The organism is Vibrio sp. JPW-9-11-11 (assembly GCF_013369335.1).
Taxonomy (GTDB): domain Bacteria; phylum Pseudomonadota; class Gammaproteobacteria; order Enterobacterales; family Vibrionaceae; genus Vibrio.
The window spans coordinates 402,857-460,527 of record NZ_SZQJ01000004.1; the positions used below are offsets into that span (position 1 = coordinate 402,857).

Here is a 57,671-nt window from a genome sequence, read left to right on the forward strand (position 1 = left end):
AAAAGCTTCTTGAAGCGGAGCGACGTCGTCTTGCGGAAGAGCAAAAGATGGCACCGTCATCGTTGGACAAGCTGTTTTCCAATACTTGGCTAGTGGCCGCGCTGGCCATCATTCCAGGATTATTGATCGGCTTATTGGTGATGATGCTGCTTGGCCGTCGTTCGAAAGAGCCGGCACAAGAAGCGCCAGTACAGCAAGCGCCAGTTCAACCTATGGCACCAGCAACCCCTGAGACACTCAACGACGATATCGATGATGACTTACTGTTGGATGATGACTTATTTGGTGAGTCGAGTGACAGTGAAGAGCTATTTGGTGACGACACCGAACTTGAACTCAGCGAATCAGACCAAGATGATGTGTTTGCTGATTTGGATGACAGCGATCTGGACTTCAACCTTGAAGGTGAAGATGGTGACGATCCATTCGCTGGTATTGGTGATGATGGCGACCTCGATGAATCTCTGGCAGATGGGGACCTCAGTGCCAATGGGATTAGTGTCAATAGCGAAGATAAGGCGCTGGGTCTCGAAGAGATGGAGCGTGCGCTTGATGAAGTGGTTATCGACGATAATGACGATAATGAAGGGTTTGACCTCTCTGATGAAGGCGGGTTCTCACAAGATGACTTCGATGCACTGCTGGCGGGTGACGAAGAGAGTGATGATCTAGGCAGCGAAGAGCTGGATCAATCTCTACTCGACGAACTATTCAACGAAGCCCAAGATGAGGAAGATGAGGACTCGTTCGATCTAAGTGATGAATCGAGCGACTCTCTCGCGGAGCCGAGCTTAGCGTCAGACAGTGAAATCGATGATATTTTTGCGCAAATGGAAGCGCAGGCAGACCTCGACAGTTTGGAAGCGAATGCACTTGATGATACAGCTCTTCTTGATGAAATGCTTGAAGAGGACAGCGTTGAACTCAGTACAGACAGTACCGAGTTGCTCGATGACTTGATTGACGATAGCAGCGAACAAGGCCAAACAGAGGCGCTTGAAGCAGACGCGTTTGACGAATTGATCGCTGGTGATCAAGAACTAGAGGAATCCAGTACCGACCTACTCGACGATGTTGTCGAGGGTGACGACGAGTTTGATTTAGACGCTGAACTCGATGAACTCATTAACACTGAACAGCCAAATGACCCTGATGTCTCTCTTGAACAAAGTACAGATTTACTTGAAGACGTCGTTGAAAATGATGATCAAGTCGAACTTGGTGATGATGCGACGGATCTGTTTGAAGAACTGTTAGAAATTGAGAATCAAGACAGTGAAACGGAAGATAAAGATTTCGTCAGCGAAGACTTTATCGATGACATGATTAGTGCCGCTCCTGACGGCGATCCACTACTTGACGAACTTGATTTAGATGCGTTGCAAGACGAAACACCTGAACAACAGCTTGCGTCACTGCCACAAGACTCAGATACTCAGCTTGCAGAGCCAGAGCCAGAGCCAGAGCCAGAGCCAGAGCTCGACGATGAAGAAGAGGATTGGCTAAGCAGCGCAATTGAAGAGGTCGAAAATCCGCAGTTTGATAGTTCTGCTGAGGGTGATGACGTACTTCAAACAGAGCAACAACAATCTCAACCCTATTCAGAAGCAGTAGAATCTCAAGATTCAGCAGATATTGACGAAGATGAAGATGACTGGCTGCAATCAGCGATTGATGAAGTCGAGAGCGAAAACTCACAAGCGACGTCATCAGTGCTTGAGCCCGAACACCTTGAGTCCAACGCTCCTCAAGAGCCGGCGGTTGAGGATCAAACTGAGGTTGTAGAAGAAGATTTGCTTGCTCAGCAGGAGCAACACACACTAACTGAGACTCCTGAGACTCCTGAGACTCCTGAGACTCCTGAGACTCCTGAGACTCCTGAGACTCCTGAGACTCCTGAGACTCCTGAGACTCCTGAGACTCCTAAAGACTCCAAAGATCTACCACCGATGCCAGAGGCGATTCCAAACGAGTTCGGTATGCCTCAGGATGATGATTGGCTAGTCGATGAGCCTCAAGGCGAACAACCTCAGCAAGAAGATACATTGGCATCTCAAGCACTTGCCGAAAGCGAACCACAAGAGACAGGAGGCCAAGGCGATGTTGAGCTTTCTGAATCTGATCAAGACCAAGCGTTGGCTGACGTTGAATCCGTGCCAGAGCCAGAGGTTGCTGCTGAGCCTCAAGACGAGCCAGTCGAGCTTGATGACCTTGATTTACCTGAGTTTGGCGAAGAAGAAGCACTGGCTGACGTTGAATCTGCGCTAGAGCCAGAGGCTGCTGCTGAGCCTCAAGACGAGCCAGCCGCGCTTGACGACCTTGACTTACCTGAGTTTGGCGAAGACGAAGCACTGGCCGAGGTTGAATCTACGCCAGAGCCAGAGGCTTCTGCTGAGCCTCAAGACGAGCCAGTCGAGCTTGACGACCTTGAGCTGCCTGAGTTTGGTGAAGACGAAGCGTTGGCCGAGGTTGAATCTACGCCAGAGTCACAAGCCGCTGAGCCTCAAGACGAGCCAGTCGAGCTTGATGACAAAGACCTTCCTCAATACGATGAGGAAGACGTATTAGCCGACTTAGAACCATCAATGGATGATGATCTATCGGGCGATGAAAACTTTGGCCTTGATGACTTAGAGCTTCCCGAATTGGGCGAGATCCCATCAGAAAATCGTGTTAGTTCTGATGAGATAGAAATGGCCAATCAGCAGTTTGACGAACAAGCGTTTGACGAGTTGCTGGCAGAAGATACTTCAGAGTCGGATCGTTTCTCTTTCGATGGACACATCGATAGTATCACGTCGGATAGTGCGGGAATGGATATCGAGGCGATGCTCGAAATGGGTGAAGACTGGAATGGTTTCAGTTTGTCCCCAGAGCAACAAGCGCAGATTTCAGATGACATCCCAGAAGATGAGCAGGCGATTTGGTCTCAAGAAAATTTGCCCGAGCAAGCTCAAGTACTCGATGAAAATTGGGAAAACCAGCCTGAGTTAGAAGAGTTTGACTCCAAGAAAAGTCAGTACCGAACCATTGACGAGTTAATGGCAGAAGTGGAGTCCGAAGAGCAACAAGAGATCGATGAAGAGCTCAAGCTTGATGTAGGTCTTAACGACTTTCCCGATGTCATAGGAGATATTGGTGATGCTGCGGATATCGATGCCAACTCGGAAGCGGCTGGAAAATTGGACCTAGCGAAAATCTACGTTGAGATGAACGATTCTCAAGGAGCCATTAAGCTGCTTGAAGAGGCGATAGTGGATGGTAGCGATGAGATACGTCGGGAGGCCAAAAATCTCATCGACGCTATTAACCGCAGTTGAACATTTCAACGATGAATCAAGGGGGCAGTTTAGCCCCCTTATGTTTTGGTATATACTTCTCGGCCAATTTTTAGGTCAATCAATCCAGTGGGAACATGTCGATGAGAATAGCTTTAGGTATCGAATACAATGGTACTCAATACTACGGCTGGCAACGCCAAAAAGAAGTCAAGAGCGTTCAAGAAAAGTTAGAACGTGCATTGAGTGTTGTCGCAAACCATCCGATTGAAGTTCAGTGTGCTGGACGTACCGACGCAGGCGTTCATGGTACGGGCCAAGTGGTCCATTTTGATACCAGCGCATCACGTAAAATGGTGGCTTGGACGATGGGCGCAAATGCCAACTTACCGAGTGACATTGCCGTGCGTTGGGCCAAAGAGGTGCCCGAAGCATTTCATGCGCGTTTTTCTGCTACAGCACGACGCTACCGTTACATCATATTCAACAGTGCGCTTCGACCGGGTATTCTCTCCTCAGGCGTCAGTCACTATCATGGTGAACTGGATGAGAGAAAAATGCATCAAGCAGGTCAGTATCTGTTGGGAGAAAACGACTTTACGTCGTTCCGTGCAACGCATTGTCAGTCGCGAAGCCCATGGCGTAATTTGATGCACTTGAACGTCAGTCGTCATGGTCAATACGTTGTCATTGATATCAAGGCCAATGCTTTTGTCCATCACATGGTGCGCAATATCACGGGAAGCCTGATTTGTGTTGGTCGAGGTGAACAGCAACCCGAGTGGATTCAATGGCTACTCGACGCAAAAGATCGCAAACTGGCTGGTGCTACTGCAAAAGCCGAAGGGCTCTATTTGGTTGATGTCGATTACCCTCAAGAATTTGAATTGCCAGTAGTGCCGATTGGACCATTGTTTTTGCCCGACAATTTGAACTAAATCGTGATAAATTGTCGAAACAATCAGAGCTTTAGTGTGTGAGAGGCGCAGTCAGGAAATAGGTACAACCAGTTTTTTGTCTACACTTGGCATTTAATATGCTTTAATCCTCACGCGTAAATTCAGAATTTGTATCCTGTGCATTGAGCGCGGGAGTAGAGAGAAAAGGTCTTCCATGAGTTGGCTTGAAAAGATTTTAGAAAAAAGCAACATTGTTAGTTCTCGTAAAGCGTCTATCCCTGAAGGGGTTTGGACTAAATGTACATCGTGTGAACAGGTGCTTTATCACGCTGAACTAGAGCGTAACCTAGAAGTGTGTCCAAAATGTGACCACCACATGCGTATGAAGGCTCGTCGCCGCTTGGAAACGTTTTTAGACGAAGACAACCGCGTCGAACTTGCTGATGAACTCGAGCCGCAAGACAAACTTAAGTTCCGAGATTCCAAAAAATATAAAGATCGTCTTTCCGCTGCGCAAAAGAGCAGTGGAGAGAAAGATGCATTGATTGTGATGAAGGGTGAACTTCTGAGCCAACCTATCGTTGCGTGTGCATTTGAGTTCTCGTTTATGGGCGGGTCAATGGGTTCCGTCGTTGGTGCTCGATTCGTGCGTGCTGTCGAAGCTGCGATTGAAAATGAGTGTGGCCTGGTCTGTTTCTCTGCCAGTGGCGGTGCACGTATGCAAGAAGCGCTAATGTCACTGATGCAAATGGCAAAAACCAGTGCGGCACTAGAGCGACTATCAGCAAAAGGTCTACCGTTTATTTCAGTGATGACAGATCCAACGATGGGTGGGGTTTCTGCCAGCCTTGCAATGTTGGGTGATATCAATATCGGTGAGCCCAAAGCTTTGATCGGCTTTGCTGGTCGTCGCGTTATCGAGCAAACCGTACGTGAAGATCTTCCAGAAGGTTTCCAACGCAGTGAGTTCCTGCTTGAACATGGCGCGATTGATATGATCGTCGATCGCCGAGAAATGCGTCAGCGAATCGGTAGCTTAATGGCGAAGATGAACAATAAACCATCACCTTTAGTGGTTTCTGTTAACGATTCACCAAATGAAGCCGCTTATTCTGTACCAGAAGCGGACGAAAAAGGGTAAAGTAACTCACTAACAAGCAACCACAATCAATTGGTTAAAGTTAGATGAGTCACAACCCAATTCCACAAGCCACATCTCCTCTTTCGATGTGGCTTGATTATTTAACGAACATCCACACCTCTGCAATTGACCTCGGCCTTGAACGTGTACAAGCCGTTGCTCAAACCGCTAATCTGACCAAACCTGCTCCAACAGTGATCACTGTTGCCGGTACTAATGGTAAAGGCTCGACGTGCGCTTTGATGGAAGCCATTCTGCTTGATGCCGGCTACTCGGTCGGTGTTTACAGTTCTCCTCACCTTACTCGTTACAACGAACGCGTTCGTATTAATGGTCACGATATGAGTGACGAGAAAATTGTTCAATCATTCGATTTCATTGAGCAGCAGCGTGGCGATATTAGCCTGAGCTTCTTTGAGTACGGCACCTTAGCAGCGTTGAAACTATTTCAAACTGAACAAGTTGATGTTGTGTTGCTCGAAGTCGGCTTAGGGGGACGTTTAGACGCAACCAATGTGGTTGATCATGATGTCTCCGTTATTACCAGTCTAGCCGTGGACCACGTCGATTGGTTGGGCGACGATATCAACGTGATTGGCTTTGAAAAAGCAGGGATTTATCGTAGCGGTAAGCCTGCTATTTGTGGCCAACCTAAAGCGCCTTCCACCGTTGCTGCGCACGCTGACGATATCGGCGCTGAGTTTTATCAAGTTGGAATCCAGTACCAGTATCAGCAAACCAGCGAGCAAGAGTGGCAGTGGAGTCATGGTGGGTACACCTTGGAACAACTGCCTGTGCCTGAGCTTCCGCTGCCTAATGCGGCGACGGCATTGATGGCCTTGGCCACCGCTCATTTAGATTTATCCGATGTCAACATAGTCAACGGCCTGAAGCGTGCCACCCTACCGGGACGTATGCAGTGCCTGAGTAGCGAGCCGACCGTTTTGTTAGACGTCGCGCACAATCCGCACTCCGCGCAATACCTAGTAGAGCGCGTTCAGCAACGCTATCCGAACCGTGTAGTTCGCACTGTGGTGGCGATGCTTCATGACAAAGACATTGCAGCGACCTTGTCGGCACTGGCTCCCATTTCACAATATTGGTATCCGGCTTCTCTAACTGGACCACGCGCCGCAAAAGCGAATGAATTGGCAAAGCATATCCAGTTTGATACTGAGGAGTACAGTGACCCGGTTAGCGCATTTGAAGCTGCGATGACACAAGCTGAGCCACAAGACGTCATTCTAGTCGTGGGTTCGTTCCACACTGTGGGTGAAGTGCTCGAATACTGGCAGAGTAAAGGAGAATAAATGGCAAGTAAGTTCCAAAACCGACTGGTGGGAACCATTATTTTGGTTGCAATCGGAGTGATTGTATTACCTGATGTACTGGATGGTAAAAAAAACCACTATCAAGAAGAGATAGCGAGCATTCCGTTGAAGCCTGAGCTCGACAGTGAATTAGAAAGTTTTGAGATTCTTGACCCTGTTGATGACTCTCAAAGCTTGCCTGATACTCCGGTCGATTTGGCAGAGCCGCTCGACGCTAATACCGCAGATGACCAACCTTTAGAGGTGGTGATCAAAGAGGTGCCGGAACGTAACGAGTATCAAGAGAGCGGTTGGATTATCCAACTGATGGCGCTGAAAAATGCGGAGAACGCCAAGAACCTGGTGAAGGATCTACAGAAGCGAGGCTATCAGGCTCATACCAAACCAGAGAATGGCTTCACTCGGGTCATTATTGGTCCGGATGTATCAAAGAGTAAACTTGAGCGTCAAATCATTGAACTTGAAAAAATCACTGGCTCGAAAGGTCAATTGCTCAAATTTAAACCACTAAATCCATAAGAAAACGTTTGCGTCAGCGTTTTTTCTGTTAAAATGCGCGCCAACTTAAGATGTAAGTTCATGATGAATGCATTAGATATTGTCATTTTAGGTGTGATCGGCTTGTCAGCTTTGATCAGTTTAGTTCGTGGCTTCGCCAAAGAAGCATTGTCACTCGTGATTTGGTTTGGGGCGTTTTTTATCGCCAGCCAGTATTACGCAAAACTCGCGGTTTACTTTACGCGTATTGAAGATGACATGTTTCGCAACGGGGCAGCGATTGCAGCTTTGTTTATTGCTACTTTAATTGTTGGAGCGTTGATTAACTACGTTATAGCACAATTAGTACAGAAAACAGGCTTGTCGGGAACAGACAGAGTACTGGGTATCGTGTTTGGCGGACTGCGCGGTGTTTTGATTGTTTCTGCTGCACTTTTTTTTATGGACGCGTTTACAACGTTTCCAGACTCGCAGTGGTGGAAAGGGTCGCAACTGGTGCCGGAGTTTAGCCGGGTGATTGCACCTTTCTTCGAACACTTGCAAGCAACATCAAGTTTCTTATCTGGCGCGATTTAACGCGCCAGCTATTGTCGAAAATCGAGGGTTAAGACATGTGTGGTATTGTTGGAATCGTGGGCACTTCGCCTGTAAACCAGTCTATCTATGATGCATTGACGGTATTGCAGCACCGTGGCCAAGATGCCGCGGGTATTTGTACCATAGAAAGCAATCGTTTTCGTCTGCGTAAGGCGAACGGTTTGGTCAAGGATGTATTTGAAGCGAAACACATGCAGCGTCTGCAGGGAAACGTAGGTATCGGCCATGTTCGCTACCCGACGGCAGGCAGTTCAAGCGCTTCTGAAGCGCAACCTTTCTATGTTAACTCTCCGTTTGGTATTACACTTGCGCATAATGGTAACTTAACCAATGCAGCAGAAGTTCGCGACAAGCTGTTTGAAAAAGATCGTCGCCATATCAACACCACGTCTGACTCTGAAGTGCTGCTTAACGTACTTGCTCATGAAATCGACTCTGTCAAAGGCAACGTTACCACCGATGATGTGTTTCGAGCCGTGACAAACGTTCATCGCGCCATCCGCGGTGCGTACGCCGTAACGGCGATGATTATCGGTCACGGTATGGTGGCTTTCCGCGACCCGAACGGTATTCGTCCGCTGTGTTTAGGTAAGCGAGAAGTTGCGGGGGTCACTGAGTATATGGTGGCGTCTGAATCCGTTGCTCTCGATGCGGTAGGCTTCGACTTTATCCGTGATGTCGCGCCTGGTGAAGCCATTTATGCCACGTTCGACGGGCAACTACATACCAAACAATGTGCCGACAACCCGACTTTGACCCCATGTATTTTTGAGTTTGTTTACTTCTCTCGTCCGGATTCGTTTATCGATAAGATCTCGGTTTACAGTGCGCGTGTTGAGATGGGCAAAAAACTGGGTGAGCGCATTCGCGATGAGTACAGTCATCTCGATATCGATGTGGTCATTCCAATACCTGAAACATCTTGCGACATCGCGCTGCAGATTGCTCAAGCGATTGATAAACCGTATCGTCAAGGCTTTGTGAAAAACCGCTATGTCGGTCGCACCTTCATCATGCCGGGACAACAGCAGCGTAAAAAGTCAGTGCGTCGTAAGCTCAACGCTATTCGCTCAGAGTTTAAAGACAAAAATGTGCTTTTGGTCGATGATTCGATTGTACGTGGCACCACATCTGAACAGATCATCGAAATGGCGCGTGATTCCGGTGCTAAAAAAGTATTTATGGTGTCAGCTGCGCCAGAGATCCGGTTCCCTAATGTTTATGGCATCGATATGCCAACCGCGAGTGAACTGATTGCTCATGGCCGTGACAATGACTCTATCTGTAAACAAATTGGTGCTGATGAACTGATTTTCCAAACGTTAGAAGATCTTGTTGAAGCGGTAGGTTTGGGCAACACCGATATTACTAAGTTTGAAACCTCTGTTTTCAACGGCGAATATGTGACAGGTGATATTGATCAGAATTACCTAGATTTCCTCGAATCACTGCGTAGTGATGATGCGAAGATTCAGCGCGAAATCCAACAAGATTTAGCCAACTTAGAGCTGCACAACGAAGGGGCTTAACCAGCACTGGTTACTCTCGCTAGCTTAAATTAATGAGACTAAATAGAGAAGGGTTGACACGTTATGTCAACCCTTCTTTTTTGCTTGTTTTCGCGTCTCGCTAATTAGGCGTTCGATAGAACTGACTCAAGATAAACATCACAGTCGCACTGATCACTACCGAAGGACCTGCTGGTGTGTCGTAATGCCAGGATAACGCTAGCCCGATTAGTACCGCTATCCCACCCACCAATGACGCGAGCAGAGCCATTTGCTCGGGCGTTGTCGCGAAGCGTCGGGCAGTTGCGGCAGGGATGATCAGTAGCGAGGTCATAATTAAAGCTCCGACAAATTTCATACCGATGGCTATGACTAAACCCACTAACAACATCAAGACTAACCGCATGAGATCGACGTTATAACCTTCGACCGCCGCGAGTTCTTCGTTGACGGTCGTTGAAAGAAGAGGGCGCCAGAATAGCATGAGTACGACACCAACAATTGCAACACCGGAGTAGATATAGATAAGGTCACTTGGCGATACAGCGAGAAGATCGCCAAACAGATAGCTCATTAAGTCGATACGCACATCATCGAGAAAGCTGACTGCCACAAGGCCGAGCGATAGCGCGCTATGGGCAAGGATCCCGAGCAGAGTATCCGTGGCAATCAACTGCTGTTTTTGTAAGGTGACTAGTAGCACCGCTAGCGCTAAACAACAAACCGTGAGCGCTAGGTAGAGATTAATCTCGAGCAAAAAACCTAGCGCAAGCCCCATTAAGGAGGCGTGGGCTAAGGTGTCACCAAAGTAGGCCATTCGACGCCATACGACAAAAGATCCCAGTGGACCGGCGATGGTGGCGATTCCAAGCCCAGCCAAAATGGAAGGAAGTAAAAACTCAATCATGATGGTGTCCGTGTGAGTGATGTGAGCAACTGGCGGCCTCTCCTTTGACCGGTTCTCCGGCCAAGTCATGATGGTGATGCTGATGTTGGTGATGATAAAAAGCCAACGACTGCTGGTGGCTTTGACCAAAAAGCGCAATATAGCTCGGATGTTGGGCAATATCGGCAGGTGCACCTGAACAACAAATATGATGTTGTAAGCAGATAACATTGCTGGTTTTAGCCATGACTAAATGCAGATCGTGTGAGACCATAAATACAGCACAGTTGAACCTGTGACGAATCGTGTCGATCAGGTCGTATAAATCAATCTGGCCTTGCACATCGACACCTTGTGCTGGCTCGTCTAGCACTAACAAGTCGGGACGCTGCAACAGCGCTCGAGCTAACAGCACCCGCTGATTTTCACCCCCTGATAGAGAGTGCATATTGTTCGCGACAAGATGCTCAGCGCCTACCAGCTTCAGAGCATCATTCATTTCTTGCCGACTGTAACGGCCAGCTAAGCGTAAAAAGCGTTCGACGTTGAGTGGTAGTGAGTCGTTGAGTTTGAGCTTCTGTGGTACATAACCGATTTTTAATCCTTTGACCCTACTGATACTGCCGCTGAACTGGCGTTGCAGTCCGAGCAGAACTTTCACCAAGGTTGATTTTCCTGCGCCATTTGGTCCAATGAGAGTGGTTATTTCACCGCGGTTAAGACGTAAACTGACCTTATCGAGCACTTTTCGCTGGTCAAATACGACACTGATATCGGTTAGTTCGACGAGAGTCGACATGAATAGAACTCATTTGCAATTGATTAATGTTATAATGTAACATTTGTTTCCTACTTAAACCAGCCAGATTCACTGATCATGAAACGTTTTATCGCACTTTTGTTTATCGCCTTTGTGTCTACCGGCGCGGCGAACGCGACCAATGTACTCACCAGTATTAAACCTATTCAACTCATTAGCTTGGAAATTACCCAAGGAGTCACCACACCAGATGTCTTGCTCGCGTCAAACGCGTCACCGCATGATTATGCTCTGCGCCCATCCGACGTCAAACGCATCCGTCGCGCCGATTTGGTGATTTGGTATGGGCAAGATTTGGAACCGTTCTTGAGCAAGGTACTGAAAGGGCAGGGCCAGGTCCTAACTTTAAGTGAAGTGCCAAACCTGTCGTTACGTGAGTTCGACCAGAGTCATCACGATCATGATGGCCATGATCATGGTAGTTACGACCCTCACTTTTGGCTGGGTTACCAGCCGACGCTGCAAGTCGCTGAGGCGATTGCCAGTAAGTTGAGTGAAATTGACCCACAACACGCAGCGCAATACCAAGCTAACTATGCATCATTCAAGCAGCGACTCACTGCCCAACAGCAATCGATTAAGCAACAACTTGAGCCTGTGCAACAACGTGGGTACTACGTATTCCACGATGCGTATGGCTATTTCGAACAGGATTTTTCACTAAAACATTTGGGGGCATTCACTATCAGTCCAGACAGAAAACCGGGTGCGAAGACGCTGATTTCTATTCGTCGAGCACTATCAAGCAACGAAGTTTACTGTTTGTTTACTGAGCCCCAGTTTACTCCTGCTGTCGTGAAATCTGTGACACGTGGCAGCAATATACCAATGGGTGTGCTTGACCCTATCGGCAGTGATATTAATGCACAAGCAGGTGGATACTTTGCCTTTAAACAGGTGATGGCTGATAGCTTTGCTCAATGCTTACTGGGTAAATAATGCGCTCTCAATATGCATCTGGTTTTTGTCTTTGTTGGTCTATCTGTGAAGTGACCAAGAAAGTAACTATGAAGTTAGTCACTTGGCTTGTTAATCTACTTATTTCTTAGATAATTATTATCACAAAATAATAATTGGGTCGCGACGCGGCCCGTGTTTGTCGAAATGATAAGCGCTTGCTGCCTCAGGATTGAAATAAGTGAACAAGCTACTACTGACCTTGTGCGTGATGCTTTTTAGCGCCAGTGCTCAGTCTATTAACTCATCACCTAAAGTGTTCTACCCGCTACCTAGTTTGGCTGAGGGAAAAAACATTGCGGCAAAAAACTTGTTTCATGGCGGAGATGGCGGGATTTGGTTGCAAGATGTGCGTAACCAGATACTGTTTTTTGATGGCGAACATATCATGCCAAGTCTTGGCTCGGCGTTAGAGCATGAGGCTGAACAGCTAGCTTTTGTTGACAATGCCTTTTGGACGTTCTTTCGCAACGAACTCTATCGTACGGTTCCCAATCAAGAAAAACAGTTGATGTTAAGTTTGACACCGGGTATCGAAATTCAATCCATCGGTGCCTCGCAACGGTTCATCTGGTTGTCTGACCAAGATTATTTTTATACGTACCATATCGATACAGAACAGCTTGAGCAATATTCATTGGCTGAACTGTATCAATATAATCAGTCTTCCACCATTAGCATTAACGACGCAAAGTTTATTTACTCAAAGTGGGTGCTCGCGACGAGCTCTGGTGTCTTTCTATCCGACCAACAGACGTTTCAACACGTGGCGAGTTCCGGTAAAAACTATGTTGAAACCCTTTATTTCTCATCATCACGTGATGAACTGGTCATTGGTACTCTAAGTGGTGCTTTGGTTTTTGACATCTATCAGCCCAGTCAGCCTGTTAAACAGATTTCAAGCGGTCATGTGCTCAGCATCGCGGAGACCGACCAAGAATATTGGATTGGCACGGAGTTTGGTCTGTTCGTGTATAGCTTCGCAATAGACGAAACCAGTCGATTTGAACAAGGATTTTGGGCGGGTAATGATCTCGGCGGTGAAAAAATTTACGCGCTGCTGAATGATCAGCATGGAGGAATGTGGATAGCGACCGACCGCGGTGTGCGCTACTTCTCGACCTTTTCTCGCCATTTTGTTCGTTATGATAACTGGCGCGCCTCCTATCGACGAAGCAGTGAGGCCGCGATAAAGATCGAACCTAGCTTAGCGCGAGATGGATACTGGATGTTAACCCATCAAGGACTCTATCGCATGAGAGCAAACGCTTTTGAGCGTCGCGAATTGATCTACCGGGGCGAAGTCAACGACTTCGAACAAGGCGATGGTGTGTTGTGGCTTGCGACAAAGCAAGGCATCGTCTGCATTGATGCCCAGACCGGAGAGGTAATTAATGACGATTTACCTAACTCATTGAAGCAAACCGATGTGCGTTTTATTGAACTCGATCCGCAAGGTTTACTTTGGGGGGCGGGGGATAATCAGTTGTGGAGTTACCACCTGAGTAGCCAAAGATACACTTCGTTTGGCTCAGAATGGATGATTGACCAATATCTGCCGGCTAAACTGACCCATTTATCACTTACGAACCAAGGCTATTTGGCGCTTGGGACTGACCACGGTATTTACTTGCTTCAAGAGGGCCAAGTACGTTTTGTTGGTGAGAGTGTCAACTATGGTGAGGTGGTAGATATAGAGCCAGTGTCAGAGCAAGAACTTTGGGTGGCCAGTCGCTATGGCGCTTATCAACTCGATATTGTTCGGCAACAAACTCAGCCGCTGACCATGGTGGATGGGCATGTCACTCCAAAATGCATTCTAAACAATGAGTATGGAGTGTGGCTGACTTCATCCAGTGGTTTGTCTCGATATGCTAATAGTGGGCAGTTGCTGGCTCATTACGGTGAGCCTTTGGGGCTGATAAACAATGAATTTGTTGCTGGGTTATGTGGGTACAGTAGTGATAATCAAACCCAATTAGTACTTGGGGCTCGTGATAGTTTTATCGAAATTGACACCGAGCGATTGAGCAAAGCTCCCCTGCCTAAAGTCGAAGTGATCTTTAGCCAAATTAAGCGTAACCAACGGATGTTTTCGCTAGGTAATACGATATCGCAGGCGTTGAGTGCCAACTATGGTGATTCGCTGTTCTTCCAGTTTGGGACCATTCCTAGCTCTAGCAACCTTAATTTGGAGTTCCGGTTAAGTGATGATAATGAGTGGCACTTACTTGATGGCTCGACGCTATCGATTGAGCACTTGAAAGCTGGCGCGTATACACTTGAGGTGCGCGCAGTGCGCAACGGGATCGAGCGAAGTACCATTAAGCGTTTTGAATTTTTAGTGAAAGAGCCTTGGTATTTAACGCCTTATGCAGTGTTGAGCTATGTTTTACTGTTGGCGCTTATTCTAGGTGCAATCGTCTATTGGCGCTCGAGAATGATGGCAAGCTCAAACCGATCTCTTCGCGCTCAGGTCGCGCTCAAAACCAATCAGCTTAGACATCAAAGCCGGATTTTAGTCAGTAATAATCAGCAGTTGCGCAAACAGCTACAAGTTCGTCGATTGATTTACATGGAGTCTATTGCGGCTCTGGGTAATAAGCTTCGCACGCGAACTGAACCGATCGAACAGGGCGCTGAGGCGATAGATTATGTGATAAAAGAACTAGAGTTGTTGCTCAATACTCGTTCAACCAATGGCAAGGCGAGTCCGGTATACAATTTAAGTTTGATAGTTCAATCGGTGACACGTGGATGGCAAGATGAACTCGACAAAGCGGCGATTCATGTTGTGATTGAAACCGTGAGTGACTTTTATGTGAGCCTAAAACGGTTTAATTTGGACGAAGTGTTTAACTGGGTGTTTGCCGACATCGTGAAGCGTTGCTATCGAAACCAGACCGTGATGATTCAACTGCAAGAGCGCGATGGCTGGGTCATTTTTTCAATGCTTGACCAAGGGAGTCCGGCGGAAAAGGACGAAGCGGACTACACAGAGGCGCTTTCATCCTTAGTCGAACAGAGTGGTGGTAGGCTATATCGCCATGTGTCAAATGAGCGTAATCTTATCGAACTTTCGTGGCCAAACAGTGACGCGTTCGAAGAGCAAACCACTGCAACAGCGTCGAGTAACGTAGGCCAACCTCAGGGTGAAGATCATGACCCCTGGTTAGAAAAGCTCGTAAGGTTAGTTGAGAAACAGTACGGCGACCCGGAGTTCAGCACTTCATCGGCCGCTAAACAGTTATATGTATCTGAGCGAAGCCTTCAGCGCCGAGTTAAGTCTGCTTTCGATAAGACCTTCACAGAGTATTTGACCGATACGCGTCTAGATAACGCCTGTCGCCGCCTACTGGCGGGCGGTAAGGTGTCAGACGTGGCCTTTGAATGTGGTTTTAACGACCCCTCCTACTTTAGCCAGCGTTTCAAACACCGCTTTGGTTTATCACCCACTCAGTTCGTTGAACAGCAAGAGGGCTTTTAGCGGTTTATCGTCTTTAATTGCGATAGTTGTTCGAGTTTTCCCCGTTGTCGTCGAGATAACCTGACTGGTTAATGCTGAGCTCAGATGAGTGCGAGTTGGGTTTGGGGAAAGAAAGAGGCGAGGTAAGAAAAAAATGTCGTGGTATGGCCGGGGGGACCATACCACGGGTGCCAATGACACCTTCGCTTGCTGCCGGAGTGGTGCGCTGGGCACCACCTCTGGAATTCAATGTTGTTGTCTTGAGGGGGTAACCTCTCGACGTGTTTAACTATATCCATAGCTACTTATTTTACTTATAAAATTAACGCCAAAGTGGCATGATAAAAACGACAATAAGTTAAATTATTGATTGATAAGGTTATTAATTGGACTTTTTTGTGGGTAGGGCCTGACTCATAGAGTGGGTACTTAGAGTTTTGACTTTTTTTGACGGATTTGACGTCGACAGTTTTAACGTTTTTGACTTGTTATAGCTGCAAACTTTGATTTCAAACAAGACGACTCACGACTGATATGGCTACTATTGCAATCGTTAATAACAATAGTTCTCATTTTAACCTGAATGTCTTGTCTATGAAACTGTCACAACTCCATCAGGGGCAAAAAGCGATCATTACTGGCTTTGAGCACCTTTCCAACGATGTAAGAAAAAAGCTTATGGTAATGGGGTTATTACCTCAGACGCCAGTGACCTTAATTCGCCGTGCTCCGATGGGAGACCCGATCCAAGTTGAGGTGCGAGGGGTTTCATTGGCGGTACGCAGCAAGATTGCTGAATCGGTCATTGTGGAGATCAACTAATGCAGTACTCTATTCTAACCGTTGGTAATCCAAATAGCGGTAAAACGACTCTTTTTAATGGCCTAACGGGTGCTAAGCAACAAGTGGGTAACTGGGCGGGTGTAACCGTTGAAAAGAAAACGGGTCGATACTCCCACTCGGGCGACGATTTTTTACTGACCGATTTGCCTGGGATCTACGCCTTAGATAGCGGTAATGATGGCAATAGTATTGATGAGTCGATCGCGTCGCGTGCTGTGCTGACGCATCCTGCTGATCTGATCATAAATGTGGTTGATGCGACTTGTCTGGAGCGAAGCCTGTACATGACGCTGCAGTTGCGTGAGCTAGGCCGGCCGATGATCGTTGTGCTCAATAAAATGGACGCACTCAAGCGGGAAAGGCAGAACATTAATATCAAGGCGCTGCAACAAGCCTTGGGTTGCCCTGTGATGGCGATTTCTGCCAATAACAGTGCGCAAGTCAAGTCCTTCAAACAGCGTTTGCACAAGGCTCTGGTCCTTGGCGTGACATTAGACGCGCTGAGCCTCAATTACGGTGAGGTGTTTGAACCTGCGATTGAGAGGGTCGAAAATCTGTTTGAGTCGCAAAGCGAAGTGGCAAAGCGAGCGTTAGCGATTCGTGCCCTAGAGCAAGACTTGTTGGTGTTAAATGCGCTACCTCAGCAGCAGCGTGAGGAGATTAATGCGCTGCACAACCGTATTGAGTTGGATATTGATCTGCTGGTGGCTGATGTCAAATATACGTATTTACACCAGTTATGCCAACGAGTTCGCCGGTCGGAAGGCAAGCTTAATCACAGCTTCACTGCGAAGGTGGATACGGTCATTTTGAACAAATGGATCGGCGTGCCTTTTTTCTTTGTTGTCATGTATATGATGTTTATGTTTTCCATTAACATCGGCAGCGCTTTTATCGACTTGTTTGATATTGGTGTTGGTGCGCTTTTGGTTGATGGAGGGCATTACCTACTCGATGACCACTTGCCGGTTTGGTTAGTGACACTGATTGCTGACGGTGTCGGTGGTGGTATCCAAACAGTCGCGACATTTATCCCAGTGATCGCTTGTCTTTATCTATTTTTGGCGTTGCTTGAAAGCTCAGGCTACATGTCGCGTGCGGCTTTTGTTCTAGACAAAGTGATGCAAAAAATCGGCTTGCCGGGTAAAGCATTTGTACCATTAGTATTGGGTTTTGGCTGTAACGTACCTTCCATCATGGCCACTCGTACCCTTGATCAAGAGCGTGAACGCAAGCTTGCGGCATCGATGGCGCCATTTATGTCATGCGGTGCTCGTTTGCCCGTTTATGCGCTTTTTGCGGCGGCTTTTTTTCCACAAAATGGCCAGAACGTCGTATTTGCTTTGTACTTACTGGGCATAGTGGCCGCCGTTATGACAGGCGTGGTATTGAAGAAAACCTTGTATCCTGGCTCAAGTGATAGCTTTGTGATGGAGATGCCGGACTATGAACTACCGACGATGCGCAACGTGGTGATTAAAACTTGGCAGAAGTTGAAGCGTTTTGTCCTCGGGGCAGGCAAAACTATCGTTGTCGTTGTAACAATTTTGAGTTTCCTAAACTCAGTCGGCACCGATGGTACATTTGGTCACGAAGACAGTGAGAGTTCGGTATTGTCCAAGGCCGCGCAAGTGGTGACCCCTGTGTTTGCTCCTATGGGGATACAAGAGGATAATTGGCCTGCAACCGTGGGCATTATTACCGGAATTTTTGCCAAAGAAGCGGTCGTTGGTACCCTAAATAACCTTTATGCGCCAAGTGACAGCGAGTTAGGAGAGTTTGATCTTAGAGCGAGCCTTAAAGAGGCGCTGATGTCGATACCTGATAATTTCGCTAATCTTAGTTATTCTGATCCGCTTGGCATTGAAGTGGGTGATCTATCAGATAGTCAATGGGTCGCGCAAGAGCAAGAGGTCGATTCGACTATCTTTGGTAATTTGAAGAGCTTCTTTGCATCGAGCAGTGCTGCGATGGCGTACCTGATCTTTATCTTGCTTTATACCCCTTGCGTTGCAGCGATGGGCGCATACGTGCGTGAGTTTGGTACGCATTACGCACGTTTTATTGCCACATGGACCATGGGCCTAGCCTATGCGAGTGCGACGCTCTATTATCAAGTTGCGCATTTTGCCGATCACCCGGGACAAAGTGTCACTTGGATCGCGGTCATAATGCTGGTAAGTGTGCTCACTTATCGAGTGTTGAAGCGGCTTGGTCAAAAGCAGGCACAGCTACAGGAGGTGCCAGTGCTATGATTCTTACTCAAATGAAGCAGCATTTGGAGCAAACAGGGTGTGTGAGCCGCAAAGAGTTGGCCAGACAGTTTCATCTTAGTGAAGATGGTGTGGATGCGATGCTGTCGATTTGGATTAAAAAAGGATTGGTGATGCGCTTGGTCGATACTAACGACAAACAAAGAGTGACGCGAGTGAGGTATCGTCATCTTGCCAATGATCAGTTGCCGCTCACTGTGACTATGTAAAATTACGCCGCTCTATTGAGCGGCTTTTTTAATGGCGTTTAAACAAACTGCTTAGAGAAAGCACGTTTGCGATGCGTGTTTGAAGCTCGGCTTGTTGTTGGTCATTGCGAAATTGACCATCAGTATTACCCCAGATAGGCCCAGGCCAGGCTACATCGTTTTTAAATCGCGCAATATGATGAATGTGCAATTGGGGCACCATGTTTCCGAGAGCTCCGAGATTGAGTTTATCTGGGCGGAAGGTCGCTTCAAGGGCTTGACTCACCGCTTGTGACTCGAGCAGAAACTGCTGTTGCTCTTGCATCGGTAGGTGGTGCAGCTCTTTGAGTTGGCTTCGTTTGGGAACCAGAATGACCCAAGGAACGGCGTCGTCTCTGTGTAGCAGAGCGATACACAGCGGGAAGTGGCCGATCACTGTGGTGTCTTGCGCCAACTGGGGATGAAGTTCAAAGCTCATAAATGTATTCCAATAGAGAGTAATGGGAAAAGTATACGTCAAATAAAACAAAAGGTTGACGCTCTCACGTCAACCTCTTGGTTTATCTTTGATATCGAATCGCTTACATACGCTCTAGTGTTTCGATACCGAGAAGGGCAAGACCTTGTTTGATCGTTTTCGCTGTCAAAGCCGCCATTTTTAAACGGCTCACTTTCACTGACTCATCTTCGTTGCTCAGGATTGGGCAAGCTTCGTAGAAGCTAGAGAACTGGCCTGCTAGCTCAAACAGGTAGCTACACATAATGTGTGGCTGACCTTCACGAGCGACAGACTGTACCGCTTCTTCAAACTGAAGTAACTTGGCGATCAGGGCCTTTTCCTTTTCATCCGTCACTTTGATTTCACCTTGCAGCTCGTCCATTGCGATACCAGCTTTAGCAAAAATCGAAGCAACACGAGTATAAGCGTATTGCATATAAGGCGCGGTATTACCCTCAAATGCCAGCATGTTGTCCCAATCAAACACGTAGTCTGTTGTACGGTGTTTTGATAGGTCAGCGTATTTCACGGCTGCCATCGCAACGGTATTGGCAATATTGGTTTTCTCTTGTGCGTCTAATTGAGGGTTTTTCGACTCGATCAACTTAATAGCACGCTCTTCAGCTTCGTCGAGTAGATCGGCTAGACGGACGGTACCGCCTGCGCGAGTCTTGAATGGACGCCCATCTTTACCTAGCATCATACCAAATGCGTGGTGTTCAAGAGTCACTTCCTCAGGAACGTAACCTGCTTTGCGAACGATAGACCATGCTTGCATTAGGTGCTGGTGCTGACGTGAATCGATAAAGTAGAGAACACGGTCTGCGCCTAAGGTTTCATAGCGGTATTTAGCACACGCAATGTCGGTTGTGGTGTACAAGAACCCGCCGTCGCGTTTTTGGATGATCACACCCATCGCTTCGCCGTCCTTGTTTTTGTATTCGTCTAGGAATACAACCTGTGCACCATCATCTTCTTGGGCAATTCCTTTTTCTTTCAAATCAGCAACGATTGCTGGAAGCATGTCGTTGTACATGCTTTCGCCCATCACATCGTCACGAGTGAGAGAAACATTAAGGCGGTCGTAGTTACGCTGGTTTTGTACCATAGTGACATCAACTAGCTTCTTCCACATTTCAGCACAGTACGTATCGCCACTTTGTAGCTTAACAACGTAGTTGCGTGCTTTAAGTGCAAAGGCTTCGTCTTCATCGTAGAGCTTTTTCGATTCGCGATAAAAAGCTTCAAGATCAGAAAGCTCCATTGAAACTTCACCAGACTCTTGCTGAACACGCTCTAGGTTAGCGATCAACATACCAAACTGAGTTCCCCAGTCACCGATATGGTTAGCTCGAATCACTTTGTGGCCTAGGAACTCCAAAGTACGAACCACGGCATCACCAATGATGGTTGAGCGTAAGTGGCCAACGTGCATCTCTTTCGCAACGTTAGGCGCGGAGTAGTCAGCGACGATGGTTTGTTGCTCTACTGGGCTCACGCCAAGACGCGCGTCTTGCAGCGCGGATTCGGCTTGTTTCGCCAAGAAGGCTTCGCTCAAGAAAATATTGATAAAGCCAGGACCAGCAATTTCGGTTTTACTTGCAATACCTTCTAGGTCAAGAACATCCAGAACTTTTTGGGCAAATTCACGTGGGTTAGTACCTAGTTTTTTTGCAACTCCCATTACACCGTTAGCTTGGTAATCACCAAACTGAGGTTTTGCAGATTGGCGAACAGCAGCAGGACTGCCTGCCGGTGCGCCAGCGGCTTCTAAAGCCTGAGATACTTTGTCGTTAATAAGTGCTTGGATATTCACACGCGCTTCCTTCAATTCTTGGGAATTGGTTAGGTATACATTCTGTTCTCTTCAGTTCTCGTAAGGAAAATGCTGAATAATATCCACCTGGTGGAGTGAATGTATATCTTGATCTGGTTCATAAATTTGGCGCACATAATAGCAACTTTATCGGCGCGCATATAGGGAGTTAACTGGGAAATTTTCCACTTTTACTAACGATGTTGTTAGTATTGAGGAAAAATCAATATTCTGGGTCGATAATAATGTCTGAGCAGCTGATAAATGCAGAGTTAATGCCACAGCAAATGATGGCGAAGCTGGATAACTTTATGCATAAAATTCAAAATTTAAGCGAGGTTTTGCATATTAATCTTGTTGATTTTCAAGCCGATCACATTGCTTTACGTATCAACGATACAGAAACCGCACAACTGGCCCACCAAGAGTGGCAAAAGTACGGCCAAGTGATTTCTCAAGCGCAAATCAATGGTCGTCCGATAATCGTGGTTCTGTTTGACAGCCCAGTGAAGGCGTTGCAGTGGCGTATCGAGTGCTTAGAGCTACCTTATCCGGCGTCTGGTAAACAGTACCCAGAGCAGAGTTGGGAACATGTGGAGTTTGTTATCCCTTCAGCTGCAGCGACTGCGCAAGCGTACTTAGATGATCTAAAAGTCCGCTTCCCGGCATTCGACCAACAATGGCCACATTTAGAAAAATTGGGTGTTAAGGTCAAGCTATCGAGTCCGAAAGGCGAAGGGGAAAGGCTCAATAACCCCACCGTTGCATTTAAGCATCAAGGCGTGTGCATCAAGCTTCACCCTCATTCGTTAAGGCATATCGTGGAATCCGAGCAATTAGCCTAGTTCGATATCTTTTGGCCTCAATTGGAACTCTTCAATTGAGCCAATCTCTTGGCCTAAATCTAGTGGTAGAGACTCATCATGGGCGTTGCCTTGAGCGTGCATAATGAGTCGATTTGCCATACGAGGTTTCAGCTCGTTAACCACGAAGCGAATCATATCAGTGCGAGTCAGTTTTTTGAGTTCGGCAAGCACCACTTCTTTTTGATTGAATTCGATATCCTTATTACCAATTGCGACCCATAGTCGCTGCGCCCGCCCTCTCAATGTGGTGTCAGGGGTGGCAATTTGATTCCAAAGACCGCGTTTACTGCTGTGCCACTGATACTCGTTAAGCTCTAGTAGCACCATGTAGAAAGCGTTGAGGAATTCATCGATTGAGCGAATCAGGTCGACAGGCGCCGCGTTAGGAGATTGAACGTAGAGCACAATACCCGGGTGTCGGTTTAACGGCAAATTGCCAGTGCCGACCATATACCCAAGCTGTTGCTTGGTTCGGATTTCATGGAAAAAGGTCGCCGACATCAGGTGGTTGGCTAGGGAGTAGAGGGCGATACTTCTTGGATCGGTGTCGTTGCATTGATAGTACACTAAGATGGCTGAGTCTTGTTGATCACACGCCACTTCACGTTGGAAGGTGCCGTTCTCACCGAGCATCACTAATGGACGTAGCGCCTCTTCATACTGTTGGTTTTTGACGCGTAGGGCATCTTTCAGTGTGTTACCAAGGGAGAGTGCGTCTGCTTTGGTCCAGTCGCCATAAACAAACATTTCGACATGCAACTCCGCTAAAATGGCATCAACAAAACTGGCGAGCTCGTCAACGTCTATCGACTCGAGTGCTTCGAGCAACACCTGATAAGGAGGGTTGTTGGGCTGTAAAATCCCAGTTAATGCATTAAACAGTTGTGAAATTGGACGGTCTTGCGCTGCATTGCGCCAGTTTCGCATTAGCTGTTGTTTAATGGTGCTAAAGCGCTGGTGGCTAAAATCACGTTTGGCAAAGCGGGTGAGGATCAGTTTCAGCAAATCTGGTTGATGTTGACTAAAACCCGATAGTGTCAACGTCACTCCGCCTTGATGCGCATACATGTTGTAGCCCATTCCGGCGATTTCCGCTTGATATGTATCAGTAGCAAGACTATCGAGAAACATTTCCACGCAAAGGCGGGTTTTCACTATGTTGCGAGGATTCGCCACCGCATGTGGGCTATCAATGGCGACATAAACCACCCCTTTGGGTACGCGGAACTCAGTATCTTGCAGGTGCCAAAGTTTAAATCCAGGCAACTCTTCCAACACTTGGGGTCTATCATGGCTGAGTTCGAGCTCTTTGGGGTCGAGGTCGTAGCAAATAAACGGGTTTTTCTCGGGCAGAGCAAACAACAGCGGACTCGGCTGACGGTAGTGCTCCAATTGCTCAGGAGAAAAAGGCGTCACCGAGTACGGGGTAGAGTACCACTTGGCAACGCGGTCATAAGTATAGCCGTGGGCTATCAGCGTTGTGCGCAAGTTTTCGGCAGTGAAATAATCCAATAACTCCTTGAGCAGCGGTTCGTCATAGTGGCTCATCATAAAGTCGCCGTAGATAACGTCATCTGGATGGTAGTGCTGCATGTTGACCACTAAGTGACTGACCATATCCAGCGGGCGTGTGGGCTCTTGAAAACGAAACGCCGACTCCAGTACCGCTTGCTTCTCTAAATAACGCCATTCATCTAGGCCGTTGTTTTTAATCAACTCAAGGTAACTAAAAACAGACTGGATAATCTCATCGACATGCTCAAGACCGAGCGGAGTTAGAGCGCAACTGACTGTGAACTCCCGATAATTACTGCCGCTGGTACCGCCACCCGCAGACAGTGATGTGATCCAACCCTGCTCTTTGAGCGCGAGCATTAAACTACCACTGCCTTCGTAACCGAGTAAGTGGGCAAAGTAAGACAGAGGTTTGGACTGATAGTGCTCGTCCATGCTAGGCATCGGGAAGGTGAGGATCAGCTTTCTAATCTCTTTTACCGGCTCAATATTGACCAATATTGAGGTTGAATGCTTGTCACAATAGGGGACTAGAACCGATTTACCTGCAAGGTGATGGTTGGGAATCGACGAGAACATCTCGTGACACCAAGCTTCCATTTCATCGAGCGATTGAGGTCCGGCTAAGCTAAGTGTCATTAAATCTGCCGAGTAGGTTTGATAGTGAAACTCAACGATTTCGTCACGAATCGACTGACCATCTCTGTCACTCAATGTTTCGAGGTTACCGACGGAAAATTTGCTAAAGGGGTGGTCAGGGTTAACCAATTCCTTATGAACTTGAAACAGACGTCTTGAGTCATCATTCAGTTTGAGCTTGTACTCGGACTCTACCGCCTGACGCTCTTTATCGAGCGCTTCTGCGTTGAACAAAGGCGCGGTAAAAAATTGGCTAAATCGGTCTAAGCTTTGGCCAAAGACATTGGGTGAAACGTCAAAGAAGAAGCAGGTATGCTCCGTTCCAGTCCAAGCGTTATTCCCTCCGCCATGTTGACTAATATAGCTTTGAAACTCGCCCACTTTGGGATACTTTTCTGTGCCGAGAAACAGCATGTGCTCAAGGTAGTGCGCCATGCCTTGGCGATCAGTTGGGTCGTCAAAGTGACCGACATTGACGGCAAGCGCTGCGGCTGATTTTGGCGCGTCGGGGATGTGGATCAACAGAACTCTGACACCGTTACTAAGGGTGAGATAGCGGTAGTGGTTGGTGTCATTGGGGCTGATGTGCACGATTGACTACTCCAAAAATGAAAAAGACTCACGTCTATAAGCGCATAAATCGTAACGTCCTAATGACGTCGAGAATATTCTTATAGACAATAGAGTAATTATGACTCGGAAAGCGCTGACTGCAAACTATCTGTTTGAGAAATATGAGCAAAACGTTGCAGCATCGATTGTTAGCGGCGCGTCAAAGAGTGTTAAGAAAGTCTGAGTGTTTCACTTGAGAGTTGATATAATTATTGATAATTGAAAGTGAAATGTGACTGCCAATCAAAGTCATTGCTTCGTCGAACGGCCTTTGAGCCCACATAAAAACAAAAAGCCACCTCAAGATTAGGGTGGGGATAGTATCAGGAATACGCCATGAATATTTTTATCATGCGCCATGGGGAAGCGGAACATTTTGCTCACAGCGATGCTGAACGAGCACTAACCGACCATGGCCAGAGTGCATCGATCGCGGTTGCGCGTGCTTGTGCTGAGAAGGGGTTCGCTAAGTTCGACAAAGTGTTAGTGAGCCCTTACGTCCGTGCTCAGCAAACTTGGAAAGCCATTTCTAAATATTTCGCCGCAGAGCAAGTAGAGACCTGTGATGATATTACCCCTTACGGTGACTCTGAGCAGGTGGCAGACTACGTCAACGCGTTAGTCGATGTGCATCACTATCAAAACGTCTTGATTGTATCTCATCTGCCCTTGGTTGGTTATCTGACCGCCGAGTTTGTCACCGATATGGTTCCACCTATGTTTCCTACCTCGGGTTTAGTGTGCATCGACTTCTCACCAGAAAACCGCGCTGGGGAGGTGAAGTTTAATATTCACCCTTAACAGAGCTGCTGATTGGCATACTTATGAGTATGCCATTTTTCCGCCAGCCGCGCTGTAGTCTCAAACTTGTCAAGCCTCGAAACAAAGCCATAAAATTGACAGAGTTGCTGGACTGGATATTGCATGTACTAGCCAAGTCATTCATTTTACCCAATATTGTAGCAGCCCAACGATGAAGTTTTCTCTGCCGTTTGCACATAAATTGCCCCCGATCCCGCAGCGCGCGATGCCTGCGATCGGCGCGCCGATTATGGTACTGGCGACCTTGGCAATGGTCATACTGCCGATTCCGGCGTTTTTGCTCGACCTGTTTTTTACCTTCAACATCGCCCTTGCAATGGTGGTACTACTCGTCACGGTTTACACTCGACGTCCACTTGATTTCGCGGCGTTTCCAACCGTATTGCTGATAGCAACACTGCTGCGTTTGGCGCTAAACGTCGCTTCGACTCGTGTGGTACTACTTTATGGCCATGAAGGTCCGGGAGCGGCAGGTAGCGTCATTGAAGCCTTTGGTAGTGTCGTGATTGGGGGTAACTATGCCGTAGGTTTGGTGGTGTTCCTCATCTTGATGATCATTAACTTTATGGTTGTGACCAAAGGTGCAGGGCGTATCTCAGAAGTCAGTGCTCGTTTTACTCTTGATGCCTTACCCGGTAAGCAGATGGCGATTGATGCGGATTTGAACGCGGGTTTGATCGACCAAGATCAAGCGCGAACGCGTCGCCAAGAAGTCACCAAAGAAGCGGACTTCTATGGTTCGATGGATGGTGCGTCTAAGTTTGTTAAAGGCGATGCCATAGCCGGTATTTTAATCCTATTTATTAACATCATCGGTGGCCTGTCGATCGGTATGGCTCAATACGATTTGGGCTTTGGTGAAGCGATAGAAATCTACACGCTTCTCACCATTGGTGACGGTCTGGTCGCGCAAATTCCATCACTGTTACTCTCAATTGGTGCGGCGATCATGGTGACGCGCCAAAACGCCGATGAAGATATGGGACAGCAGCTCGTCTTTCAGATGTTTGATAATCCGAAAGCCTTGATGATTACTGCTGCGATCTTAGCGGTGATGGGTGTGGTGCCAGGGATGCCACATTTTGCGTTTTTACTGCTGGCGATCATTGCTGCAGGTTCGGCCTATCTAATTCAGCGTAAACAAAAAAAAGCAGCAGAGCAGAGCAACCTTCCAGCGACAACAGAGCAAGATTCTCCGACCCCGAAAGAACTCTCTTGGGATGATGTTCAACCGGTTGATATCGTGGGCTTAGAAGTGGGCTACCGACTGATTCCGCTGGTCGATAAAGACCAAGGTGGGGAGCTGTTGGAGCGAGTTAAAGGGGTTCGTAAGAAGCTGTCTCAAGATTTTGGCTTCCTTATTCCCGCCGTGCATATTCGTGACAACTTAGAGTTAACGCCCAATAGCTACCGAATTACCTTAATGGGGGTGGCGGTAGGCGAAGCAGAAATTCGCCCAGATATGGAACTGGCCATTAACCCAGGGCAGGTCTACGGCATGATTGAAGGTGAACCGACGATTGACCCGGCGTTTGGCTTGGAAGCGGTGTGGATTCGCGAAGAGCAACGCGAGCATGCTCAAGCATTGGGTTATACCGTGGTCGATTCTTCAACTGTGCTGGCGACCCATTTAAGCCAGCTTCTGACCAACAACGCGTCGCAGTTGATTGGACACGAAGAGGTGCAAAACCTACTCGAAATGTTGGGACGCAGTACGCCGAAATTGGTCGAGAACTTTGTTCCTGACCAGTTGCAGTTGGGCGCTGTGGTCAAAGTGCTGCAGAACCTACTTAACGAAGCGGTACCGATTCGTGACATCCGAACCATTGTTCAAACCTTGTCCGAGTACTCGAGTAAGAGTCAAGAACCTGACATTTTGACCGCCGCGGTACGCATCTCACTAAAACGACTAATTGTCCAAGAAATCAATGGCATAGAGCCTGAGTTGCCTGTCATTACCTTGATTCCAGAGCTGGAACAAATATTGCATCAGACCATGCAGGCCTCGGGTGGTGAATCTGCAGGAATCGAACCAGGCTTGGCAGAGCGACTACAATCATCATTGAGCCAAGCGACTCAGGAGCAAGAACTGAAAGGCGAACCTGCAGTCCTTCTGACCTCAGGAGTGCTACGCTCGACGTTAGCTAAATTTGTTAAGAATACGATTCCTTCGCTAAGAGTACTCTCTTACCAAGAAATCCCTGACGAGAAACAAATTCGCATTGTTCAAGCTGTCGGCAACTAGTTCCAATGCGTTGATATACGGTACCCAATTTGAAGATAAAACGATTTTTTGCAAAGGACATGCGCACCGCCTTGTTGCAGGTAAAAGCTGAACTGGGTGACGACGCCGTTATTATGTCCAACAAGAAGGTCGCGGGAGGGGTTGAGATTGTTGCTGCTGTGGATGGCGAGGGCGCAAACCGCACAGCCAACAGTTACAACTCGAACCCACGCCAGAATCCGCCTCGTCAGGCTCAAAGTGCTCAACCAAGTAGTCAAAAACGTACTCTGGATGAGGACCGGGTGAGTCTTCAATCTCAAGCCGACTCTGGTCGCTCGATGACGAAGCGATTTGCCAATATGCTTAAACAATATAGCCACGGTAAAGACGATGCAGAAACCCAGCACCAAGAAGACAACGCTGACTCATTGTCAGCGCTACTAAAACGTCAGTCCTCTTCCCGCTCTAACTCAAACGACAACGTACGAGTTAAAGAGGATTCTCCCCTTGCTCGCCTTATTGCCGAAGACCGCCGCTTTGAAAAGCCGCCTGCGAAACTCGACCCAACTCGCTATGAGCGTGCCCGCCAAAATGAGCCAAGCGTCTCTAACGAAGATCTCGAAGAGATGAAAGAGGAGATGACCTCTATTCGACGTCTGCTAGAGCATCAGGTATCAGGTTTAATGTGGCAAGAGGTAGAGCGACGCGAGCCACTTAGAGCTATGCTTATTAAGCGTCTCGAACGGATGGGGGTGTCATCAGACCTTGCCGATCAATTGGCCTGTTATATCCCAGAAGATACACCACCAACCAAAGCGTGGAAGGCGCTTCTGGGTTTAGTCTCTGACCAAATTCCTATTTCTAAGCAAGATATTTTGAAACGTGGTGGGGTGGTTGCATTGCTCGGGCCTACGGGCGTGGGTAAAACCACCACAGTCGCTAAGCTTGCCGCGCGCGCCGCGATGGAGTTTGGCGCCGATAACGTCGCTCTGGTGTCAACCGACACGTATCGAATCGGGGCACACGAGCAACTTGCGATTTACGGGCGAATTATGGGATGTCCTGTAAAAGTCGCTAAAGATTCCAATGAGTTAGCCGATGTAATATATCAGTTACGCAATCGTCGCCTAATTCTTGTTGATACAGCAGGTATGGGCCAGCGTGATGTAAGGCTCTCTGAACAGTTAGATACGCTTATGCATGAGAGTGGAGAGGTGATACACAGCTACTTGGTGCTGCCTGCCACGGCGCAGCGCAAAGTGCTGCAAGAGACTATCGATCACTTTAAGCGTATTCCACTGTCAGGATGCATTATGACTAAGCTCGATGAATCCCTCAGTTTAGGGGAGTTTGTCAGCGTGGTCGTGCAAAACGCACTCCCAGTGGCCTACATTGCGAATGGACAACGAGTTCCCGAAGACATTGTAATAGCGCAGCCTAAGTACATGGTCGCTAAAGCAAACGAATTACTTGAGAAGTCGACAGATGATGAACCTCACTACTGGAATAGTGAAGCGGAGAGGTTCTAGGCGGCGGACGATTATGACAAAGAATATGATACAAGACCAAGCAAGCGGACTACGCCGCTTAACACAACCGTCTTTAACTAAAGTTATCTCGGTAACTGGGGGCAAAGGTGGTGTTGGTAAATCAAACGTAACCTTGGGCATGGCCATCTCGATGGCGCGTCAGGGCAAAAAAGTGATGGTGTTGGATGCCGACTTAGGCTTGGCGAATGTCGATGTAATGTTGGGAATTCGACCAAAACGTAACCTAGGCCATGTTTTGGCGGGTGAGTGTGAGTTAAAAGATGCGATTGTCGAAGGTCCTCACGGTATTCGCATTATCCCAGCAACGTCAGGTACTCAAGCCATGACGGAACTCTCTCATGCTCAACATATCGGCCTCATCCGAGCGTTTGGCAGTTTAGAAGATGAAATGGACGTATTGCTCATTGATACGGCGGCTGGTATCTCAGATATGGTAGTGAGTTTTTCACGCGCAGCTCAGGATGTAGTTGTCGTTGTGTGTGATGAACCTACATCAATTACGGATGCCTATGCTTTAATTAAGCTGTTGAGCAAAGAGCATCAGGTGCAACGCTTTAAAATCGTTGCAAATATGGTCAGAAGCTATCGTGAAGGCCGAGAATTGTTCGCAAAGTTGACCTTGGTCACAGAGCGATTCTTGAATGTGAGCCTTGAGCTCGTAGCATGTATTCCGTTGGATGATAAAGTTAGACAAGCAGTGAAAAAACAGAAAATTGTTGTCGATGCATTTCCAAGATCTCCTGCGGCATTAGCGATTGGTTCATTGGCAAGTAAAGCGCTTACTTGGCCAATACCGAAAACCCCGAGTGGACATCTTGAGTTTTTTGTTGAACGCTTACTAAATAGACCTGAGATGTTAGAGGAACCATTTGGTGAATAAGGCCTTGACCTATGACCAATACGCAAACCAAAACAGTCAGCGAGCTTTTTTAGAAAAATACTCGGTGCTCGTGAAGCGTATTGCTCACCACTTGCTAGGGCGGTTACCGCCAAGTGTGCAAGTGGAAGATCTTATTCAGGCGGGCATGATCGGTCTACTTGAAGCTCAAAAGAACTACGACGGTAGCAAAGGAGCGAGCTTCGAAACGTACGCAGGCATCCGTATTCGTGGTGCTATGCTAGATGATATTCGCCGTGGTGACTGGGTTCCGCGCTCGGTGCACAAATATAACCGCGAGGTTAGCCAAGCGATATCAGCGCTCGAAGGTGAGTTGAATCGAGACCCAACTGATGCAGAAGTTGCGCAGCACATGGGTATTAGCCTTGAGCAATACCATACGATTTTAACCGATATTAACTGTTCACGTTTGGTGGGAATTGAAGATCTCGGAGTCTCTGAAGATGTGATTTCTCCCGAAGACAGCGAAGAAGAGAATGTACCGTTTCAAGGGGTCGCTGATGAGTATTTTCGTCAAGCTTTAGTCGACTCGATCAAATCTCTTCCAGAACGAGAGTCACTAGTACTTTCGCTTTATTACGATGAAGAGTTAAACTTAAAGGAAATCGGCGAGGTAATTGGTGTTAGCGAGTCACGCGTTAGCCAAATATTAAGCCAATCAATGCAGCGTCTACGCACTAAGTTGAGTGCTTGGACAAAATAATGAGTAAACATCACTGATCTCGAACTCAGTGGAGGCAATTTTGAATAAAAACATGAAGATCCTTATTGTTGATGACTTCTCAACAATGCGCCGTATCGTTAAGAACCTACTTCGTGATTTGGGCTTTAATAATACCCAAGAAGCGGATGATGGCTTAACGGCGTTACCTATGCTTAAGAAAGGTGAGTTCGACTTTGTCGTGACAGACTGGAATATGCCAGGTATGCAAGGTATTGACCTACTCAAGCATATTCGTGCCGACGATGAGTTGAAGCACTTGCCAGTGCTAATGATCACTGCAGAAGCGAAGCGCGAGCAGATCATCGAAGCCGCTCAGGCGGGTGTAAACGGCTATATTGTGAAGCCATTCACTGCGGCAACGCTAAAAGAAAAATTAGATAAAATTTTTGAGCGCTTATAGTCAAGGGTTTGACAGAAAGCGTTAAAAGGCCAATTCAGAATGATTTCATTAGAACAGGCAAAGCAACTCGTAGATTTGTTGGAAAGCGGCCAGCAACAAGAAGCGGATTCTCTTGTTAAGGGCATCTACGAGAATCAAAAAAATCCAATGCTACAAGAGATTGGTGAGTTGACTCGTGATTTACACGAGTCAATCAAGCACTTTAGCGTGGATGAGCGCATGAGTGAGATCGCCAATGACGAAATCCCAGATGCAAGGGATCGCCTCCAATACGTCATTGACAAGACTGAAGTCGCTGCCAACAAAACTATGGATGCCGTCGATCGTTGTATGCCTATTGCAGACAACCTTCACGAAGGACTACTCAAGGTTCGCCCACAGTGGAATGAACTGATGCATGGTCGTATTGAACTCGCAGAGTTCAAAGCCTTATGCCACCACATTGATGATCTTCTCGGCGAAGTGGAAGGCGACAGTTCTGAGCTAAGAGGGCAGCTAACTGAAATACTCATGGCTCAAGATTTCCAAGACTTAACTGGCCAAATCATTCGCAGAGTGATTACTTTGGTTAGCGAAGTCGAGGGTCGGCTAGTCGAAATTCTGACAGCGTTTGGCTCTAGCCAGTTGGAAGAAAGCACTGATAAAAAGAACAAAGCAGCAACGGATCCAGAAGGTCCTATTCTTAACCCTCAAGAAAGGGAAGATGCCGTTTCATCACAAGACGAAGTTGACGACTTACTCTCGAGTCTTGGGTTTTAGAGGTAATATATGAGCTACGATTTAGACGAAGATATTCTTCAGGACTTTTTAGTTGAAGCAGGAGAGATTTTGGAACTTCTCTCTGAGCAGTTGGTAGAGCTAGAAAACAACCCTGACGATAAAGATCTATTAAATGCTATTTTCCGTGGTTTCCACACCGTCAAAGGTGGCGCGGGCTTCCTAGCGTTGAGTGAACTGGTTGATACCTGTCACGGTGCCGAGAACGTTTTCGACATTTTGCGTAATGGCCAGCGCCAAGTTAACGCCGGTTTGATGGATACGATGCTTAAAGCGTTGGATACCGTTAACGAGCAGTTCCAGGCGGTGCAAGACCGAGAGCCTTTACCTAAAGCCGAACAAGACCTGCTTGATGAACTGCATCGATTAAGTAACCCGGAGTCAGCAGACGAGGCGGTCGTAGCTGAAGAGCAACCTTCTGTTGCCGAAGAGGCACCAGTCGAACCACCACAGGTTGAAGAAGCTGCAGAGGAGTCTTCTCAGATCTCTGCTGGTTCGATTGATGAAATAACCCAAGACGAATTCGAAAAATTGTTGGATGAGTTGCATGGCTCTGGAGCTGCACCAGGAGCGTCGAGTTCCGCCTCTGACGCACCAGCATCTCCACCTCCTGCTGCGTCAAGTAACCAAGACAGTGGCGATATTACCGACGATGAGTTTGAAAAGTTGCTTGATGAGCTTCATGGTTCAGGTAAAGCGCCCGGAAAAAGTGAACAAGCCACACCTGCGGAATCAAAACCAGCCGCTCCTTCTGCTCCATCTGAAGCGGCTGGTGATAGCGATTTGATGACCGACGAAGAGTTTGAAAAGCTCCTGGATGAGCTGCACGGCTCTGGTAAAGGGCCATCACCGGAAGAGCTTGAAGCTGCGACTAAGCCTGCAAGTACACCGCCGCCAGCGGCTAAGCCTGCAGAACCCGCTAAGCCGGCAGCTGCGCCTGCACCTTCCGCTCAGGCTGCACCTCAACCACCTGCTAAAAAAGAGGCTGTACCACCTGCGACACAAGCGAAGAAGCCACAAGCTGAAGCCACTGTTCGTGTTGATACCTCAACCCTAGACACCATCATGAATATGGTTGGTGAGCTGGTATTGGTGCGTAACCGTTTGTTAAGTCTTGGTCTTAACAGCAATGATGAAGAAATGTCCAAAGCGGTATCGAATCTTGATGTAGTCACCGCTGATTTGCAGGGCGCAGTGATGAAGACGCGCATGCAACCGATCAAGAAAGTGTTCGGTCGCTTCCCTCGCGTAGTACGAGATCTTGCTCGAAGCCTTAATAAAGACATCACGCTCGAAATGCGTGGTGAAGATACCGATCTAGATAAGAACCTGGTCGAAGCACTGGCCGATCCATTGATCCACTTGGTGCGAAACTCAGTAGACCATGGTATTGAAATGCCTGACGACCGTGTGGCCACAGGTAAGCCGCGTACAGGTAAAGTCATTTTGTCTGCGTCACAAGAGGGTGACCATATTGAACTCGCCATTGTTGATGATGGCGGTGGTATGGATCCGGACAAGCTACGTGCAATTGCTGTGAAGCGGGGCATGATGGATGAAGACGCGGCGTCGCGCTTGACAGATAAAGAGTGTTTTAACCTTATCTTCATGCCAGGTTTCTCTAGTAAAGAGAAGATTTCAGACATATCGGGTCGAGGCGTGGGGATGGATGTGGTGAAAACCGCGATCAACACTCTAAACGGTTCGATTGATATCGACTCTGAATTGGGTAAAGGGACGAAAATTACTATTAAGGTTCCACTGACTTTGGCTATTTTGCCGACGTTAATGGTTGGTGTGGCTGGAAACCCATTTGCATTACCATTGGCGAGTGTCAGTGAGATTTTCCACCTTGATTTGAGTCGCACCAACGTTGTTGACGGTCAATTGACGATTATCGTGCGTGAAAAGTCGATACCACTATTTTACCTACAGAACTGGTTAGCACCGCACATGGGACACGTTGAACGAGGCAAAGGCCACGGTCATGTCGTCATCGTTCAAATTGGTAACCAGCGTGTTGGTTTTGTTGTGGATACTCTTATTGGACAAGAAGAAGTGGTGATTAAACCATTGGACAACTTGCTCCAGGGTACGCCAGGTATGGCAGGTGCAACCATTACAAGTGACGGTCATATAGCACTTATTTTGGATGTGCCTGATTTGCTTAAGCAGTATGCCGCTGCTTCGCGAATCTAAGTCGCGAAATAAAGAAGGACAAATATGGCGATCAAAGTATTAGTTGTTGATGATTCAAGTTTTTTCCGCCGCCGAGTGAGTGAAATTATCAACTCAGACGCCCGTTTAGAAGTCATTGATGTGGCGACTAACGGTAAAGAGGCGGTAGAGAAAGCACTGCGAATCAAGCCTGACGTCATAACAATGGATATTGAAATGCCAGTGATGGATGGCATCACTGCGGTACGTGAAATAATGGCGAAGAGCCCGGTACCCATTTTGATGTTCTCTTCGCTGACCCATGACGGCGCTAAAGCCACTTTAGATGCGCTCGAAGCGGGCGCACTAGACTTTTTGCCTAAAAAGTTTGAAGACATCGCCCGTAATCGTGACGAAGCCGTTACTCTGCTCCAACAACGCGTGATACAGATTGCTTCAAAGCGTGCCTCAATGCGCCGTGCCATCGCTCGCCCCGCGACTCCTGCTCGTCCTGATAGTTCGAGTACCTTGCGCCCGGCGACTAGGCTATCACCTGCCGCTAAACCAGCGGTTGCAACACGCTTTAAATCATCAGGTAAAAAGTATCAGTTGACTGCGATCGGAACCTCTACTGGCGGTCCTGTCGCACTGCAAAAAATTCTAACTAAACTGCCAGCTAACTATCCGCATCCAATTGTGTTAATCCAACATATGCCAGCGACGTTTACGGCAGCATTTGCGAGTCGATTAAATTCGCTATGTAAGATACAGGTCAAAGAAGCGGAAGATGGCGATGTACTAAAACCGGGTGTGGCGTACTTAGCCCCAGGTGGCAAGCAAATGATGATTGATGGTCGGCCCGGCTCTGCCAAGCTGCGTGTGATCGACGGCGGTGAACGCATGAATTACAAACCTTGTGTTGATGTGACTTTTGGAAGTGCAGCCAAGATTTACGCTAATCAAGTTCTATCTATGGTTCTTACTGGTATGGGGGCAGATGGGCGAGAAGGCGCGCGTATGCTAAAAAGTGCGGGGGCTACTATTTGGGCGCAAGATGAAGAGAGTTGCGTTGTTTATGGCATGCCACAAGCTGTCGCGAAAGCTGGGATTTCAAGTGAAGATCTGCCACTTGATAGGATCGCTGAGCGTATGTTAGTCGAAGTAGGCCTAGCATAGAGGGTACGTATGATTGTATGGAGCATAGCAAACCAAAAAGGTGGCGTCGGTAAAACGACGACGACGATTACCTTAGCAGGTTTGTTAAGTAAACAAGGAAAGCGCGTACTACTTGTTGATACCGATCCACATGCATCGCTGACGACCTATCTAGGTTACGATTCTGACAGCGTGCCTTTTAGCCTGTTCGACCTGTTCCAACTCAAAGAGTATACCGCTCAGTCGGTGATGCCACTGGTGATGAAATCAGATATCGAGGGTATAGACATTATTCCCGCACACATGTCGCTAGCGACGCTAGATAGGGTGATGGGTAATCGCAGTGGTATGGGGTTAATTCTTAAACGAGCACTAATGGCAATTCGTGAACGCTACGACTATGTACTTATTGATTGCCCGCCGATCTTGGGCGTCATGATGGTCAATGCATTAGCAGCCAGTGATCGAATTTTAATTCCAGTCCAAACCGAATTTTTGGCAATGAAAGGCTTAGAACGCATGGTTCGAACACTAGCGATCATGCAAAAGTCGCGCAATAAATCTTTCAATGTCACAATTGTGCCTACTATGTACGACAAGCGCACGCGTGCATCCTTACAGACCTTACAGCAGTTGAAGAAAGATTACCCAGATCAGGTCTGGTCATCCGCTATTCCTATTGACACTAAATTTCGCGATGCAAGCTTGAAACACCTGCCTGTTTCACATTTCGCTTCAGGAAGCCGGGGTGTGTTTGCTTATAAGCAATTGTTGATTTTTCTAGAGAGGTTAGCCATCGATGACTAGCCAATCATTGCTATCTAGTGAACAAGCTCTTGATGATTACTTTTCTGCTTTACTAGAAGAGGTAGTGGAGGAATTCGAACCTCACGAGAGCGCACAAGAGCCAGCGCTTGCTGCTGTGGCACAAAATGATTCGCTTGAACTTGCACCTATGATGCAGTCGGTTGAAGAAAAAAGCTATTTTCACTTGCCGACCGAAGAAGTCGAAGTGCCAGATCTCGAAGATGTCGAGCGACTACTCAAACAGCTAGAGACGACCAATCCAGTCGCTGATCTTGAACTTGAGCAAGTGATGGAGCAGAACACGGTTGAAATAGCGCAAGCTCAGCCGGAGATCGCAGTTGACGAGATTCAGGAATGGGATATAGACGAGCCAGCGGTAGATATCGCCGTCGACATTGCAGAGCCTCAGGTCGAAACCATAACTGAGGTCGAACAACAGGTTGAAACTGTCCAACCCCGAGTGGATATCGATGTTGATCCCCAAGTTGATTTGGTCGATGATCAACTGCTCGAAGTAGATCAAGCCATTGAAACGAAAGCTGGGGATAGTGATCTCAATAGTTGGCAGTCGACGCAGCGCGATGTGGAGTTTCAGGTGCTGTATTTTGACGTTAATGATGTCACTTTTGCCGTTCCGTTGGATGAATTGGGTGGAATACATCGCACTGCTGAGATGAATCACTTAATCGGCCGTCCAGATTGGTATCTCGGTCTACAAACCAGCAGAGAATCCCAACTGGATGTTGTCGATACAGCCAAGTGGGTTATGAGCGAGAAGCTTAAAGATGATTCCTATAAAGAGAATTATCAATATATTGTGATGCTTGGCGAAAGCATGTGGGGACTAGCTTCAACTCAGTTGATGGGGACTGAAGCATTAGATCCAGCAATGGTTCGCTGGCGCGAAACGGCGGGGAAGAGACCTTGGCTCGCTGGAATGGTGAAAGAAAAAATGTGTGCTTTGATCCACGTTGAAGCATTGATAGCTATGCTTAATGCAGGACTTGATGTTAAAGCATTAGATAATTAGAACATTTATGCCGATTTAGGCTTAGAGAGGATAAGGTATGTCTCAAACTAATGAAGTAGAAGTAAGAAAAGAGCAGTCTAACGACGAAGTGCTTCAGTGGGTGACGTTCCAGCTTGAAGAAGAAACCTATGGCATCAACGTGATGCAAGTGCGTGAAGTATTGCGTTATACCGAAATTGCTCCAGTTCCAGGTGCACCTGATTATGTCTTAGGTATTATCAACCTTCGTGGTAACGTAGTGACCGTGATCGACACGCGTTCACGCTTTGGTCTAATGGAAGGCGAGATTACCGATAACACCCGTATCATTGTTATCGAATCTGAGCACCAAGTGATTGGCATTTTGGTTGATAGCGTTGCTGAAGTTGTTTACCTACGCTCATCAGAAATCGATACCACGCCAAGTGTTGGCACAGATGAAAGTGCTAAGTTCATTCAAGGCGTCAGCAACCGAGATGGCAAGCTATTAATTCTTGTTGATTTAAACAAACTGCTCACCGATGAAGAGTGGGATGAGATGGCTCACCTATAATGGACATCAGTTGGATGACAAATGCTCCGGTCATCGCCGGGGCGGTTGTTTTAGTCATATTGCTGTTGCTATTTGTGATGTTTCGGCTCAAAAAGAGTCAGACGAGATCCGCCGAGCACTTGCGCCAACAAAACCGTCATCTAGACAAAGAGCTACAAAAAACCAACAAACAGTTGCTAGAAGTGCGTTCTGTTGTGGTTGGATTGGGGCAAAAGGTCAGTGAACAAAACGATTTGATCCAACATCTTGGAGAGCGTATCACTGAATTAGAGCAAGCCGACAGCGATGGTCGACTCTATTCTCGAGCCAGCAAAATGGTTCAACTGGGCGCTGATCTAGATGAATTGATTGAAGAGTGTGAACTGCCAAAAGCAGAAGCTGAGTTAATGCTGTCATTGCAAAATAAGCTGACGGGCAAAGAAAAAATCCCTCCTCTCGAAAGCGGCCTTCAACGTCGCAAACTCGCCAGCCGTAAGACAAGCGGAAAACGTTAATGATAAAAAGTGCCTAACGGCACTTTTTTATATTTGATTGTAACCATTTAGTGGTAGTTACTAAGATTTATGATTAAATATTAACAGATTCTTACTTAGTTTCGTGATTCGTATAGGTCTATTTCTGTTTTGAGTTCAATAGGCTGTGTTAAGATACAGCCTCGAAATTTATCTAGTGATCCCAAATGTTAGAAGTATCTCAGTTGACAGCGATTAGAGATGAAAGAATTTTATTCGAATCTCTGTCTTTTACCATAGATTCCGGCGAGTTAGTTCAGGTCGAAGGAAGAAATGGCACCGGAAAAACCACCTTATTACGTATCATTACTGGCTTGGGTGATCGTGATAGCGGCGAGATACTTTGGAATGGGGAAACGATTGAATCCAATCGTGATGCTTTCCACCAAGAGTTGCTGTTTCTCGGCCATCAAACCGGAGTGAAACGCGAGCTGACTGCCTATGAAAATTTGCGCTTTTATCTTAGTGTCCACGCAAAAAACAAGGTGGATAAGCCAACGATCTATCAAGCCTTGACCAAAGTCGGCTTAGCGGGACGTGAAGATGTCCCTGTGGCGCAACTGTCAGCCGGTCAACAACGACGCGTAGCGTTAGCGCGCTTATGGTTGAGTGACCATAAGCTTTGGATTCTTGACGAGCCATTGACGGCGATTGATAAGCAGGGTGTGAGCGTACTGGAGTCGCTATTTTTGCATCATGCCGAACAAGGTGGGATCGTGATGTTGACTACTCACCAAGACATGTTTGCTGATAATCCAAAACTACGCAAAATTAAACTGGGTGATTGAGATGTTGAGCACGATGCAGAGTATTATTCGACGTGAGCTATTGATCGCCTTCCGTCGTCAGGCCGATATTTTTAACCCGTTGTGGTTTTTTATTATTGTTATCACGCTATTTCCGCTCAGTATTGGTCCAGAGCCGAACTTACTCGCGAGAATTGCCGCAGGTATTGTGTGGGTAGCGGCTTTACTTTCTGCGCTGCTATCGCTTGAACGGCTTTTTCGAGATGATTTCCAGGACGGTGCACTTGAGCAAATGATGTTGATGCCGGTCCCGCTTCCAGTTGTGGTTATCTCTAAGGTGATCGCGCACTGGTTATTAACCGGGCTGCCACTCATTTTGATTAGCCCGTTGCTGTCTATTTTATTGTCACTTGATTTCAATACTTGGTTTGGTGTGGTGTCGACCTTACTCATTGGTACACCGACATTAAGTTTTATTGGTGCTATCGGTGTCGCTTTGACGGTTGGTCTGCAAAAGGGCGGTGTGTTACTCAGTTTGTTGGTTCTGCCGTTGTATATCCCAATTTTGATTTTTGCCACCTCGGCCATTGATGCTGCCTCGTTAGGAATGGCGTATAACGGCCAGCTAGCCATTTTAGGCGCCATGCTAATGGGTGCGATGACGTTAACGCCATTTGCGATCAGCGCCGCATTACGAGTGAGTGTCAATTAATTGCTGGCGGTCAGCAGTTATTTTCCCTTTATGTATATTACAAAAACAATAATTTGTTTAGCCCACGTTAAACGAAACTGAAGTAAGAGTGAGAACGACAATGTGGAAATGGCTCCATCCTTATGCCAAACCGGAATCCGCTTATCAACTGTGTGGAAAGTTACTCCCTTGGTTTTCAATGCTAGCCCTATTGTGTCTCTCCGTAGGCACGGTATGGGGCCTAGCCTTTGCCCCCTCCGATTACCAACAAGGCGATAGTTTCCGAATCATTTATATTCACGTTCCTTCTGCTATTTGGTCTATGGGCGTGTATATGTCGATGGCGATAGCGGCTTTTATTGGCATCGTATGGCAAGTTCGTCTTTCAGATATGGCAGCATCTGCGATGGCGCCAATTGGTGCGGTCTACACTTTTATCGCTTTGCTCACTGGCGCGGTATGGGGTAAGCCTATGTGGGGAGCGTGGTGGGTATGGGATGCACGTCTAACTTCCGAGTTGATTCTGCTGTTTCTCTATTTAGGGGTGATTGCCCTTTACCACGCGTTTGATGATCAGAAAACAGCCTCAAAGGCGGCGGGGATTCTTGCCATTGTGGGTGTCGTCAACCTACCTATCATCCACTTTTCTGTTGAGTGGTGGAACACCCTACACCAAGGGGCGACCATCACTAAGTTTGAGAAACCATCGATTTCGAGTGACATGCTATGGCCACTGTTACTCAATATTTTTGGTTTTGCATTCTTCTTTGGTGCGGTGACTATGATTCGGCTGCGCAACGAGATCATAAATAAAGAGAGTCATCGCCCTTGGGTGTTGAAGCTGGCACAAGCCGCATCTCAGAGAGGTAACTAATTATGCATTTTGAATCTTTGAGTGATTTCTTAGCCATGGGCGGTTATGCCGGCTATGTTTGGAGCGCATTTGGTATTACATTTGGCGCCATGTTGATTTTACTGTGGGTGAGCGTTAGGCGTGGACGCCGCTTACTCAACGAGGTACAAGCCAAAGTCGAACGACAGGCGCGTATTGATGCGGCGAAAAATTTGGAGAACACATTATGAACCCAAGACGTAAAAAGAGGCTCGGCATTGTTCTTGCGATCTTTATTGGTATTAGTGCCACAATAGGCCTAATGCTTTATGCTCTTAACCAAAATATGGACTTGTTCTATACCCCAACGGAGTTGGTTAACGGCAAACCTGATGGAACGAAGCCTGAAGTTGGTCAGCGTCTGCGTATTGGCGGTATGGTCGTGGTTGGTTCAGTCAAGCGTGACCCTGAATCTTTGCGTGTTTCTTTCGATTTGCACGATGTTGGCCCGTCGGTCACTATTGTTTACAACGGTATTCTTCCAGATTTGTTCCGCGAGGGGCAGGGTATTGTCGCTCAGGGTGTTTTAAAAGATGCAACGACCGTTGAAGCGTTCGAAGTACTGGCAAAACACGACGAAGAGTATATGCCACCTGAGATTGCGGAAGCGATGAAGAAAACACATGAACCGCTTCAATATACCGAACAACAAATACAAGGAAGTGGTCAATGATTGCAGAAATCGGTCACTTTGCGCTGATCATCTCTTTAGCGCTAGCGGTATTATTGAGTCTCTTACCGTTAGTCGGAGCATCAAAAAACAACACACTATTAATGAATAGTGCCAGACCTCTTTCTTGGGGAATGTTTTTATTACTCGCGCTGTCATTTGTCATTTTGCTTTGGGCGTTTTATGTCAATGATTTCACACTGAATTACGTTGCTAGCAATTCAAATAGCCAGTTACCTTGGTACTATCGCCTAACGGCGGTTTGGGGAGCGCACGAAGGCTCATTACTACTTTGGGTACTGATCCAGGCTGGCTGGACGGTGGCCGTGGCCTCATTTAGCCGTGGCATGCCACAGGAGTCGGTCGCGCGAGTGTTAGCGGTGATGGGCATGATCACGGTAGGGTTCTTGCTGTTCATCATCCTAACTTCTAACCCGTTCTTGCGTACATTGCCGTTCTTTCCAGTTGATGGCCGCGACTTGAACCCGCTTCTTCAAGATCCTGGTTTAATCATCCATCCACCTATGCTTTACATGGGTTATGTTGGTTTTTCCGTGGCGTTTTCATTTGCGATTGCCTCACTAATGACTGGCCGTTTAGACACCGCTTGGGCGCGCTGGTCTCGTCCTTGGACAACCGCCGCATGGCTGTTCTTAACACTGGGTATCGCGCTTGGTTCATGGTGGGCGTATTATGAGCTCGGCTGGGGAGGCTGGTGGTTCTGGGACCCAGTTGAGAATGCCTCATTTATGCCTTGGCTCGCCGGTACCGCGCTGATGCACTCGTTAGCCGTGACAGAGAAGCGTGGTACGTTTAAAGCTTGGACTGTTCTACTGGCAATCTCTGCATTCTCACTGAGCTTACTGGGGACTTTCTTGGTGCGCTCGGGCATTTTAGTGTCGGTGCACGCATTTGCTTCTGATCCTGCGCGTGGGATGTTTATTCTCGGCTTCCTTGTGTTTGTCATTGGGGGATCGTTGCTGCTGTTCGCAGTTAAAGGGGCGTCGGTACGTGTGCGTGGTAACTTTGACCTTGTATCGCGTGAGAATGCGTTGCTTGGCAACAACGTGCTGCTGATCGCTGCGCTAGTCGTGGTGTTAGTGGGTACCTTACTGCCGCTAGTTCATAAACAGTTAGGTCTAGGCTCAGTGTCTATTGGCGCTCCTTTCTTTGACATGTTGTTCGCCTGGTTAATGATTCCGTTTGCCTTCTTACTCGGCATTGGGCCTCTGGTTCGTTGGAAGCGCGATAACTTGGCGAAACTGGCCAAACCTATGCTGCTATCGGGTGTTGCTTCGCTCTCACTGGCCGCAGTATGTGTGCTGCTGTTCTCTGATCATTTCCTATTTATGGCCTATTTGGGCTGGGTAATGGCATGGTGGATCATATTGTTGCACGGTTATGAATTGCATCAACGAGCGACTCACAGACACACGTTCCTTGAAGGGGTGAAAAAGCTTCAGCGAAGTCACTGGGCAATGATGCTAGGTCATTTGGGATTGGCGGTGAGCATAATCGGTATCGCCATGGTTCAAAACTACAGTATCGAGCGTGATGTTCGTTTAGCACCTGGCGAGAATTTCCAAATTCAAGGTTACGATTTCTACTTCCAAGGCGTGCGCGATAAAGACGGTCCAAACTATGATGGCTATATCGCTGACTTTGAAATTACCTTAGATGGCCGCTATATCAATACGTTGCACGCAGAGAAGCGCTTTTATACCACGGCACGTTCGATGATGACCGAAGCGGCGATAGATCGAGGCGTCACTCGCGATTTGTACATTGCTTTGGGCGAGCGTTTGGATGACAACAAGTCATGGGCTGTACGCATTTATCACAAGCCGTTTGTTCGTTGGATTTGGGCTGGTTCGTTACTTATGGCTCTAGGCGGTGCGATCGCTATTAGTGATAAACGTTACCGTTTCAGAAAAAGTGCCAAGGCTCAGGAGGCGTAATGAATAAGAAATTATTGTTTATTCCACTGGTCGCGTTTCTTGGTTTGGTGGCGGTTTTCGCCACTCAACTTATCAAGAATCAGCACGGTGATGATCCAACTAAACTCGAGTCGGTACTGGTGGGTAAACCAGTACCGAGTTTTCGCCTAGAAGACTTAGCAGAACCTGGGAAGCTTTACGACCAAGCGATTTTTAAAGGAGAGCCTTTGCTGCTCAACGTTTGGGCGACTTGGTGTCCTACCTGTTACGCTGAGCATCAATACCTAAATGAGCTGGCCTCAGATGGGGTGAAGATTATTGGTATGAACTATAAAGACGACCGAGAGAAAGCCGTCGGTTGGCTTAACGATTTAGGCAACCCATATCTGATTAGCCTGTTTGATGGTAACGGCATGCTCGGGTTAGATCTCGGAGTGTACGGTGCGCCAGAGACGTTCCTTATTGATGCCAATGGCATCATTCGGTATCGCCATGTAGGGGATGTCAACCCGCGTAATTGGAATGAAATACTTAAGCCTAAGTATCAAGCAATGCTTGAGGAGGCGAAACAATGAAAAAGTGGTTATTAACGCTGACGATCAGCTTATTGCTGGCGCTTTCTGCTCACGCCGCGATTGAAGTCTACGAGTTTGAGAGTTTAGAGCAAGAACAACAGTTTAAAGAGCTGGGAAACACGCTTCGTTGTCCTAAATGTCAAAACAATACTATCGCAGATTCTAATGCCGAGCTTGCGGTAGACTTACGTCATAAAGTGTACGAGATGACCAAAGAAGGTAAGTCTAAGCAAGAGATTGTAGACTACATGATCGCGCGTTACGGTAACTTTGTAACCTACAATCCTCCTTTTACACTGGCGACTTCGATTCTCTGGCTAGGCCCGCTAGCGGTGGTGTTATTTGGCTTTGGATTTATCGTTGTGCGGAGTCGTCAAACAGGTGCTCAAATGACCAAAAGCCAGCAACAGTGGGACGACGAAAAAGAAGCCCGTCTTAAGGCGTTGCTCGATGAACAGAATGATGGAGATAAGCAGTAATGACGTTATTTTGGATAGCTTCGATCATTCTAGTGGCGATCAGCATACTCTTGATTGCGCTGCCGTTTATCAAACAAAAAGCCAATAATGATGCCGCCTTGCGTGACGAGCTTAATAAAGCTTTTTATAAGGATCGGCTTGAAGAACTAGAAGAAGAGAGCGATGAAGGCTTAGTTGAGGATCAACAAGAACTGATTGAAGACTTAAAGCAATCACTGCTTGATGATATTCCAACTGATCAAAACAAAATCGCAGAGAACTCGTTTTCACCGCTGACGGTGATATTACCGTCTGCTTTGCTCGTCGTTGTGCTCTCTTACGGGCTCTATTTCAAGTTTGGTGCTTCGCAAGATGTCATGGAATGGCAAGAGGTGAGTGCTAACTTACCAGCTTTGTCGAAGAAACTGATGTCGCCTCAAGGCGCTGCTTTGAGTGACGATGAAATGCAAGACCTTACGCTCGCTCTGCGTACTCGGCTTCATTATCAACCCGATGACTCGACCGGTTGGTTACTGTTGGGTCGAATTGCGTTAGCTAACCGTGATGTAGATACCGCGATTGGCTCAATGAAAAAAGCGTATAGATTAGAGCCAGAAGACACCGATGTTATGTTGGGCTATGCGCAAGCGTTGATGCTTTCACAAGATGATGTTGACCAAGATAAGGCCCGCAATATCTTGGGTAAGTTGGTTCAGCAAGATTATGTCGACTTACGGGTTTTCTCGCTACTTGCCTTTGATGCGTTTGAGCGCAAAGATTATGCTGCCGCGGTACGTTACTGGACCATCATGCAACAAATGATTGGCCCAGAGGATAGCCGTTACGAAATGCTTTCACGCAGTATCGAGAATGCACAGAAGCAAATGGGTCAGCAAATCGGAACTGGCGAGTCGGTTTCAGTGACCATTCAACTTGGAAAAGAGGTGACAGCCGACCCGAACGCAGCGCTCATTGTTTCGATTCATTCTGCTGATGGATCGCCAATGCCAGTTGCGGCTGCGAGATATCCGGTTGGAACCTTCCCTCGTACTGTGATACTCGACGATGGCAATAGTATGCTGCAAGAGCGTAAGCTCTCATCCCTTGACTCTTTGCTAGTGCGAGTACGTATAGATAGTGATGGAAACGTCGCAACCAAACAGGGGGACTGGTTTGGTGAGAGCGAAGCCGTTAGAATGGGCGAACCCGTTGAAGTGGTAATTAATAATCAGTACCAGTAGAGACTGATTATCAGGACGACTAAGGCTGGTGGTGACATCAGCCTTTTTTAATGGATATCATAATAATGAAAATTATCAAACCGCAGCACTGGCTTTTGCTGTGTACAATGTTAGTGGTATCAGGGTGTGCATCGTTACCCGTTGAACAAGACGGTGTGTCAAGTGAAGCGCAAGTTTGGGACCCCATTGAAGGATTCAACCGTTCAATGTGGACGATAAACTACGAGTATCTTGATCCCTATTTTGTGCGACCAGTCTCGTTGGCTTATGTCAATTACGTTCCTAGCCCAATTCGTTCGGGCATCAGCAATTTTCTTGGCAATCTAGATGAACCCGCCAGTATGATCAATAACTTACTTATGGGCAATGGCGGAAAAGCGTTAGACCATTTCAATCGATTTTGGATCAATACGACCTTGGGCTTAGGTGGTTTGTTTGATGTTGCTTCAGAAGCTGGGATCACGGATCATAGCGAAAAGGCATTTGGTGATGCTGTTGGTCACTATGGGGTAGGCCATGGGCCTTATGTGATGGTGCCAGGCTATGGTCCTTGGACAGTGCGAGAAAGCGCGGATCTCGTCGATAGCACGTATATACCGCTCTCCTTTCTCAACATCTGGGCAGGTCTAGGTAAGTGGGCCCTTGAAGGGATGGAAAGTCGTGCTGCGTTGGTCAGTCAAGAGGCGATGTTAGATAACTCTCCAGACCCCTATGCTCTGACGCGAGACGTCTATATTCAGCATCAAGACTTCAAAGCTGAAGTCGAAACCGATGACTATGATGCTGAAGAAGAAGCCTATCTCGATGATTATCTTGATGACTTCTAAACAAAAAAAGGCTTGGTGAACCCAAGCCTTTTTTGTTTCAAGTGAGTTTAGAAGGTGTAGTTGGCTTGAATACCGATAAGCCAGATGCTTCCGCTGACTTCGCCGACAAACTCACCAGCTACAATCTGTGCTGCGTCATCAGAAGTGTAGCCACGCGATTCTTTAATAGGAGCGTCTTTGGCAAGGATATAAGTGATACCGCCATCAAGAGTGAACTGTTTACTCACTTCATAGCTAGCACCCAAGCTTAACCAAGTACGGTCGGTTTCGGGAATGGTAATGGTGCGGTTCTTATCGCTAACCGCTGAAGTGTCGTAAGCAATACCGGTACGAAGAGCAAGCTTAGAGTCTAATTGGTAGGTTGCACCGAGTGCAAAGCGGTAATTATCTTCCCAGTTTTCTTCTTTAACCATTTTGGTGCCGTAGGTGTTCAGTTCGGCCTCCAGTTTTTCGAAGCTGCTCCAATCTGTCCAGTTTACACTGGCATGGATAGCCAACTTATCATTTAGTTGGTGGAAACTGGCTATCTCTGCCGTTGCGGGAAGCTCCAGCCTCATTGAACCATTGTCACGCGCATTGGCAAGGGCAATGTTAAAGCCCAATCCTGTGGCGTAACCTTTAAGGTTGAGCTTTACGGCGGACTTATAGGCGAAGCCGACTCGGTGGTCTTCGTTGATTTGCCAGGCGGTACCTACTTGCCAACCAAATGCGGTATCGTCTCCCTCCATATATTTAAGGGTTGTTCCTTTGGCTGCCGACAACACGTTGTATTGAGGTGTTTTAGCTCCAAAACTACCTTCACCCATAACATACCTGACACCGCCGCCGATACTGAACTGCTCGTTGAGTTGGTAAGCGAGGTTTAGGTTGGCTTCCATCGTCATCACGCTTGCTTCGTTGCCAAAATGTGAGGCAGCAAAATCATTGCCTAAGTCCGTTTCCATGCCATAGTTAGTACCAAGCGCAAAGCCGACGGCCACTTTATCATTGTAGCGATGTGAGATGTAAAGATTAGGAATGATAGCATCGTGTGCAAAATCAGATGAAGAAGCATTTGACGTTGGCAATAAAGGACTAGCTGACTTAGAACCGTCAACAGTGCCGTTCACATCAATATTCGGATCAACATAAATAGCCCCAACAGAGATTTGTGTGCCTTCTAAATGAGTCAGCATCGCTGGGTTGCGCCACTGCGCACTCGCATTGTCGGCTATCGCAGCTTCACCAGCGTAAGCGCGGCCAAGGCCGGTGGCGGAGTATTCCGCTAACTGGAAACCAGCAGCATGAATGGACGTTGACGTTGTCACTAGACCGCACGCTACTGCGAGAGATAGAAGAGTCTTATTGGTTTTCATTGTAATGTTCGCTGAATTGATTCTATATCGGTGGCATGATGATAAAGTTAGAGCTATTACTTTAAAAATTAAAAACACCGTATTGGATGTTTTTGGAGTTTTATATTGCAATTGTTAATTTGGTAGTGAAAGGTGCTGCTTGTTAAAGAAGTGTTTCAATACTTCAGCGTACACATGTGTTGAATAAAAACCTTTGCGAGTACACTTGTACGCTAGAATTAAGCGTTTGGCCGCAAGATACTGAGTAGTGGCATAGGGTTAGCCAATAAAAAGGCCAGCGTATGCTGGCCTTAGGATTATATGAGTGTTAGCTGAGTTTAGAATTTATGCGTGTATTGTGCACCAAACAACATCGCTGTCGCTTTGGTTGTTGTATTAAGTACTAAGATGCCATCATTGATAGTGTCGTTAACTTTCTTTTCTTTACCTACCAAGTACGTAAAGCCAAAGTCAAAAGCTTGATCTTTATTAATATGATAAGTAGCTCCAGCTGAGAACCATTGACGGTCCGAATCGGGTACCGATACTGATGTCAGCTTATCCTGTACCCCTTCATCAAACATATAACCTACGCGCGCTTCCCAATCCTGGTTGATGTAGTAGGTACCACCAATTGAGTAGTGGAAAGTATCTTGCCATTGGTATTCTTTAATTTCTGTACCGTTTGTTGTAACCAAACGGTCGAAGTCACTCCAACCAATCCATTGGACACTGTAGTGGACAGCAAACTTAGTGTCTTCGATACGGTGGTAACCCGAGAACTCAAACATATCAGGCAATGGGATCTTAAGATCACCAATATTTGAGTCGCCATTGTAAGAAACTGTACCGCCGACCTCTTTCTCCGGACTATAGTGGTAGCTCAGGCCAAAACGATTGTTCTCGTCTAACTCATAGACTGTGCCAATATTAAACCCAAGCGTCCATGTATCTGCTTCGACGTTAACTAAGTCATCTGTCAAAGGGATGTTAGAAACTTGAGATTGGGTACCCGGAGATTGTCTTTTTAGCTCGCCTTCACCATAGATAATATCTAGACCACCACCGATGCTCCATTGTTGGTTGATCCGATATGATGCAGCCAACAAAATATTCATAGTAGTAACATTGGTTACACCGCCGAAAGCATCAGCGCCAGGTGTTGTAACTAGTGGACCACCACCAAGGTCTAAATGGTCAACATTTGAACCAGCTCCCCAATTACTATCGAACTCGTTAGTTGTCCCAAAATTTGAGTAAGCACCGAAGCCAACTGCAAACTTATCATTAACTGGATGCACTAAATAAAAGTTTGGTATAACAGACGTTGCATTGTTAGTGGTGTCTGGAATCGTTTGAGTTGAGTCAGTAGCAAGTGCGTTCAGTTCTGTACCATTTGTAGTAAATTCCGAACCCGTAACTTTTACTTTCGAATCAATAATATTGAAACCTAGAGAGACTTCAGTACGGTCAAATAGCGACATCGCAGCTGCGTTACGAGACATCACTGATGCGTTATCGGCGATAACCGCGTCACCAGCGAAAGCACGACCAAGGCCTGTAGCTGACTGTGAATTTAGTTGGAAGCCAGCAGCGAGAGCTTGCTGCGAGGCGAGAGTGGCGGTTGTAATGGTCACTGCTAATAGTGATTTTTTAAACAGACGCGTCTTGTTCATTTTGCTTTTTCCTTTTCTCTTCGCCTCTGCTGGGCGATATTATTTGAGCAAAAGCTCAGTGGTGGCTGATACTAAGCTCAAGTATAAGATATAGAAATCCGACCATTGCCAACTTGGGCGATAAAATTATGGAAATGATGTATATCTGGCAGGAAAGTGTTGCAAAAATGGTCTTTTTAGAGTCTGTGCTCTAATTTTGTGCTAAAAAATTGGCTTGGACGAAATATCCAAGCCATGATGGCGATCACAAAATGTTGCTATTTTGTTAAATTGACGGTTTGATGATTGATGACAGCTTTTGGACGATGATCGCCACATTTTCACCTTGCTCACCGACCAAGATTAAGCTGTTATTGCCCATTGGTTCAATAACCCCTGACATACCCTCTTGATTAAAGTCGACAGCTTGCTCGGCGGAGATCCCAGTTAAAAATAGGGTCACTTTGCCTTTTTGCCCTTGAAATACCATGTGTAGCGCGTTGGATTGACCAAAACCGCAATGGTTGAGGTAGTACACATGATATGGAAAGTTGGCCGCTAACTGGTGGTCAAAGGGAGCCATCTTGGCGTTGATCTGCGAAGAGGGCACTTGTTCATCTAAATGTTCAACAAACGGTTTCTCATCCACGACATGTTTGATCGCTGTAGAGGCTAGGCTCGCTTCGGCAGGAGTGACAACAATGTTGCCCCAGTTGACCTGACCAACTAGTAATCCCGCGACAAACGCAATTGATGCTGCCATGGCCATCGCTTTGCGCGCAAACGTTGGACGAATGACGGTCTGCTCTTCAAGTGACGAAGTCTGGTTGAACAGAATTCGATCGGCCAGATCATCGGGCACATCCACGAGCATCGCTTTGGCTATTTTTTTGTCTAGCTCGCCAATTTCGTCGGCGAACTGGTTGTGTTTGTCACTCGTTTGTATCGCCGCAACGATGTCTTTGTCGCGACATTTGGGGTCGGACATGATGCGTCGACGGAATTCTAACTCATCCATTTTGCTGCCCTCTCTGCTTGGTATCTGTATCCAACATTTCTTTGAGTTGGTTCCGGGCTCGAAATAGGCGAGTCATCACCGTATTTTTGTTCAGATCCAAAATCTCACCAATCTCTTCACCACTAAATCCGCCCACAACTTGAAGAAAAAGTGGTTCACGATACTCTTGTTCCAGTTTCATGATTTGCGCTTGAATCCATTCTGTTTGATGGTGTGGGTCGTCACTGACCTTGGCATCATTACCATGGTCATCGATATCTACCAGATCAAACTGTTTGCGTTCGAAACGGCGCGCATTTTCTCGGCGTAATATGGTGATCAACCATGACTTCGCTGCTTTTTCATCTTGAAGGCTGTCGAGTGATTTCCAAGCTCTTAAACAGGTTTCTTGAACCAAGTCTTCCGCAATGCTTTGATCTTTGCATAACCAATAAGCATATCGAAACAGGTCCCTGTGGTAAGCTCTGACTAGCGCTTCGTATTTTCTTTGTCTGTCCATATCCGAGTTGACCGGAGTAGTAGACTTTTTCTTTCCAAAAAAGTGGGTAATAGACACTCAGTCCTCCTTGCAAACCCGCCAGGTCACTCGTGGTAATATCTCATCATTGTTTTTATTGAATGCTTAATTTTAGTTAAATAGGTGTTTAAGCTCGATTTGGTCGCTTCACTAGTAAGATAAAGCATAGGCTTTGATGATTTGAGACGCTCAAACATAGGCTAAATTTCGATTGTCGTAGACAAATCCACTTAAAATTGATCTATTTCAAAATCTAGCCAACTCTAACGGTTATAGTAACACCTGTCATCTAGTCGGTGTTTACACTGACAAGTTGAGCAAGATGACACTTCCTTTTGAAGGCTGACTTTACTTTCTCCTAATCAGGAAACTGATTATTTCAATTGGCGTAAGTTAATTGCTTTATACATTCCAACCACACAGTTCTGTGTGGTTTTTTTTTGCCTGCTTTTCCTGTTTAGACATAAATTATCTGACATGCCTGCTGACCTTGCTACTTGATAGTGGTAAGGGGAATCTGGCGTAAGTCACGTTTATTCAAACGAGCGTTTGATTGCATTAACATTCTCGTTACAATGAGCCTGGTCAGACCTCTAATAAATTAAGGAGCAACAATGGGCAAGCAGGAAGTGAAAACTCGCTCAGGAGAACGTGTCGCGATTGTCGCTGGTTTGCGAACGCCGTTTGCACGTCAAAGTACAGAATTTAGCCAAGTTCCAGCAGTTGATCTCGGCAAAATGGTCGTGAGCGATATGCTTGCTCGCACAGAGATCGATCCTAAGTTGATAGAGCAAGTGGTGTTTGGCCAAGTGGTTCAAATGCCTGAGGCGCCAAATATTGCACGCGAAATTGTGTTGGGTACAGGCATGCACATTCATACCGATGCCTACAGTGTGACACGAGCCTGTGCCACCAGTTTTCAGTCGGCGGTGAATGTCGCTGAGAGCATCATGGCGGGAACGATTGATATTGGGATCGCAGGTGGTGCGGATTCTTCTTCTGTGTTACCGATTGGGGTATCAAAAAAGTTGGCGGCGAATCTGCTGGCACTCAGTAAAACCAAAACAGTCGGACAAAAACTAAAAATACTCAAAACCCTGTCCCTCAAAGATTTGATGCCTGTTCCGCCGGCAGTTGCTGAGTACTCGACTGGGCTATCAATGGGTCAAACTGCAGAGCAGATGGCTAAGTCTCATGGGATTACACGTCAAGCGCAAGATGAACTGGCGCATCGCTCGCACACTCTGGCGGCTCAAGCTTGGCGAGAGGGGAAAATTGAAGGAGAGGTCATGACGGCGTTTCCTGAACCCTACAAAAAATGGATTAGTAAAGACAACAATGTTCGCGAAGACTCAACCATCGAGGGATACGCGAAACTGCGACCAGCCTTTGACCGGCAATACGGCAGCGTAACCGCTGCAAACAGTACCCCGCTGACCGACGGTGCGGCAGCGATAATGTTGATGCGTGAAGGTAAGGCGAAAGAGTTAGGCTTAGACATCATGGGCTATATTCGCTCTTACGCGTTCTCTGCGATTGGCGTTGAGAGCGATATGCTGATGGGCCCATCGTACGCGACACCAATTGCGCTCGACAGAGCTGGCATCGCGCTTGCCGATTTAACTTTGATCGATATGCATGAAGCGTTTGCAGCGCAAACACTCTCCAATGTCAAAATGTTCGCTAGCGATAAGTTTGCGCAAGAGAAACTGGGGCGTTCGAAAGGCATCGGTGAGATTGATATGGATAAGTTCAATGTATTAGGGGGCTCGATTGCTTATGGACACCCATTTGCCGCGACTGGGGCTCGGATGATCACTCAAACGTTGAGAGAACTTAAACGTAGAGGCGGTGGTTTGGCATTGAATACCGCTTGTGCAGCAGGTGGTTTGGGCGCAGCAATGGTATTGGAGGTTGAATAATGAGCGAGCAAACAGCATTTAAACTATCAATTGACGAACAGAATATCGCTTGGCTATCCATTGACGTGCCTGGGGAAAAAATGAACACACTCCAAGCGGCGTTTGCTGAGGAGATGGAGGCCATTTTTACTCAATTAGCCGAGCATAAATCGAGCCTTAAGGGGCTAATTTTACACTCTCTTAAGCCAGATAACTTTGTTGCAGGTGCAGACGTGCGTATGCTGGATGCCTGCACCAGCGCGAAAGAAGCGCAAGCACTGGCAGAGAAAGGCCAGCAGATGTTCCAACAGTTAGCAGATCTTCCTTACCCAGTGGTTGCTGCGATTCATGGGCCGTGTTTAGGCGGTGGGTTGGAGCTTGCGCTGGCATGTGATTATCGTGTGTGTACTGATTCAGACAAAACGCGCTTGGGCCTACCCGAAGTGCAATTGGGTTTATTACCCGGCTCTGGTGGCACGCAGCGCTTACCTCGTTTGATTGGTCTGCTCCCGTCGTTGGATATGATCTTAACTGGTAAACAGCTACGAGCTAAAAAGGCCAAAAAGTTGGGTGTGGTCGATCAAGTGGTCCCACATACTATTTTACTCGATGTTGCGAAAAATCTGGTAGAGAAGCAGAGCGGCAGTAAGAAAGCTAAGCGAAAAGTGTCGACCAAGGAAAAACTGATCGCCAACACTGGCTTGGGGCGTAAAGTCATTTTTGAACAGGCGACGAAGAAAACTCGCGAGAAAACACGTGGTAACTATCCGGCCGCTGATGCGATTCTTGACGTGATACGCTTTGGTCTTGAGAAAGGGTTTGAAAAGGGCCAACAAAAAGAGGCTGAGCGTTTTGGTGAACTGGTGATGACACCAGAATCGAAAGCGCTGCGTTCGATTTTCTTCGCGACCACCGAGATGAAGAAAGAACACGGTAGCGATGCTGAGCCCAAAACGGTTTCTCGTACCGCTGTACTAGGTGGAGGATTAATGGGCGCAGGCATCAGTCACGTGAGTGTTGCCAAAGCGAAAGTCCCTGTTCGCATTAAAGATGTCAGTAATGACGGTGTACTGAATGCGCTCAAGTACAATTACAAGCTGTTCGACAAACAGAGAAAGCGCCGCATCCTTTCTAAGGCTCAACTGCAAAATAAAATGTTGCAACTGTCGGGCGGAACCGATTTTACCAGCTTTAATCATACCGACATGGTGATTGAAGCCGTGTTTGAAGATCTTACTCTAAAACAGCAGATGGTGGCCGATGTTGAAAAACATGCTAAGCCAAGCACGATATTCGCGACCAATACTTCGTCGCTGCCTATTCATCAGATAGCAGAAAAGGCGCAGCGTCCGGAGAACGTTGTGGGCTTGCACTATTTTAGTCCGGTCGAGAAAATGCCTTTAGTTGAAGTGATCCCGCACCAAGGCACGTCGGATGAAACCATTTCAACCGCGGTCGAGTTTGCGCGTAAGCAAGGCAAAACGCCAATCGTAGTAAAAGATTGTGCCGGCTTTTACGTGAACCGTATCTTGGCGCCTTACATGAACGAGGCGGCACAAGTGTTGATGTCCGGTGAACCTATCGAGCAGCTTGATACCGCACTGCTCAACTTCGGTTTTCCAGTAGGCCCTATAACTTTGCTTGATGAAGTCGGCGTGGATATTGGCGCTAAGATTATGCCTATTCTAGTGGCGGAACTGGGCGAGCGGTTCCAAGGGCCGGATGTGTTCGATAAGTTGCTCAATGACAACCGCAAAGGTCGTAAGAGCGGCAAAGGCTTTTACACCTATAAAGGCAAAAAGAAACAAGTCGATAAGTCGGTGTACAAGTTATTAGGTTTATCGCCTGAGTCGAAAATGGCCGAAAAAGAGGTAGCGATGCGTTGTGTGTTACCTATGTTAAACGAAGCGGTACGTTGTCTCGATGAAGGCATCATTCGCAGTCCACGTGATGGCGACATTGGCGCTATCTTTGGTATTGGCTTCCCGCCATTCCTCGGTGGGCCGTTCCGTTACATGGATCAGATTGGCACTAAACAGCTCGTCGAAATCATGAACGAGCATGCGCAGAAATATGGCGATCGCTTTGCACCCTGTGATGGTCTATTGACCCGTGCTGGCATGGATGCGCGTTTCTATTCTTGAGCGTAGCTTAGCAACTGGCGAACCGAATGGTTCGCCTTTTTTGTTGATGAGAGTTATTATCAATAACAAACAACTCTAATTTGCTCAAAAGGACAATAAATGGACGCTTTAGATCTATTGCTCAATCGCCGCTCAATCGCGAAACTCTCCGAGCCAGCGCCAGAAGGTAAGGCGCTAGAAAACATCATTCGTGCAGGTTTGCGCGCTCCGGATCATGCGGGGTTGACGCCATGGCGGTTTGTTATTTCTCAAGGAGAAGGCTTAAACAAGCTTTCTAACATTCTCGTTCAAGCTGCAAAAGCTGACGATAGCGAAGAGAGTGTGATTGAGAAACTAAAGAACGCCCCGTTTCGTGCCCCTATGGTGATTACGGTAATTGCGAAAGTGACGCCTCACGATAAAGTGCCGGCTTTTGAGCAACACCTTTCTGCTGGCTGTGCCGTACAAGCGATGCAGATGGCCGCTGTGGCTCAAGGCTTTCAAGCGTTTTGGCGCTCGGGTAAATGGATGTTCCACCCCCATGTTCACCAGGCATTTAATCTTACAGGCGAAGATCAAATAGTGGGCTTTCTCTACCTAGGTACACCAGGCTGCACGCCGATGAAAGTACCGGAGCGCGATCTGAGTCAGTTTGTCGAATACTTATAAAACGAAAGAGCTTGGTATGACACCAAGCTCTTTTTGCTAATGAATGTTGTAGGCAATCACAAAGTCAATAAACAACCGCACCTTCTCTGGCAGGTGATCTTTGTGGTTATAGAGCATATAAATATCTCTAGGGTTAGCGCTCCAGTCCTCCAATACCCTAACTAGGCTGCCATCGTCAATGTACTCTTTAATCATCACATCGGGCATGAGGGTTATCCCAAGTCCGTCAGAACAAGCGCTACGTACAACATTGAGCGTATTGGCTTGAAAGCGCCCTTTATCATTGTTGATCACCGTTTCACCACTATTGTTTGAGAGCTGCCACTTCAACAGCGGTGCGCCTTTGACAAGTGAATGCTGATGGAGCTGCTCGGCGTGCTTTGGAGCAGGATGATTCTTAAGATATTCAGGGCTCGCAACGAGTATATCGGCAACAGAGCTGATCTTACGCGCGATAAGGCTTGAGTCACGTTGTGGGCCGACACGGAAAATAACGTCCCACTCGGTAGGGTCGAGCTGGTCCGCGTGGTTGCTGGTGGTCAGTTCGATATTAATGTCTGGATACTGTTTCATAAACGCATTGAACATCGGCATCATCATACGCTTGGTTAAGTTTGATGGTGAGTTGATGCGAATTTTACCAGCCGCCCCACGACACTCGTCGCTGATTTCTTCTGCGGCGCTAGTTAAACGGTTGAGTAGTGGCGAGCACTCATTATAAAAACGTTCCCCAGCTTCAGTAAGGGATAGCTTACGCGCATGGCGGTTAAGCAGTCGCAGGTTAAGAGACTCCTCCAAAGCTTGAATTCGTCGCGTGATAGTGGCGACTGGTATCATGGTTTTACGGGAAGTTGCGGTATAACTCCCATTTTCTACCACTAATCTAAACAGGTTGAGATCATCTAATTTCATTGCGCTAGACACATACTTTTACGATTTTGATTAATTTATCGTTATATCACACGTCAAAGCTTGAGTGACATCAACAACTTTGGCGAAAATTGATATTCCATACATATAGTATGCAACCTAGATCAAAAGTGGAAGATTTGTATAAATCGCCTTTCGAGGCTACTTTTAAAGAGCGTTTTAACTACAAATAACAATAATAATACGAGCAGTCGTTGTTTTTAGGTGTGAGGCGAAGATGTATGCATAAAACAATTGAAGTTGGGACTAGCCAGACGCCCTCGGTTTCCGCTGGTCAAAAAATGATTATGCTGGTAGATGACGACCCAATCTTTCGTCGTATCACCTCAGGCTTTCTCTCTGCACAAGGCTACCAAGTGGTAGAAGCTCAAGATGGGCTCGACGGCTTAAAAAAGCTCCGCTGTAATGCCCCTGACCTTATTTTGTGTGATCTCTCAATGCCCATTCTTGATGGCATAGAGTTTGTCGAAGAGGTGAGCTTAGAGTATCCGTCATTACCCATGATTGTCGTGTCGGCGACAGATGAAATCTCGGACGTGGCAAAAGCACTCAGGTATGGCATTAAAGATTTTCTGGCCAAACCGATCAGCAACCATCAACACCTAGCGTGTGCGATAGAAAATACGCTCGATGATTCAGACAATCATCTAAGTGATCAAAGAGATTTCTCTAGCCAATGGTTTCGTATCGACAGTGGTGATGTGCCAGAAGAGCAGGAACTGCATTGGCACTTGGAGTATCTCGAAGATAACCCTAGTGCGGCCAAAGATCTGCTACATGCCTTATTACCCGACAAGGATACGGCGCAAGGAGATTGGAAGTGTAGTTATCGCCTATTGCAATCCACCGATGTGATGCCGTTAGTGTTCGATTACGCTTGGCTGATGAACGGGCAGTTTGCTTTTTACTTGGTCGACTCGGCCAGTGAGGGTGCACATGGCGCGGCAACGACGCTACTGGTACGTGCCTTATTCCATGACTACTTGCGCAATCTCAAATCGTTTAACGCTGATCTAAAAGACCTAGCGGCTCTGCTGGAGAAAGGAATCAAATGCTCCGATTGCAGTACACCAGTCAGAGCCCTGTTTGGGGTCGCCGACCTCTCTGAAGGGACGTTGGATTTGCTACCTGCTGGGCTGGATGCGCAATGGGCCAATGGCTATTTTTCCCAGCACATTTCTGCTGGTCTGTTATTGGGTGAGAACTGCATGAAGAATTTCATGACGACCGATTTGTCCATCCAGTCTGCCTGTCAGCTTACACTGAG

General features: G+C 47.1%; 50 protein-coding genes (2 of these 50 running past the window's edge). 40 read left to right on the top strand and 10 right to left on the bottom strand.

The window, feature by feature from the left end; all coding sequences use genetic code 11:
• The 7 genes from FCU94_RS04445 to purF all read left to right on the top strand — a co-directional run.
• Positions 1-3,320, top strand: the 3' portion of a protein-coding gene (locus FCU94_RS04445) for a FimV/HubP family polar landmark protein (RefSeq protein ID WP_176287334.1). Its footprint begins 754 nt before the window's first position; 3,320 of the gene's 4,074 nt are visible here — the last part of the coding sequence; its start codon lies beyond the left edge, outside the window; its stop codon occupies positions 3,318-3,320.
• Positions 3,321-3,421: 101 nt separating this feature from the next.
• Entirely contained in the window at positions 3,422-4,216 is a 795-nt protein-coding gene (gene truA / locus FCU94_RS04450) for a tRNA pseudouridine(38-40) synthase TruA (RefSeq protein WP_176287335.1), read from the top strand.
• A 175-nt stretch (positions 4,217-4,391) separates the two neighbouring features.
• Entirely contained in the window at positions 4,392-5,318 is a 927-nt protein-coding gene (gene accD, locus FCU94_RS04455; RefSeq protein ID WP_176287336.1) for an acetyl-CoA carboxylase, carboxyltransferase subunit beta, read from the top strand.
• Positions 5,319-5,362: 44 nt separating this feature from the next.
• A complete protein-coding gene (folC, locus tag FCU94_RS04460) occupies positions 5,363-6,628 on the top strand; it encodes a bifunctional tetrahydrofolate synthase/dihydrofolate synthase (RefSeq protein ID WP_176287337.1) in 1,266 nt (421 codons plus the stop codon).
• Positions 6,629-7,168, top strand: coding sequence for an SPOR domain-containing protein (locus FCU94_RS04465; protein WP_176287338.1), 540 nt, complete (start codon positions 6,629-6,631; stop codon positions 7,166-7,168).
• A gap of 63 nt (positions 7,169-7,231) precedes the next feature.
• On the top strand, positions 7,232-7,723 hold the full coding sequence (locus tag FCU94_RS04470) for a CvpA family protein (protein ID WP_176287608.1): 492 nt from the start codon (positions 7,232-7,234) through the stop codon (positions 7,721-7,723).
• A 35-nt stretch (positions 7,724-7,758) separates the two neighbouring features.
• On the top strand, positions 7,759-9,273 hold the full coding sequence (purF, locus tag FCU94_RS04475; RefSeq protein ID WP_176287339.1) for an amidophosphoribosyltransferase: 1,515 nt from the start codon (positions 7,759-7,761) through the stop codon (positions 9,271-9,273).
• Between the two features lie 100 nt (positions 9,274-9,373).
• Here the strand turns inward: purF and znuB are convergent, their stop codons facing one another.
• On the bottom strand, positions 9,374-10,159 hold the full coding sequence (gene znuB, locus FCU94_RS04480) for a zinc ABC transporter permease subunit ZnuB (protein ID WP_176287340.1): 786 nt from the start codon (positions 10,157-10,159) through the stop codon (positions 9,374-9,376).
• Positions 10,152-10,937, bottom strand: coding sequence for a zinc ABC transporter ATP-binding protein ZnuC (gene znuC / locus FCU94_RS04485; RefSeq protein ID WP_176287341.1), 786 nt, complete (start codon positions 10,935-10,937; stop codon positions 10,152-10,154). Before znuC ends, znuB begins: the two co-directional genes overlap by 8 nt.
• A 78-nt stretch (positions 10,938-11,015) precedes the next feature.
• Between znuC and znuA the strand changes: the two genes are divergently transcribed.
• The 5 genes from znuA to FCU94_RS04510 all read left to right on the top strand — a co-directional run bounded on the left by znuA (position 11,016) and on the right by FCU94_RS04510 (position 18,706).
• On the top strand, positions 11,016-11,897 hold the full coding sequence (gene znuA, locus FCU94_RS04490; RefSeq protein WP_176287342.1) for a zinc ABC transporter substrate-binding protein ZnuA: 882 nt from the start codon (positions 11,016-11,018) through the stop codon (positions 11,895-11,897).
• 229 nt (positions 11,898-12,126) lie between these two features.
• On the top strand, positions 12,127-15,402 hold the full coding sequence (locus tag FCU94_RS04495) for an AraC family transcriptional regulator (protein ID WP_176287609.1): 3,276 nt from the start codon (positions 12,127-12,129) through the stop codon (positions 15,400-15,402).
• Between the two features lie 573 nt (positions 15,403-15,975).
• On the top strand, positions 15,976-16,203 hold the full coding sequence (locus tag FCU94_RS04500; protein WP_176287343.1) for a FeoA family protein: 228 nt from the start codon (positions 15,976-15,978) through the stop codon (positions 16,201-16,203).
• Positions 16,203-18,479, top strand: a complete 2,277-nt coding sequence (gene feoB / locus FCU94_RS04505) for a Fe(2+) transporter permease subunit FeoB (protein ID WP_176287344.1) — start codon at positions 16,203-16,205, stop codon at positions 18,477-18,479. Before FCU94_RS04500 ends, feoB begins: the two co-directional genes overlap by 1 nt.
• A complete protein-coding gene (locus tag FCU94_RS04510) occupies positions 18,476-18,706 on the top strand; it encodes a FeoC-like transcriptional regulator (protein WP_176287345.1) in 231 nt (76 codons plus the stop codon). The genes feoB and FCU94_RS04510 overlap by 4 nt, the downstream gene beginning before the upstream one ends.
• A 28-nt stretch (positions 18,707-18,734) precedes the next feature.
• Here the strand turns inward: FCU94_RS04510 and FCU94_RS04515 are convergent, their stop codons facing one another.
• On the bottom strand, positions 18,735-19,163 hold the full coding sequence (locus FCU94_RS04515) for an HIT family protein (RefSeq protein ID WP_176287346.1): 429 nt from the start codon (positions 19,161-19,163) through the stop codon (positions 18,735-18,737).
• Between the two features lie 103 nt (positions 19,164-19,266).
• Positions 19,267-21,000: an arginine--tRNA ligase gene (gene argS / locus FCU94_RS04520; protein ID WP_176287347.1), complete on the bottom strand. Its 1,734-nt coding sequence runs from the start codon at positions 20,998-21,000 to the stop codon at positions 19,267-19,269.
• Positions 21,001-21,245: 245 nt separating this feature from the next.
• Between argS and FCU94_RS04525 the strand changes: the two genes are divergently transcribed.
• Positions 21,246-21,845, top strand: coding sequence for a VOC family protein (locus FCU94_RS04525; protein ID WP_176287348.1), 600 nt, complete (start codon positions 21,246-21,248; stop codon positions 21,843-21,845).
• Here the strand turns inward: FCU94_RS04525 and FCU94_RS04530 are convergent.
• Complete coding sequence (locus FCU94_RS04530) at positions 21,837-24,611, bottom strand: insulinase family protein (protein ID WP_176287349.1); 2,775 nt, start codon at positions 24,609-24,611, stop codon at positions 21,837-21,839. The two genes, FCU94_RS04525 and FCU94_RS04530, sit on opposite strands and share 9 nt — an antisense overlap.
• Before the next feature lie 357 nt (positions 24,612-24,968).
• Between FCU94_RS04530 and sixA the strand changes: the two genes are divergently transcribed.
• The 23 genes from sixA to FCU94_RS04645 all read left to right on the top strand — a co-directional run bounded on the left by sixA (position 24,969) and on the right by FCU94_RS04645 (position 46,257).
• Positions 24,969-25,433 (top strand): phosphohistidine phosphatase SixA, encoded by a 465-nt coding sequence (gene sixA / locus FCU94_RS04535; protein WP_176287350.1) that lies wholly within the window; start codon positions 24,969-24,971, stop codon positions 25,431-25,433.
• 172 nt (positions 25,434-25,605) lie between these two features.
• The gene (gene flhA / locus FCU94_RS04540) at positions 25,606-27,699 is read left to right on the top strand and encodes a flagellar biosynthesis protein FlhA (RefSeq protein WP_176287351.1); all 2,094 of its coding nucleotides are present in this window, start codon (positions 25,606-25,608) and stop codon (positions 27,697-27,699) included.
• 29 nt (positions 27,700-27,728) lie between these two features.
• A complete protein-coding gene (gene flhF, locus FCU94_RS04545; protein ID WP_176287352.1) occupies positions 27,729-29,207 on the top strand; it encodes a flagellar biosynthesis protein FlhF in 1,479 nt (492 codons plus the stop codon).
• 13 nt (positions 29,208-29,220) lie between these two features.
• Positions 29,221-30,108, top strand: a complete 888-nt coding sequence (locus FCU94_RS04550) for a MinD/ParA family protein (protein WP_176287353.1) — start codon at positions 29,221-29,223, stop codon at positions 30,106-30,108.
• On the top strand, positions 30,101-30,829 hold the full coding sequence (locus FCU94_RS04555; protein ID WP_176287354.1) for an RNA polymerase sigma factor FliA: 729 nt from the start codon (positions 30,101-30,103) through the stop codon (positions 30,827-30,829). Before FCU94_RS04550 ends, FCU94_RS04555 begins: the two co-directional genes overlap by 8 nt.
• A gap of 52 nt (positions 30,830-30,881) precedes the next feature.
• Positions 30,882-31,250 (top strand): chemotaxis response regulator CheY, encoded by a 369-nt coding sequence (gene cheY / locus FCU94_RS04560; protein WP_006879571.1) that lies wholly within the window; start codon positions 30,882-30,884, stop codon positions 31,248-31,250.
• A 39-nt stretch (positions 31,251-31,289) separates the two neighbouring features.
• Positions 31,290-32,009 carry a protein phosphatase CheZ gene (locus FCU94_RS04565; RefSeq protein WP_176287355.1) on the top strand — a complete coding sequence of 240 codons (720 nt, stop codon included), beginning with the start codon at positions 31,290-31,292 and terminating at the stop codon, positions 32,007-32,009.
• A 9-nt stretch (positions 32,010-32,018) separates the two neighbouring features.
• The gene (locus FCU94_RS04570; RefSeq protein ID WP_176287356.1) at positions 32,019-34,226 is read left to right on the top strand and encodes a chemotaxis protein CheA; all 2,208 of its coding nucleotides are present in this window, start codon (positions 32,019-32,021) and stop codon (positions 34,224-34,226) included.
• Positions 34,227-34,250: 24 nt separating this feature from the next.
• Positions 34,251-35,360, top strand: a complete 1,110-nt coding sequence (locus FCU94_RS04575) for a protein-glutamate methylesterase/protein-glutamine glutaminase (protein ID WP_176287357.1) — start codon at positions 34,251-34,253, stop codon at positions 35,358-35,360.
• Between the two features lie 9 nt (positions 35,361-35,369).
• Positions 35,370-36,146 (top strand): ParA family protein, encoded by a 777-nt coding sequence (locus FCU94_RS04580; protein ID WP_176287358.1) that lies wholly within the window; start codon positions 35,370-35,372, stop codon positions 36,144-36,146.
• Positions 36,139-37,176 (top strand): chemotaxis protein CheW, encoded by a 1,038-nt coding sequence (locus FCU94_RS04585; RefSeq protein WP_176287359.1) that lies wholly within the window; start codon positions 36,139-36,141, stop codon positions 37,174-37,176. The genes FCU94_RS04580 and FCU94_RS04585 overlap by 8 nt, the downstream gene beginning before the upstream one ends.
• Positions 37,177-37,213: 37 nt before the next feature.
• Positions 37,214-37,708, top strand: coding sequence for a chemotaxis protein CheW (locus FCU94_RS04590; RefSeq protein WP_004413313.1), 495 nt, complete (start codon positions 37,214-37,216; stop codon positions 37,706-37,708).
• Positions 37,708-38,202, top strand: a complete 495-nt coding sequence (locus FCU94_RS04595) for a DUF2802 domain-containing protein (protein WP_176287360.1) — start codon at positions 37,708-37,710, stop codon at positions 38,200-38,202. The genes FCU94_RS04590 and FCU94_RS04595 overlap by 1 nt, the downstream gene beginning before the upstream one ends.
• 185 nt (positions 38,203-38,387) lie before the next feature.
• On the top strand, positions 38,388-39,008 hold the full coding sequence (ccmA, locus tag FCU94_RS04600; RefSeq protein ID WP_176287361.1) for a cytochrome c biogenesis heme-transporting ATPase CcmA: 621 nt from the start codon (positions 38,388-38,390) through the stop codon (positions 39,006-39,008).
• Between the two features lies 1 nt (position 39,009).
• Positions 39,010-39,678 carry a heme exporter protein CcmB gene (gene ccmB, locus FCU94_RS04605; protein ID WP_176287362.1) on the top strand — a complete coding sequence of 223 codons (669 nt, stop codon included), beginning with the start codon at positions 39,010-39,012 and terminating at the stop codon, positions 39,676-39,678.
• 100 nt (positions 39,679-39,778) lie between these two features.
• The gene (locus tag FCU94_RS04610) at positions 39,779-40,531 is read left to right on the top strand and encodes a heme ABC transporter permease (RefSeq protein ID WP_176287363.1); all 753 of its coding nucleotides are present in this window, start codon (positions 39,779-39,781) and stop codon (positions 40,529-40,531) included.
• A gap of 2 nt (positions 40,532-40,533) precedes the next feature.
• On the top strand, positions 40,534-40,740 hold the full coding sequence (gene ccmD / locus FCU94_RS04615) for a heme exporter protein CcmD (RefSeq protein ID WP_176287364.1): 207 nt from the start codon (positions 40,534-40,536) through the stop codon (positions 40,738-40,740).
• Positions 40,737-41,222, top strand: coding sequence for a cytochrome c maturation protein CcmE (gene ccmE, locus FCU94_RS04620; RefSeq protein WP_176287365.1), 486 nt, complete (start codon positions 40,737-40,739; stop codon positions 41,220-41,222). The genes ccmD and ccmE overlap by 4 nt, the downstream gene beginning before the upstream one ends.
• Positions 41,219-43,177: a heme lyase CcmF/NrfE family subunit gene (locus FCU94_RS04625; protein WP_176287366.1), complete on the top strand. Its 1,959-nt coding sequence runs from the start codon at positions 41,219-41,221 to the stop codon at positions 43,175-43,177. The genes ccmE and FCU94_RS04625 overlap by 4 nt, the downstream gene beginning before the upstream one ends.
• Entirely contained in the window at positions 43,177-43,731 is a 555-nt protein-coding gene (locus FCU94_RS04630) for a DsbE family thiol:disulfide interchange protein (protein WP_176287367.1), read from the top strand. Before FCU94_RS04625 ends, FCU94_RS04630 begins: the two co-directional genes overlap by 1 nt.
• On the top strand, positions 43,728-44,210 hold the full coding sequence (locus FCU94_RS04635; protein ID WP_176287368.1) for a cytochrome c-type biogenesis protein: 483 nt from the start codon (positions 43,728-43,730) through the stop codon (positions 44,208-44,210). The genes FCU94_RS04630 and FCU94_RS04635 overlap by 4 nt, the downstream gene beginning before the upstream one ends.
• Positions 44,210-45,430, top strand: coding sequence for a c-type cytochrome biogenesis protein CcmI (ccmI, locus tag FCU94_RS04640; RefSeq protein ID WP_176287369.1), 1,221 nt, complete (start codon positions 44,210-44,212; stop codon positions 45,428-45,430). Before FCU94_RS04635 ends, ccmI begins: the two co-directional genes overlap by 1 nt.
• Positions 45,431-45,495: 65 nt before the next feature.
• Positions 45,496-46,257 carry an MlaA family lipoprotein gene (locus FCU94_RS04645; protein WP_176287370.1) on the top strand — a complete coding sequence of 254 codons (762 nt, stop codon included), beginning with the start codon at positions 45,496-45,498 and terminating at the stop codon, positions 46,255-46,257.
• A gap of 47 nt (positions 46,258-46,304) precedes the next feature.
• Here FCU94_RS04645 and FCU94_RS04650 read toward each other — a convergent pair whose 3' ends face one another.
• The 4 genes from FCU94_RS04650 to FCU94_RS04665 all read right to left on the bottom strand — a co-directional run bounded on the left by FCU94_RS04650 (position 46,305) and on the right by FCU94_RS04665 (position 50,763).
• Positions 46,305-47,612 (bottom strand): outer membrane protein transport protein, encoded by a 1,308-nt coding sequence (locus FCU94_RS04650; RefSeq protein WP_176287371.1) that lies wholly within the window; start codon positions 47,610-47,612, stop codon positions 46,305-46,307.
• 317 nt (positions 47,613-47,929) lie between these two features.
• On the bottom strand, positions 47,930-49,267 hold the full coding sequence (locus FCU94_RS04655) for an outer membrane protein transport protein (protein WP_176287372.1): 1,338 nt from the start codon (positions 49,265-49,267) through the stop codon (positions 47,930-47,932).
• Between the two features lie 265 nt (positions 49,268-49,532).
• On the bottom strand, positions 49,533-50,264 hold the full coding sequence (locus FCU94_RS04660) for a DUF3379 domain-containing protein (RefSeq protein ID WP_176287373.1): 732 nt from the start codon (positions 50,262-50,264) through the stop codon (positions 49,533-49,535).
• The gene (locus FCU94_RS04665; RefSeq protein ID WP_217906374.1) at positions 50,257-50,763 is read right to left on the bottom strand and encodes a sigma-70 family RNA polymerase sigma factor; all 507 of its coding nucleotides are present in this window, start codon (positions 50,761-50,763) and stop codon (positions 50,257-50,259) included. Before FCU94_RS04665 ends, FCU94_RS04660 begins: the two co-directional genes overlap by 8 nt.
• A 632-nt stretch (positions 50,764-51,395) precedes the next feature.
• Here FCU94_RS04665 and fadI point away from each other — a divergent pair.
• From fadI to FCU94_RS04680, 3 genes are all read left to right on the top strand, one after another.
• A complete protein-coding gene (fadI, locus tag FCU94_RS04670) occupies positions 51,396-52,703 on the top strand; it encodes an acetyl-CoA C-acyltransferase FadI (protein WP_176287375.1) in 1,308 nt (435 codons plus the stop codon).
• Positions 52,703-54,826, top strand: coding sequence for a fatty acid oxidation complex subunit alpha FadJ (fadJ, locus tag FCU94_RS04675; protein ID WP_176287376.1), 2,124 nt, complete (start codon positions 52,703-52,705; stop codon positions 54,824-54,826). The genes fadI and fadJ overlap by 1 nt, the downstream gene beginning before the upstream one ends.
• Before the next feature lie 99 nt (positions 54,827-54,925).
• Positions 54,926-55,474, top strand: coding sequence for an NAD(P)H nitroreductase (locus FCU94_RS04680; protein ID WP_176287377.1), 549 nt, complete (start codon positions 54,926-54,928; stop codon positions 55,472-55,474).
• Positions 55,475-55,510: 36 nt separating this feature from the next.
• Here FCU94_RS04680 and FCU94_RS04685 read toward each other — a convergent pair whose 3' ends face one another.
• On the bottom strand, positions 55,511-56,386 hold the full coding sequence (locus tag FCU94_RS04685) for a LysR family transcriptional regulator (protein ID WP_176287378.1): 876 nt from the start codon (positions 56,384-56,386) through the stop codon (positions 55,511-55,513).
• Between the two features lie 239 nt (positions 56,387-56,625).
• Here FCU94_RS04685 and FCU94_RS04690 point away from each other — a divergent pair, with 239 nt between their 5' ends.
• Positions 56,626-57,671, top strand: partial view of a response regulator gene (locus FCU94_RS04690; protein WP_176287379.1) — the 5' portion only. The gene runs 55 nt beyond the window's last position; the window shows 1,046 of its 1,101 coding nt (coding positions 1-1,046); the start codon lies at positions 56,626-56,628; its stop codon lies beyond the right edge, outside the window.

Bases quoted from the DNA above. Each gene is read 5' to 3' on its own strand.
- sixA (WP_176287350.1), top strand. From the start codon at position 24,969: ATGAATATTTTTATCATGCGCCATGGGGAAGCGGAACATTTTGCTCAC.
- FCU94_RS04595 (WP_176287360.1), top strand. From the start codon at position 37,708: ATGGACATCAGTTGGATGACAAATGCTCCGGTCATCGCCGGGGCGGTT.
- znuB (WP_176287340.1), bottom strand. From the start codon at position 10,159: ATGATTGAGTTTTTACTTCCTTCCATTTTGGCTGGGCTTGGAATCGCC.
- FCU94_RS04685 (WP_176287378.1), bottom strand. From the start codon at position 56,386: ATGAAATTAGATGATCTCAACCTGTTTAGATTAGTGGTAGAAAATGGG.
- flhA (WP_176287351.1), top strand. From the start codon at position 25,606: ATGAAGTTTTCTCTGCCGTTTGCACATAAATTGCCCCCGATCCCGCAG.
- FCU94_RS04635 (WP_176287368.1), top strand. From the start codon at position 43,728: ATGAAAAAGTGGTTATTAACGCTGACGATCAGCTTATTGCTGGCGCTT.
- FCU94_RS04680 (WP_176287377.1), top strand. From the start codon at position 54,926: ATGGACGCTTTAGATCTATTGCTCAATCGCCGCTCAATCGCGAAACTC.
- cheY (WP_006879571.1), top strand. From the start codon at position 30,882: ATGAAGATCCTTATTGTTGATGACTTCTCAACAATGCGCCGTATCGTT.
- FCU94_RS04515 (WP_176287346.1), bottom strand. From the start codon at position 19,163: ATGAGCTTTGAACTTCATCCCCAGTTGGCGCAAGACACCACAGTGATC.
- ccmD (WP_176287364.1), top strand. From the start codon at position 40,534: ATGCATTTTGAATCTTTGAGTGATTTCTTAGCCATGGGCGGTTATGCC.
- folC (WP_176287337.1), top strand. From the start codon at position 5,363: ATGAGTCACAACCCAATTCCACAAGCCACATCTCCTCTTTCGATGTGG.
- FCU94_RS04550 (WP_176287353.1), top strand. From the start codon at position 29,221: ATGACAAAGAATATGATACAAGACCAAGCAAGCGGACTACGCCGCTTA.
- ccmI (WP_176287369.1), top strand. From the start codon at position 44,210: ATGACGTTATTTTGGATAGCTTCGATCATTCTAGTGGCGATCAGCATA.
- FCU94_RS04660 (WP_176287373.1), bottom strand. From the start codon at position 50,264: ATGGATGAGTTAGAATTCCGTCGACGCATCATGTCCGACCCCAAATGT.
- ccmE (WP_176287365.1), top strand. From the start codon at position 40,737: ATGAACCCAAGACGTAAAAAGAGGCTCGGCATTGTTCTTGCGATCTTT.
- ccmA (WP_176287361.1), top strand. From the start codon at position 38,388: ATGTTAGAAGTATCTCAGTTGACAGCGATTAGAGATGAAAGAATTTTA.
- FCU94_RS04495 (WP_176287609.1), top strand. From the start codon at position 12,127: ATGCTTTTTAGCGCCAGTGCTCAGTCTATTAACTCATCACCTAAAGTG.
- FCU94_RS04655 (WP_176287372.1), bottom strand. From the start codon at position 49,267: ATGAACAAGACGCGTCTGTTTAAAAAATCACTATTAGCAGTGACCATT.
- FCU94_RS04610 (WP_176287363.1), top strand. From the start codon at position 39,779: ATGTGGAAATGGCTCCATCCTTATGCCAAACCGGAATCCGCTTATCAA.
- FCU94_RS04565 (WP_176287355.1), top strand. From the start codon at position 31,290: ATGATTTCATTAGAACAGGCAAAGCAACTCGTAGATTTGTTGGAAAGC.
- FCU94_RS04510 (WP_176287345.1), top strand. From the start codon at position 18,476: ATGATTCTTACTCAAATGAAGCAGCATTTGGAGCAAACAGGGTGTGTG.
- purF (WP_176287339.1), top strand. From the start codon at position 7,759: ATGTGTGGTATTGTTGGAATCGTGGGCACTTCGCCTGTAAACCAGTCT.
- FCU94_RS04625 (WP_176287366.1), top strand. From the start codon at position 41,219: ATGATTGCAGAAATCGGTCACTTTGCGCTGATCATCTCTTTAGCGCTA.
- accD (WP_176287336.1), top strand. From the start codon at position 4,392: ATGAGTTGGCTTGAAAAGATTTTAGAAAAAAGCAACATTGTTAGTTCT.
- fadJ (WP_176287376.1), top strand. From the start codon at position 52,703: ATGAGCGAGCAAACAGCATTTAAACTATCAATTGACGAACAGAATATC.
- FCU94_RS04590 (WP_004413313.1), top strand. From the start codon at position 37,214: ATGTCTCAAACTAATGAAGTAGAAGTAAGAAAAGAGCAGTCTAACGAC.
- FCU94_RS04580 (WP_176287358.1), top strand. From the start codon at position 35,370: ATGATTGTATGGAGCATAGCAAACCAAAAAGGTGGCGTCGGTAAAACG.
- ccmB (WP_176287362.1), top strand. From the start codon at position 39,010: ATGTTGAGCACGATGCAGAGTATTATTCGACGTGAGCTATTGATCGCC.
- FCU94_RS04470 (WP_176287608.1), top strand. From the start codon at position 7,232: ATGAATGCATTAGATATTGTCATTTTAGGTGTGATCGGCTTGTCAGCT.
- truA (WP_176287335.1), top strand. From the start codon at position 3,422: ATGAGAATAGCTTTAGGTATCGAATACAATGGTACTCAATACTACGGC.
- FCU94_RS04575 (WP_176287357.1), top strand. From the start codon at position 34,251: ATGGCGATCAAAGTATTAGTTGTTGATGATTCAAGTTTTTTCCGCCGC.
- FCU94_RS04630 (WP_176287367.1), top strand. From the start codon at position 43,177: ATGAATAAGAAATTATTGTTTATTCCACTGGTCGCGTTTCTTGGTTTG.
- znuC (WP_176287341.1), bottom strand. From the start codon at position 10,937: ATGTCGACTCTCGTCGAACTAACCGATATCAGTGTCGTATTTGACCAG.
- FCU94_RS04645 (WP_176287370.1), top strand. From the start codon at position 45,496: ATGAAAATTATCAAACCGCAGCACTGGCTTTTGCTGTGTACAATGTTA.
- FCU94_RS04665 (WP_217906374.1), bottom strand. From the start codon at position 50,763: ATGGACAGACAAAGAAAATACGAAGCGCTAGTCAGAGCTTACCACAGG.
- feoB (WP_176287344.1), top strand. From the start codon at position 16,203: ATGCAGTACTCTATTCTAACCGTTGGTAATCCAAATAGCGGTAAAACG.
- znuA (WP_176287342.1), top strand. From the start codon at position 11,016: ATGAAACGTTTTATCGCACTTTTGTTTATCGCCTTTGTGTCTACCGGC.
- FCU94_RS04570 (WP_176287356.1), top strand. From the start codon at position 32,019: ATGAGCTACGATTTAGACGAAGATATTCTTCAGGACTTTTTAGTTGAA.
- FCU94_RS04465 (WP_176287338.1), top strand. From the start codon at position 6,629: ATGGCAAGTAAGTTCCAAAACCGACTGGTGGGAACCATTATTTTGGTT.
- FCU94_RS04525 (WP_176287348.1), top strand. From the start codon at position 21,246: ATGTCTGAGCAGCTGATAAATGCAGAGTTAATGCCACAGCAAATGATG.
- FCU94_RS04585 (WP_176287359.1), top strand. From the start codon at position 36,139: ATGACTAGCCAATCATTGCTATCTAGTGAACAAGCTCTTGATGATTAC.
- FCU94_RS04500 (WP_176287343.1), top strand. From the start codon at position 15,976: ATGAAACTGTCACAACTCCATCAGGGGCAAAAAGCGATCATTACTGGC.
- fadI (WP_176287375.1), top strand. From the start codon at position 51,396: ATGGGCAAGCAGGAAGTGAAAACTCGCTCAGGAGAACGTGTCGCGATT.
- FCU94_RS04650 (WP_176287371.1), bottom strand. From the start codon at position 47,612: ATGAAAACCAATAAGACTCTTCTATCTCTCGCAGTAGCGTGCGGTCTA.